Origin of the sequence: Burkholderia arboris (genome assembly GCF_902499125.1) — a bacterium.
Taxonomy (GTDB): domain Bacteria; phylum Pseudomonadota; class Gammaproteobacteria; order Burkholderiales; family Burkholderiaceae; genus Burkholderia; species Burkholderia arboris.
Genome location: NZ_CABVPX010000018.1, coordinates 112,341 through 167,409, shown reverse-complemented (window position 1 = coordinate 167,409; position 55,069 = coordinate 112,341). Strand labels below are relative to the sequence as shown.

58 protein-coding genes (1 of these 58 running past the window's edge) are annotated in these 55,069 nt (G+C 65.3%); 21 read left to right on the top strand and 37 right to left on the bottom strand.

What is annotated here, in order from left to right; translation table 11 throughout:
* Positions 1-304 precede the first annotated feature (304 nt).
* The 8 genes from BLA15945_RS22250 to BLA15945_RS22215 form a co-directional block, all read right to left on the bottom strand.
* A complete protein-coding gene (locus tag BLA15945_RS22250; RefSeq protein ID WP_174993394.1) occupies positions 305-1,705 on the bottom strand; it encodes an amidase family protein in 1,401 nt (466 codons plus the stop codon).
* A gap of 76 nt (positions 1,706-1,781) precedes the next feature.
* Positions 1,782-2,573 carry an alpha/beta fold hydrolase gene (locus BLA15945_RS22245; RefSeq protein WP_174993393.1) on the bottom strand — a complete coding sequence of 264 codons (792 nt, stop codon included), beginning with the start codon at positions 2,571-2,573 and terminating at the stop codon, positions 1,782-1,784.
* 88 nt (positions 2,574-2,661) lie between these two features.
* Complete coding sequence (locus BLA15945_RS22240) at positions 2,662-2,988, bottom strand: DUF4148 domain-containing protein (RefSeq protein ID WP_059237667.1); 327 nt, start codon at positions 2,986-2,988, stop codon at positions 2,662-2,664.
* A gap of 279 nt (positions 2,989-3,267) precedes the next feature.
* On the bottom strand, positions 3,268-3,810 hold the full coding sequence (locus BLA15945_RS22235; protein ID WP_174993392.1) for a cytochrome P460 family protein: 543 nt from the start codon (positions 3,808-3,810) through the stop codon (positions 3,268-3,270).
* Positions 3,810-4,853: an alpha/beta fold hydrolase gene (locus tag BLA15945_RS22230; RefSeq protein WP_059237669.1), complete on the bottom strand. Its 1,044-nt coding sequence runs from the start codon at positions 4,851-4,853 to the stop codon at positions 3,810-3,812. The genes BLA15945_RS22235 and BLA15945_RS22230 overlap by 1 nt, the downstream gene beginning before the upstream one ends.
* A gap of 258 nt (positions 4,854-5,111) precedes the next feature.
* Entirely contained in the window at positions 5,112-6,491 is a 1,380-nt protein-coding gene (locus BLA15945_RS22225; protein ID WP_059237670.1) for a tripartite tricarboxylate transporter permease, read from the bottom strand.
* Positions 6,491-6,988 carry a hypothetical protein gene (locus tag BLA15945_RS22220; protein WP_059237671.1) on the bottom strand — a complete coding sequence of 166 codons (498 nt, stop codon included), beginning with the start codon at positions 6,986-6,988 and terminating at the stop codon, positions 6,491-6,493. Before BLA15945_RS22220 ends, BLA15945_RS22225 begins: the two co-directional genes overlap by 1 nt.
* 87 nt (positions 6,989-7,075) lie before the next feature.
* Complete coding sequence (locus tag BLA15945_RS22215) at positions 7,076-8,362, bottom strand: hydroxymethylglutaryl-CoA reductase, degradative (RefSeq protein ID WP_059237672.1); 1,287 nt, start codon at positions 8,360-8,362, stop codon at positions 7,076-7,078.
* Between the two features lie 163 nt (positions 8,363-8,525).
* On the opposite strand from BLA15945_RS22215, the gene BLA15945_RS22210 reads away from it, so the two are divergent.
* The 3 genes from BLA15945_RS22210 to BLA15945_RS22200 are packed head-to-tail and all read left to right on the top strand — an operon-like array spanning position 8,526 to position 11,588.
* Entirely contained in the window at positions 8,526-9,911 is a 1,386-nt protein-coding gene (locus tag BLA15945_RS22210) for an aminotransferase-like domain-containing protein (RefSeq protein ID WP_059237673.1), read from the top strand.
* Positions 9,845-11,200 (top strand): alpha/beta fold hydrolase, encoded by a 1,356-nt coding sequence (locus BLA15945_RS22205; RefSeq protein ID WP_174993391.1) that lies wholly within the window; start codon positions 9,845-9,847, stop codon positions 11,198-11,200. The genes BLA15945_RS22210 and BLA15945_RS22205 overlap by 67 nt, the downstream gene beginning before the upstream one ends.
* A 46-nt stretch (positions 11,201-11,246) precedes the next feature.
* The gene (locus BLA15945_RS22200) at positions 11,247-11,588 is read left to right on the top strand and encodes an NIPSNAP family protein (protein ID WP_059237675.1); all 342 of its coding nucleotides are present in this window, start codon (positions 11,247-11,249) and stop codon (positions 11,586-11,588) included.
* A gap of 75 nt (positions 11,589-11,663) precedes the next feature.
* Here BLA15945_RS22200 and BLA15945_RS22195 read toward each other — a convergent pair whose 3' ends face one another.
* Both BLA15945_RS22195 and BLA15945_RS22190 read right to left on the bottom strand, forming a co-directional pair.
* Positions 11,664-12,941: an epoxide hydrolase family protein gene (locus BLA15945_RS22195; protein WP_174993390.1), complete on the bottom strand. Its 1,278-nt coding sequence runs from the start codon at positions 12,939-12,941 to the stop codon at positions 11,664-11,666.
* Between the two features lie 202 nt (positions 12,942-13,143).
* Positions 13,144-13,848 (bottom strand): SDR family oxidoreductase, encoded by a 705-nt coding sequence (locus tag BLA15945_RS22190; protein WP_059240817.1) that lies wholly within the window; start codon positions 13,846-13,848, stop codon positions 13,144-13,146.
* Between the two features lie 134 nt (positions 13,849-13,982).
* Here BLA15945_RS22190 and gcvA point away from each other — a divergent pair, with 134 nt between their 5' ends.
* On the top strand, positions 13,983-14,876 hold the full coding sequence (gene gcvA, locus BLA15945_RS22185) for a transcriptional regulator GcvA (protein ID WP_174993389.1): 894 nt from the start codon (positions 13,983-13,985) through the stop codon (positions 14,874-14,876).
* Positions 14,877-14,910: 34 nt separating this feature from the next.
* On the opposite strand, the gene BLA15945_RS22180 is transcribed toward gcvA, so the two are convergent.
* From BLA15945_RS22180 to BLA15945_RS37715, 9 genes are all read right to left on the bottom strand, one after another.
* On the bottom strand, positions 14,911-15,501 hold the full coding sequence (locus BLA15945_RS22180; RefSeq protein WP_174993388.1) for a pyridoxamine 5'-phosphate oxidase family protein: 591 nt from the start codon (positions 15,499-15,501) through the stop codon (positions 14,911-14,913).
* Positions 15,502-15,600: 99 nt separating this feature from the next.
* Positions 15,601-15,792 (bottom strand): hypothetical protein, encoded by a 192-nt coding sequence (locus BLA15945_RS22175; protein ID WP_174993387.1) that lies wholly within the window; start codon positions 15,790-15,792, stop codon positions 15,601-15,603.
* 12 nt (positions 15,793-15,804) lie between these two features.
* Complete coding sequence (locus BLA15945_RS22170) at positions 15,805-17,004, bottom strand: aminotransferase-like domain-containing protein (protein WP_174993386.1); 1,200 nt, start codon at positions 17,002-17,004, stop codon at positions 15,805-15,807.
* 228 nt (positions 17,005-17,232) lie between these two features.
* Positions 17,233-18,708, bottom strand: a complete 1,476-nt coding sequence (locus BLA15945_RS22165; protein WP_174993385.1) for a phytoene desaturase family protein — start codon at positions 18,706-18,708, stop codon at positions 17,233-17,235.
* Complete coding sequence (locus tag BLA15945_RS22160) at positions 18,695-19,252, bottom strand: pyridoxamine 5'-phosphate oxidase family protein (RefSeq protein ID WP_174993384.1); 558 nt, start codon at positions 19,250-19,252, stop codon at positions 18,695-18,697. Before BLA15945_RS22160 ends, BLA15945_RS22165 begins: the two co-directional genes overlap by 14 nt.
* A 47-nt stretch (positions 19,253-19,299) precedes the next feature.
* A complete protein-coding gene (locus BLA15945_RS22155) occupies positions 19,300-19,707 on the bottom strand; it encodes a hypothetical protein (RefSeq protein ID WP_174993383.1) in 408 nt (135 codons plus the stop codon).
* 822 nt (positions 19,708-20,529) lie between these two features.
* Positions 20,530-20,895 (bottom strand): hypothetical protein, encoded by a 366-nt coding sequence (locus BLA15945_RS37725; protein ID WP_233464274.1) that lies wholly within the window; start codon positions 20,893-20,895, stop codon positions 20,530-20,532.
* Positions 20,892-21,173 (bottom strand): hypothetical protein, encoded by a 282-nt coding sequence (locus BLA15945_RS37720; RefSeq protein ID WP_233464272.1) that lies wholly within the window; start codon positions 21,171-21,173, stop codon positions 20,892-20,894. Before BLA15945_RS37720 ends, BLA15945_RS37725 begins: the two co-directional genes overlap by 4 nt.
* A gap of 11 nt (positions 21,174-21,184) precedes the next feature.
* Positions 21,185-21,436 carry a DUF6402 family protein gene (locus BLA15945_RS37715; protein WP_233464276.1) on the bottom strand — a complete coding sequence of 84 codons (252 nt, stop codon included), beginning with the start codon at positions 21,434-21,436 and terminating at the stop codon, positions 21,185-21,187.
* A gap of 548 nt (positions 21,437-21,984) precedes the next feature.
* On the opposite strand from BLA15945_RS37715, the gene BLA15945_RS22145 reads away from it, so the two are divergent.
* Positions 21,985-22,395 carry a GNAT family N-acetyltransferase gene (locus BLA15945_RS22145; protein WP_174993382.1) on the top strand — a complete coding sequence of 137 codons (411 nt, stop codon included), beginning with the start codon at positions 21,985-21,987 and terminating at the stop codon, positions 22,393-22,395.
* Between the two features lie 12 nt (positions 22,396-22,407).
* Here the strand turns inward: BLA15945_RS22145 and BLA15945_RS22140 are convergent, their stop codons facing one another.
* Both BLA15945_RS22140 and BLA15945_RS22135 read right to left on the bottom strand, forming a co-directional pair.
* The gene (locus BLA15945_RS22140) at positions 22,408-22,791 is read right to left on the bottom strand and encodes a hypothetical protein (protein WP_059240818.1); all 384 of its coding nucleotides are present in this window, start codon (positions 22,789-22,791) and stop codon (positions 22,408-22,410) included.
* Positions 22,792-22,883: 92 nt separating this feature from the next.
* Positions 22,884-25,184, bottom strand: coding sequence for an NADP-dependent malic enzyme (locus tag BLA15945_RS22135; RefSeq protein WP_023475384.1), 2,301 nt, complete (start codon positions 25,182-25,184; stop codon positions 22,884-22,886).
* A gap of 135 nt (positions 25,185-25,319) precedes the next feature.
* On the opposite strand from BLA15945_RS22135, the gene BLA15945_RS22130 reads away from it, so the two are divergent.
* Entirely contained in the window at positions 25,320-26,291 is a 972-nt protein-coding gene (locus tag BLA15945_RS22130) for a LysR substrate-binding domain-containing protein (protein ID WP_174993381.1), read from the top strand.
* Positions 26,292-26,403: 112 nt separating this feature from the next.
* On the opposite strand, the gene BLA15945_RS22125 is transcribed toward BLA15945_RS22130, so the two are convergent.
* A complete protein-coding gene (locus BLA15945_RS22125; protein WP_174993380.1) occupies positions 26,404-27,321 on the bottom strand; it encodes a helix-turn-helix domain-containing protein in 918 nt (305 codons plus the stop codon).
* A gap of 252 nt (positions 27,322-27,573) precedes the next feature.
* Between BLA15945_RS22125 and BLA15945_RS22120 the strand changes: the two genes are divergently transcribed.
* The gene (locus tag BLA15945_RS22120) at positions 27,574-28,269 is read left to right on the top strand and encodes an alpha/beta hydrolase (RefSeq protein ID WP_059237688.1); all 696 of its coding nucleotides are present in this window, start codon (positions 27,574-27,576) and stop codon (positions 28,267-28,269) included.
* 59 nt (positions 28,270-28,328) lie between these two features.
* Here the strand turns inward: BLA15945_RS22120 and BLA15945_RS22115 are convergent, their stop codons facing one another.
* Positions 28,329-29,006, bottom strand: coding sequence for a hypothetical protein (locus tag BLA15945_RS22115; protein WP_059237689.1), 678 nt, complete (start codon positions 29,004-29,006; stop codon positions 28,329-28,331).
* A gap of 247 nt (positions 29,007-29,253) precedes the next feature.
* Here BLA15945_RS22115 and BLA15945_RS22110 point away from each other — a divergent pair, with 247 nt between their 5' ends.
* Positions 29,254-29,823, top strand: coding sequence for a YdeI/OmpD-associated family protein (locus BLA15945_RS22110; protein ID WP_174993379.1), 570 nt, complete (start codon positions 29,254-29,256; stop codon positions 29,821-29,823).
* Positions 29,824-29,984: 161 nt separating this feature from the next.
* Here the strand turns inward: BLA15945_RS22110 and BLA15945_RS22105 are convergent, their stop codons facing one another.
* Positions 29,985-30,359: a VOC family protein gene (locus BLA15945_RS22105; RefSeq protein ID WP_059237690.1), complete on the bottom strand. Its 375-nt coding sequence runs from the start codon at positions 30,357-30,359 to the stop codon at positions 29,985-29,987.
* Between the two features lie 197 nt (positions 30,360-30,556).
* Between BLA15945_RS22105 and BLA15945_RS22100 the strand changes: the two genes are divergently transcribed.
* On the top strand, positions 30,557-31,246 hold the full coding sequence (locus BLA15945_RS22100) for a hypothetical protein (protein WP_174993378.1): 690 nt from the start codon (positions 30,557-30,559) through the stop codon (positions 31,244-31,246).
* Between the two features lie 30 nt (positions 31,247-31,276).
* On the opposite strand, the gene BLA15945_RS22095 is transcribed toward BLA15945_RS22100, so the two are convergent.
* Together BLA15945_RS22095 and BLA15945_RS22090 are read right to left on the bottom strand one after the other, a co-directional pair.
* A complete protein-coding gene (locus tag BLA15945_RS22095) occupies positions 31,277-32,191 on the bottom strand; it encodes an alpha/beta hydrolase (RefSeq protein ID WP_174993377.1) in 915 nt (304 codons plus the stop codon).
* 87 nt (positions 32,192-32,278) lie between these two features.
* Positions 32,279-33,145 (bottom strand): AraC family transcriptional regulator, encoded by an 867-nt coding sequence (locus BLA15945_RS22090; RefSeq protein WP_174993376.1) that lies wholly within the window; start codon positions 33,143-33,145, stop codon positions 32,279-32,281.
* Between the two features lie 257 nt (positions 33,146-33,402).
* Between BLA15945_RS22090 and BLA15945_RS22085 the strand changes: the two genes are divergently transcribed.
* Complete coding sequence (locus tag BLA15945_RS22085) at positions 33,403-33,861, top strand: GNAT family N-acetyltransferase (protein WP_174993375.1); 459 nt, start codon at positions 33,403-33,405, stop codon at positions 33,859-33,861.
* Between the two features lie 309 nt (positions 33,862-34,170).
* On the opposite strand, the gene BLA15945_RS22080 is transcribed toward BLA15945_RS22085, so the two are convergent.
* Positions 34,171-35,298 (bottom strand): aminotransferase class V-fold PLP-dependent enzyme, encoded by a 1,128-nt coding sequence (locus tag BLA15945_RS22080; RefSeq protein ID WP_059237694.1) that lies wholly within the window; start codon positions 35,296-35,298, stop codon positions 34,171-34,173.
* Between the two features lie 277 nt (positions 35,299-35,575).
* Here BLA15945_RS22080 and BLA15945_RS22075 point away from each other — a divergent pair, with 277 nt between their 5' ends.
* On the top strand, positions 35,576-36,757 hold the full coding sequence (locus BLA15945_RS22075) for a serine hydrolase domain-containing protein (RefSeq protein WP_059240821.1): 1,182 nt from the start codon (positions 35,576-35,578) through the stop codon (positions 36,755-36,757).
* A gap of 97 nt (positions 36,758-36,854) precedes the next feature.
* Here BLA15945_RS22075 and BLA15945_RS22070 read toward each other — a convergent pair whose 3' ends face one another.
* The 4 genes from BLA15945_RS22070 to BLA15945_RS22055 all read right to left on the bottom strand — a co-directional run bounded on the left by BLA15945_RS22070 (position 36,855) and on the right by BLA15945_RS22055 (position 41,641).
* Positions 36,855-38,027 (bottom strand): NAD(P)/FAD-dependent oxidoreductase, encoded by a 1,173-nt coding sequence (locus BLA15945_RS22070; RefSeq protein WP_059237695.1) that lies wholly within the window; start codon positions 38,025-38,027, stop codon positions 36,855-36,857.
* Between the two features lie 165 nt (positions 38,028-38,192).
* Positions 38,193-39,344 (bottom strand): branched-chain amino acid ABC transporter substrate-binding protein, encoded by a 1,152-nt coding sequence (locus BLA15945_RS22065; protein ID WP_059237696.1) that lies wholly within the window; start codon positions 39,342-39,344, stop codon positions 38,193-38,195.
* Positions 39,345-39,763: 419 nt separating this feature from the next.
* On the bottom strand, positions 39,764-39,955 hold the full coding sequence (locus BLA15945_RS22060; RefSeq protein ID WP_059237697.1) for a CsbD family protein: 192 nt from the start codon (positions 39,953-39,955) through the stop codon (positions 39,764-39,766).
* Between the two features lie 153 nt (positions 39,956-40,108).
* Positions 40,109-41,641, bottom strand: a complete 1,533-nt coding sequence (locus BLA15945_RS22055; protein WP_174993374.1) for a helix-turn-helix transcriptional regulator — start codon at positions 41,639-41,641, stop codon at positions 40,109-40,111.
* A 361-nt stretch (positions 41,642-42,002) separates the two neighbouring features.
* Here BLA15945_RS22055 and BLA15945_RS22050 point away from each other — a divergent pair, with 361 nt between their 5' ends.
* From BLA15945_RS22050 to BLA15945_RS22040, 3 genes are all read left to right on the top strand, one after another.
* On the top strand, positions 42,003-42,167 hold the full coding sequence (locus BLA15945_RS22050) for a hypothetical protein (RefSeq protein ID WP_174993373.1): 165 nt from the start codon (positions 42,003-42,005) through the stop codon (positions 42,165-42,167).
* 57 nt (positions 42,168-42,224) lie between these two features.
* Positions 42,225-42,575 carry a BON domain-containing protein gene (locus BLA15945_RS22045; protein ID WP_059237699.1) on the top strand — a complete coding sequence of 117 codons (351 nt, stop codon included), beginning with the start codon at positions 42,225-42,227 and terminating at the stop codon, positions 42,573-42,575.
* A gap of 66 nt (positions 42,576-42,641) precedes the next feature.
* Positions 42,642-42,839 (top strand): CsbD family protein, encoded by a 198-nt coding sequence (locus tag BLA15945_RS22040; RefSeq protein WP_048251752.1) that lies wholly within the window; start codon positions 42,642-42,644, stop codon positions 42,837-42,839.
* Between the two features lie 343 nt (positions 42,840-43,182).
* On the opposite strand, the gene BLA15945_RS22035 is transcribed toward BLA15945_RS22040, so the two are convergent.
* The gene (locus BLA15945_RS22035; protein WP_059237700.1) at positions 43,183-44,211 is read right to left on the bottom strand and encodes a DUF1338 domain-containing protein; all 1,029 of its coding nucleotides are present in this window, start codon (positions 44,209-44,211) and stop codon (positions 43,183-43,185) included.
* 225 nt (positions 44,212-44,436) lie between these two features.
* On the opposite strand from BLA15945_RS22035, the gene BLA15945_RS22030 reads away from it, so the two are divergent.
* A complete protein-coding gene (locus BLA15945_RS22030) occupies positions 44,437-45,384 on the top strand; it encodes a LysR family transcriptional regulator (protein ID WP_174993372.1) in 948 nt (315 codons plus the stop codon).
* A 19-nt stretch (positions 45,385-45,403) separates the two neighbouring features.
* On the opposite strand, the gene BLA15945_RS22025 is transcribed toward BLA15945_RS22030, so the two are convergent.
* Positions 45,404-45,886: a hypothetical protein gene (locus BLA15945_RS22025; protein ID WP_233464270.1), complete on the bottom strand. Its 483-nt coding sequence runs from the start codon at positions 45,884-45,886 to the stop codon at positions 45,404-45,406.
* Positions 45,887-45,975: 89 nt separating this feature from the next.
* A complete protein-coding gene (locus BLA15945_RS22020) occupies positions 45,976-48,105 on the bottom strand; it encodes a TonB-dependent receptor (RefSeq protein WP_174993371.1) in 2,130 nt (709 codons plus the stop codon).
* Between BLA15945_RS22020 and BLA15945_RS22015 the strand changes: the two genes are divergently transcribed.
* A complete protein-coding gene (locus BLA15945_RS22015) occupies positions 47,987-48,256 on the top strand; it encodes a hypothetical protein (protein ID WP_174993305.1) in 270 nt (89 codons plus the stop codon). The genes BLA15945_RS22020 and BLA15945_RS22015 overlap by 119 nt on opposite strands.
* A gap of 781 nt (positions 48,257-49,037) precedes the next feature.
* Positions 49,038-50,666 (top strand): NADP-dependent glyceraldehyde-3-phosphate dehydrogenase, encoded by a 1,629-nt coding sequence (locus BLA15945_RS22010; RefSeq protein ID WP_059237703.1) that lies wholly within the window; start codon positions 49,038-49,040, stop codon positions 50,664-50,666.
* A 69-nt stretch (positions 50,667-50,735) separates the two neighbouring features.
* Here the strand turns inward: BLA15945_RS22010 and BLA15945_RS22005 are convergent, their stop codons facing one another.
* From BLA15945_RS22005 to BLA15945_RS21995, 3 genes are read right to left on the bottom strand one after another with little or no spacing between them, the layout of a single operon-like run.
* On the bottom strand, positions 50,736-51,314 hold the full coding sequence (locus BLA15945_RS22005) for a hypothetical protein (RefSeq protein ID WP_174993370.1): 579 nt from the start codon (positions 51,312-51,314) through the stop codon (positions 50,736-50,738).
* On the bottom strand, positions 51,311-51,790 hold the full coding sequence (locus BLA15945_RS22000) for a hypothetical protein (RefSeq protein ID WP_174993369.1): 480 nt from the start codon (positions 51,788-51,790) through the stop codon (positions 51,311-51,313). Before BLA15945_RS22000 ends, BLA15945_RS22005 begins: the two co-directional genes overlap by 4 nt.
* 33 nt (positions 51,791-51,823) lie before the next feature.
* Positions 51,824-52,468, bottom strand: a complete 645-nt coding sequence (locus BLA15945_RS21995) for a LysE family translocator (RefSeq protein WP_174993368.1) — start codon at positions 52,466-52,468, stop codon at positions 51,824-51,826.
* A gap of 593 nt (positions 52,469-53,061) precedes the next feature.
* Between BLA15945_RS21995 and BLA15945_RS21990 the strand changes: the two genes are divergently transcribed.
* The 4 genes from BLA15945_RS21990 to BLA15945_RS21975 form a co-directional block, all read left to right on the top strand.
* Positions 53,062-53,385 carry a hypothetical protein gene (locus BLA15945_RS21990; RefSeq protein WP_059237706.1) on the top strand — a complete coding sequence of 108 codons (324 nt, stop codon included), beginning with the start codon at positions 53,062-53,064 and terminating at the stop codon, positions 53,383-53,385.
* 88 nt (positions 53,386-53,473) lie between these two features.
* Positions 53,474-53,710, top strand: a complete 237-nt coding sequence (locus BLA15945_RS21985) for a hypothetical protein (protein WP_174993367.1) — start codon at positions 53,474-53,476, stop codon at positions 53,708-53,710.
* An 84-nt stretch (positions 53,711-53,794) separates the two neighbouring features.
* A complete protein-coding gene (locus BLA15945_RS21980; RefSeq protein WP_174993366.1) occupies positions 53,795-54,280 on the top strand; it encodes a hypothetical protein in 486 nt (161 codons plus the stop codon).
* Positions 54,281-54,522: 242 nt separating this feature from the next.
* Positions 54,523-55,069: the 5' portion of a PepSY-associated TM helix domain-containing protein gene (locus tag BLA15945_RS21975; RefSeq protein ID WP_174993365.1), read on the top strand. It continues 923 nt past the right edge of the window; 547 of the gene's 1,470 nt are visible here — the first part of the coding sequence; its start codon is at positions 54,523-54,525; the stop codon falls past the right edge of the window.

The window sequence follows — 55,069 nt, the reverse complement described above, 5'->3', positions numbered from 1 at the left end:
GCCGTCGCAGCTTGCGTGCTGTCTATAGCCGTCAGCGCCACTATGCGAGGGCGGTCGGGGAAGCAGAACCAATAAAATTTCATTTCCTAATCAGCGCCGCGGGGAATGCAATAGCAGACGCGCGCTATCGGCGCGCGGTCGCTGGCGGGCTGGAAATGCGGGACGGTGACCGTTCGATGTCTTGCATCGAAGGAGTTTGAAAGGATGGGAGGGAACGGATCAACGCGGCGCGGGCCGCGTTGCCATGGAATCCGAAATGAACCGGATGGCGCGCGCATCGCCGATGCACGCCCCCGTCAAATCATCAAGACTGCGGATCGACCGGCGCAATCGGCACGCCACGCGCTTCGATATCTCGCCCCGCGAGCAGACACAGATCCTCGCGATGATGCGTAGCCACTACCTGCACGCCCACTGGCACGCCGTTCACGAGTGACGTCGTGACGGCCAGCCCCGGCAGCCCCATCGCGGGTAGCGCACGCAACGTGAGTTGCGCTTCCCACACGCGCGCGAAGCCGTCCGGCCCCTGGCGGTCGAGATCGTCCGGGAACGGCAGTTCCGACGAAACAGGCAACAGCAACACCGGATACTCGTCGAGAAACAGCCGCCATTGCCGCGTCAACGTCGTACGCCGGACCAGCGCACGGCTGATCACGTCGGCCGGCAGGTCGCGCACCTTGCCGCGCACGGCCGCAATCACCGCCGCCGCGCCCGGATCGCCGTCCTGCTCGACCGAATTCGCCAACGCATCGAACCCGTCTCCGAGCCAAAGCTGTTCCTGCAACAACGCCGCCTCTCGCATCGGCGGCGTATCGTCGATCTCGTCGACGATCCAGCCCGCATCGACCAACCGGCGCGCGGCATCGCGCAACGCAGCCTCCACTTCAGGCACGACTTGCAAGCCCCCCGGACGCACACACAGCGCAGCACGCTTCGGCTCCTCGCGCCCGTCGAACGGCACGGCCACGTTCCACGGGTCACGCGTATCCGGCGCGGCGAACGCACGCAGCGCGAGCGAGAGGTCGTCGATCGTGCGCGCGATCGGCCCAGCGGTCGACATCAGTTGCGCACCGATCGCACGCTCGGGCGACGATGCATTGAACGCCGGTACGCGGCCGAGCGACGGCCGGATCCCGTGCACGCCGCACGCATAAGCCGGGTAACGCACCGAGCCGCCGATATCGGTGCCGACCGCAAGCGGGCCGATCCCGGCCGCCACGGCGGCCGCCGCGCCGCCGCTCGATCCGCCCGGCGTCAGCGACGCATTGCGCGGATTGCGCGTGTGGCCGTGCACGAGATTCGACGTGAACCAGCGAAGCGCGAACGTCGGCGAATTGGTGCGGCCCAGCAGAATCCCGCCGGCCTTCCGGATGTTGGCGACCACCGGGCTGTCGGCGTGCGCGATCAGGTTTTCCTGCAAGCGCGTACCGTTGGTCGTCGCAAAATCCGCCTGATCGATGTTGATCTTCACGGTCACGGGCACGCCCGCGAGCGGGCCCGGATCGTCGCCGCGCGCGATCGCGCGGTCGACTTCGTCGGCCTGCCGCCGCACGTCGTCGGGGCGGTGTTCGACCACCGCGTTGATCGCCGGATTCACGGCATCGAGACGATCGAGCACAGCGTCCGCCACGTCGCGCGCGGACACTTCACGATGCCGCACACGTTTCGCCAGTTCGGCGGCCGACAGTTGCCAGAGTTCGGTCATGACTTCTCCTGGTGGAAAGACATCACAATCCCACACGGCGCCGCGCTTCTTCACGAAGACGCGGCGCCCCGTTCACTCACTGCGTATCCTGCTTCGCGCGCTCGGCCGCAGCGATGATCGCGTCGGCCACGGCCTTCGGCTGGCTCAGCATCGCGACATGGCTGCCGTTCACGCGTGCGACCGTCGCACCGATCCGTTTCGCCATCGTTTCCTGCAGCGTCGGATCGATCATCCTGTCCTGCGTCGCGACGACGAACGTCGACGGCTTCGCATGCCATGCGGCCTGCGCGACCTTCTCCGAGATGCAACCGCTATACCACGGCCCCTGGGTCGCCGCAACGATGCGCTGCTGCGCAGGCGGCAGGTCCGGCGCGAAGTCCTGCGCGATCGCCTTGTCCGACAACCGCGCGAAACCGCCCGCGTCCTTGCGCAGCTCACCGGCCCACGACGGCGCCGGCAGCCCCTGCGTGACGTCGGCGATCGACTGGCCGCTATCGGGCGCGAACGCGGCGACGTACACGAGCGATTTCACCTTGTCGTCGTTGCCCGCATCGCTGATCACGACGCCGGCCCACGAATGGCCGACCAGCACGACCGGCCCCTTCTGCGCGTCGATCGTGCGCCTGGTCGCGGCCGCGTCGTCGGCGAGCGAGCTCAGCGGATTCTGCACCGACACCACGTGCAGCCCGCGCGCCTCGAGCAGCGGAATCACGCGGTTCCAGCTCGAACCGTCGGCGAATGCGCCGTGCACGAGCACGACGTTCGTGCCCTTCAGGTCTTCCTTCGGCGCGGCCTGCGCCGCGACCGCACCGAACAGTCCGCCGATCACCGCGGCGGATACCAGAACGCGTTTCATCAAACCGGCCATCGTCATGCTCCTTTCTCTGTCGTGTCTGTTGTTCAAATGAAGTGCTGCAGTGGCGGCCGCGTCTGCCTGCAGCAGGCGCGGCACCGGATTACGAATGCGCGTACAGGTCGTCGGCGGCATTCCGTGCAGCGCGCGATTGCGCCGCGTCGCGATGGCCGGCAGGCGTCGGCGCATCGGCCACGGTGTCGCCTTGCGACTTCGACGGGCCGTTCTGATCGGAACGCGCCACCTGCAACGCGTGAGCGATGTCTTCCGGGTAGTGCGGTTCGCTACGCGCCGGGTTGTAGCCGGCCTGCTCGAGGCGGACGAGTTCGGCGCGCACGTCGGCACGCGTGAGGCTGTGGCCGGTATCGGCGAACGACAAGGCGGGAGCGACGGCGAGGACGGCAACGGCGAGGATTCGAGCGGCTTTCATCAGAGTTCTCCTGGAACGAAGTTGGGGTATCGATCACTTGGCATCCGGTGCGGACGTCTGGCACCGAACGTTTGCTGCATGTCGACAGTAGAACCCGCTCACGTATCCGGCATGTTTCCGAAACCGGTGCTTTCTGCATGCCAGTATTTCAGGAGCGGCCGCAGATACAGTGCGATACAAACCTGCTTGCCGATCCGTTTCGCCCCGCCGCGCGCACCATGAAAAAAGGCGTGCCTCGCAGGGCACGCCTCTCCATCCGCTTCGCACGGCCATGTCACGTCACGGCGCAAGCCGCGTGAACACGTAGTCGTGGTTCTTCACCCGCGCCTGGTGACACGCAAAGCACGTCTGATGCTGGCCGATATCGGCCGGCACGCCGTTGATGAAGCGCCCGAAGCCCCAGCCGCCCGTCGATGCATAGCGACGCGAGTCCTTCACCATCACCTGCACGGTCGTCGCCTGGCCGGGCACCGTCGCCGGTGCGAACTCGTCGGACTGCTTGCGCTTGTACGCGAGCTTCACGAGGATCGTGCCGTCAGGAAACGGCAGCGTTGCCTGTTCAAGCGCGCGGATCGCAACGGGGTTGCCGAGCACCACGCGCAGCTCGTCGAGCGGTGCGGCCTCTTCGGCCGGCGCAACCATTTCCCACTTCCGGTAGCCGGGCGGGATCGTCACGCCGTAGATCGGCGATGCGGCCGCAGCCGGCTTCGGCTGCTCCGCGAATGCGGCCGGACCGCTCGCCGACAGCGCGCCGCCCAGCAGCACGCCCGCGACGAGCGCACGGCGCGCGCCGCGACGCCAGACACCCATGCCAGCCCGCATCACAGATGCTCCACTTGCAGGATCGCATCGGCAAACGCCTGCGGCGCTTCCTGCGGCAGGTTGTGGCCGATGCCGCCGGTGATCGTGCGGTGCTGGTACTTGCCCGTGAACCGCTTCGCATACGCGGCCGGCTCCGGATGCGGCGCGCCGTTCGCATCGCCTTCCATCGTGATCGTCGGCACCGTGATCGCGGGCCCGGCCGCCAGACGCCGCTCGATGTCGTCGTACTGCGCCTCGCCCTTCGCGAGCCCGAGGCGCCAGCGGTAGTTGTGGATCACGACGGCCACGTGGTCGGGATTCTGGAACGACGCGGCCGAGCGTGCATAGGTTTCGTCGGAGAACTGCCACTTCGGCGACGCGAGTTGCCAGATCAGCTTGTTGAACGCGTCGCGGTTCGCCGCGTAGCCGAGTTCGCCGCGCTCGGTCGTGAAATAGAACTGATACCACCACTGGAATTCGGCCTGCGGCGGCAGCGGCTTGCGGTTCGCCTCCTGGCTGCCGATCAGGTAGCCGCTCACCGACACCAGCGCCTTCACGCGCTGCGGCCACAGCGCCGCGATGATGTCGGCCGTGCGCGCGCCCCAGTCGTAGCCGCCGAACACCGCGCGGTCGATCTTCAGCGCATCCATCAGCGCGACGATGTCGACGGCCGTCACGGCCTGCTGGCCGTTGCGCACCGTGTCGGCCGAGCGGAACGTCGTCGAGCCGTAACCGCGCAGGTACGGCACGATCACGCGATAGCCGGCCTTGACGAGCAGCGGCGCGACGTCCGCGTAGCTGTAGATGTCGTACGGCCAGCCGTGCAGCAGGAACACGACGGGGCCTTGCTTCGGCCCGAGGTCCGCATACCCGACGTTGAGCACGCCCGCGTCGATCTGGTGGATCGTGCCCAGCGACGCGACGCCGGCCGGGCGCTTCCCGGCCGGTGCATCGGGCGCCGACTGCGCGTGCGCGAGCGCGCTGAAGCCGAGGTCGGCAAGGCTCAGGCTCGCCAGCGTCGAGCCCAGGATCAGGCGGCGGCGGGTGTTCACGGTATCAGGCATGACTCGTTCTCCAATGTCGATCGCTAAGGAAGGCGCCCGCGGCACGTGCGGGCATTCAGGTGTCGCCGTTCGCAGCGGCGGCGCAGGGCTCCGCGCCGCCGTGTGAATCGCTTCACCGGCTTTATATCCGAACCATCCGGAGGTTTTGTATCCCAACGTATCTGTGTGCGAACACGACACACAGCGATTCAAAAATCGCATGAAAAGCCCCGTTTCCGGGCAGCCGCGCGGCACACGCGGCTGCCGGATGCGGGTTCTTCAGAACAGCTTGGCGATCGCGGGTACGCTGAGCACCGCGACGTAGTAGCCCATGAACTGCACGCCCGTGTTGAACGCGAACAGGCGCGACAGCATTCCGCCGAACAGGCCGATCGTCACGATCACGGCGAGCCCCAGCAGTTGCCCCTCCCACACGCCGATCACGACGATCAGCCCCGCGAAGGTCGCGATGATCGCTTCGTGGCTCAGCTTGCGTGCGACGAACGACGCCGCGCGGTGCGCGTGGTGCATCGCGAGCGGATACGCGATCAGCGCGGCCAGCAGGATCGACAGCAGCCCGTAGCCGAGGAACTCGGGCCAGCTCATCAGCGTATGCAGGTTGTGGATCTGCCCGCTCGCCGCGTCGACCGTGAAGCGCGGCGGCGCATTGAACAGCGGTGCGGCCGGGCCGGCCGCCACCGGGCTCAGCGGCAGCCCGAACGCGATCAGCGGAATCAGCGCCTCGGCGATGTAGGTCGCCTCCGTCACGCCGTTACGCGCGGCGATCACCGTCGTCAGGCGCTGGTACGCATGGCGCACGCGCGCGCCGACGATCTCGCCCATCAGCACCGTCATCGCGACCGGGCTGAACACGAACGTCGCGCTCGACACGGCGGCCGTGCCGACCGTCCACGCGACCTGCTCGCGGTCGAGCACCTTCAGCGGATTCGGGAAATAGCCGCGCCAGCTTTTCACGTCGGGCGCGAGCACGAACGTCGACGGCCCGTCGCGGCGCATGCGCCGCCGCTCGGCCGGCGACAGTATCGAGAACAGGTCGGCCACCAGCGGCCCGATCGCGATCCCGAGGAAGTAGCTGACACTCAGCTTCACGCCGTAATGGCCCGTCAGCGCCTGCAGCCCGACCACCAGCATCACGAACGGCACGAGCAGCAGCACCGATGCCCAGCGCCCCGCCGAGAAGTACGCGATGCCGATGGCCGCCGCGAGGAACACCCACGGCGCGGCCTTCGCGATCGCGGCGCCGAACGGCGCGAGCAGCGACGCGAACAGCACCGCGAGCGGCAGCGCGACGAACGCGGCGACGATCGCACCGGAGATCATCTTGCGCAGCGCGATGTGCGGCACGCCGAGCGCGCGCAGCAGCGTCGCCTGCTGCAGCAGCGGCGCGGCCATCGTGTCGCCGGGAATGCCGAGCAGCGCAGTCGGGATCGAATGCGTGATGTGCTTGGCCACCGCGCCCGCGAGGAAAAACGTGAAGACGCCGGCCGGCGGCACGCCGAGCAGTGCGACGAGCAAGGTGAGCGGCGCGATCGTCGTCGTTTCGTCGGTGCCGGAGATCAGCCCGATGCCGGAGAACACGATCGCGCCAAGCAGCCCCATCGCGAACGCGGCCGGCAACGCATGCAGCAGCGCGTCCATCAGCGGCCTCCCGCGCGTGCGCGCTCGGACGATGCGTCGTACGACGCAAAGAGATCGAGCAGCCCGAGTTCCTCCATCTCGGCGCGCGCGCTGGCCGACAAGTCGCTCGTCGAGCCGAGCCCGCCCGATGCTTCGGCGAGCTGCCGCAGTGCCGCGTCACGCTCGGCGCCGCCCGCCGCGTGTTCGATCACCGTGCGTTTCGGCTTGAACAGCACCGCGCAGATCGTACCGGCCAGCAGGCAGCCGGCAAGGCCGATCAGCATCGCGTATGCGCGCGCGATCGCCACGTCGTGGACGAACGATGCGAGCACCACGCGGCCGATCTCGAACGCGCCAAGGCTGATCGCAATGCCCAGCAACACCGACCACGCGAGATGTTTCGTCGCCACGGTATCGCCCCACACCTCGACGAGCGTCGTGGCCGCCGCATCGGCGCCGGCCAACGACCGGGCGCGATGCGGCGCGGTTGCGACCGCGCTTGAACCGGTCTGTTCCATGTGTCTCCTCCTGGATTGATAGGTCGCCGGTCTGGCCGGCGTGGCGCGCTGCACGCCGCGTGGATTGCGCGGCGTGCAGTCTACGCGTCAGCCGCCGCTGCGGCCCGCGAGCAACTCGACCGCGAAGTCGGTGCGCACGTCGTTCGCCGCGACCATCTGCTGCGCGATCCGGTCGATGTCGGCACCGGTCGCACCCGCTGCGACGGCGATGTTGCGCGCATGCAGCGCCATGTGGCCGCGCTGGATGCCTTCGGTCGCGAGCGCGCGCAGCGCACCGAGATTCTGCGCAAGCCCGACCGCCACGGCAATTTCGCCGAGTTCCTGCGCGGACGTCACGTTCATGATCTTCAACGCGAGACGCGCGAGCGGATGCGTCTTCGTCGCGCCGCCGACGAGCCCGACCGGCATCGGCATTTCGATCGTGCCGACGAGGTCGCCGTTGGCGGCCTTCTCCCACGTCGTCAGCGACGTATAGCGGCCGCTGCGGCTCGCATACGCATGCGCGCCGGCTTCGACCGCGCGCCAGTCGTTGCCGGTCGCGACCACGACCGGATCGATGCCGTTCATGATGCCCTTGTTGTGTGTCGCGGCGCGGTACGGGTCGGTTGCCGCGAACACGTACGCGTCGATCACGCGGTCGATCACGTCTTCGCCGGAATAGGCATCGGTCGCGAGCGTGGCGGCCGAATACCGTACCTCTGCCCGGGCCAGCCGGAGATCCGCGAGGTTGGACAGTATCCGCAACCGTACCTGGCCCCCCGTAATGGCTTCGATGCGCGTCGCAACCGTTTCGGCCATCGTGTTGACCGTGTTCGCGCCCATCGCGTCGCGCACGTCGACGATCAGGTGCGCGACGACCATCGCGCCGCGCGGCGTGTCGGGGAATACATGGACCTCGATGTCGCGGCAGCCGCCACCGAGGCCGACGAGCACCTTGTCGCGGCTGTTCGCGAGGGCGATCAGTTCGGCCGCGTGCCGCAGGATCGCGAGCCGCGCGCCGTACGGATCGTCGACGCCGATCACCTGCACCTGCGCACGCATCAGCGGGCCGCTGCTCGACGTGCGGAAGCCGCCGGCCGCACGGGACAGCTTCGCCATATACGATGCGGCCGCAACGATCGACGGCTCTTCGACGGCCATCGGCACGATCACGTCACGGTCGTTGATCCGGAAGTAGCCGGCCACGGCCATCGGCAGTTCGAACGTGCCGATCACGTTCTCGATCATCCCGTTCGCGGTGTCGAGCGGCAGCGCGCCCGGTTTCGCGAGCAGCGCATGCTCGGCATCGTCGAGCCCGACGGCGCGGGACAGGTGGGACAGGCGTTGCTCGGGCGTGAGCGAGCGGAAGTTGGGCAAGGCGGAATCGATGGACATGATGGGTCTGCTGTTTCGGGGTGGCGGTGTGGCCCGTCGGCGCTTGCGGCGGGCAGCGGATAGCCGAATAATAGTCACGCTGTACCCATTGAAAAGGTACAGAAGGCGCAGACAGTCACCCAACCGTACCCATTACAGCGGGCCGGCCCGACGGAGCATTCCGATGAAACAGCGTGCAAGAGCCAGCCTGTCTGGCGCGATGGCGGACAATCTCGCCAGACAGATCGAGGAAGGTGTGTTGCCGGCCGGCGCGAAGCTGCCTTCGATCAGGGAATACGCTGAGGCGTCCGGCTGCTCGAAGAACACCGTGATCAGCGCGTTCGAGATGCTCGCGGCCGACGGCCTGATCGAGCCGCGCCGCGGCTCGGGCTTCTTCGTCACGCGGCGTGCGGCAGCCGCGCCCGAGATCGACGAGCCAAGCTCGCTCAACCGCGCGATGGACATCGTGTGGCTGATGCGCGAGCAGCTGCACGTGAAGCCCGACGTGCTCAATCTCGGCGAAGGCTTCCCGCCGATCGAGTGGCTCGAGGAAACGCGGCTGAACCAGTACCAGCAACGCATCATGCGCACGAGCGCGGCGTCGCTGTTCCGCTACGGCAGCCGCTTCGGCTACCTGCCGCTGCGCCAGTCGCTGCAGCAGAAGCTCGCCGGCTACGAGATCGAAGCGCCGCCCGCGCAGATCGTGCTCACGCACGGCGCAAACCAGGCGATGGACCTCGTGCTGCGCTACTTCGTGCGCCCCGGCGACACCGTGCTCGTCGACGATCCCGGCTACTACCCGCTGTTCGGCAAGCTGAAGCTGAGCGGCGCGAACATCGTCGGCGTGCCGCGCGAGATCGACGGCCCCGACGTCGCGAAGCTGGCCGAGCTTGTCGCCGCGTACCGGCCGAAGCTGTTCTTCACGCAATCGGTCGGGCACAACCCGACCGCGACCGATACGAGCGCGGCCAAGGCGCACCGTATCCTGCAGCTCGCCGATGCGCACGACCTGATCATCGTCGAGGACGATGCGCTCGCCGACCTGCGGCCGCGTTCGCTCACACGCATCGCGACGCTCGACCAGCTGCGCCGGACCATCTATATCGGCAGTTTCTCGAAATCGGTGTCGGCGGCGTTGCGTGTCGGGTTCCTTGCTTGCAATGCCGCGCTTGCCAGCGATCTCGCCGACGTGAAGATGCTGACGCACGTCAGCAGCTCGGAATACTGCGAGCGCACGCTCGATGCAATCGTCAGCGATGGCCACTTTCTCAGGCATACGAATCATCTTCAGGAGAAGCTGCGGCGTGCCACGGGCACTGCGCTCGATGCGCTCGGCCGTCTCGGCGCGGAGGTCTATCGGCCCTGTGACCAGAACCTGTATCTGTGGGCCGCGCTACCCGGCTGGCCCGATTCGATGCAGCTCGCGCAGGCGATGCTGGAGCGCGGGGTGATTCTCGCGCCGGGCGCGGTGTTTTCGCCGCAGGCCGAGCGGCCATCGAGGTTTTGCCGGTTCAACGTTGCGTATCTCGCGGACAAGCGGTTCGCGCAGGCGTTGCAAGCGATTGCGTAGCGCCGCGATGCACGGCCCGCCCATGCCGCGCGTGGACAGACGCGAATCACCAGACGCATCGGGGGGTCTTCTCCGACAGGAAATTCAACGACTCACGACGTAAAACACCCGCATCCAACGCCAATTACCCACCAACGCTCATCAATCGACTGCTTCGTTATTTTTCGGCCGATGTTCCTGATATGCTCGCCCGGGACGAACCGTCCTGCTCGTTTTCGCGCGAGCGGGACCGTCATTTCACGATCATCGTGAAAACGCGCGACACGCATACGCTCGATCGCCTCTCCCCCGAAAACGTCAAACGGAGCCCCGACATGAGCCCATCGATAGATTGCCGGTACGAAGAATCGTCATTCACGTCGGACGTGGACGGCACCAGGATCTTTCTGCGGAAATGGATGCCGGTGGCCAGCGACGGACCGCGAGCGGCGGTGCAGATCACGCACGGAATCTGCGAACATGGCGGCCGCTACGACGGGCTCGCCCGCCATCTGGCCGCGCGCAACTGCGTCGTGTTCGCGCTCGATCTGCGCGGGCACGGTCACACCGCCGGGGTCGCGGCGCTCGGGCAGGCCGGGCTCACCGCCTGGTCCGACATGACGACCGACATTGCTCAGTTGTCCCGCTTGATCGGCACGCAGTATCCCGGCCTGCCGTTGATCGCGTTCGGCCACAGCATGGGCTCCGCACTCACGCAATCGCACATCCAGAACCACGGCAACCTGCTTGCGGGCGCGGTGCTGTGCGGCACGATGGGCGCATTGCCCGGCGTCGACGGCGACACGCTGGACCAGCTCAAGGCCGTGGCCCATTCCGCCGAAGGCAACCATCCCGCGATGCTGTTCGGCTCGGTGCTGCAGGCATTCAACGCCCCGTTCGTCGCTCACGGGCAACCGTCGACGGGCTGCGAATGGATGACGGCGGACCCGGCAGAGATACAACGCTTTCTCGACGACGAACTCTGCGGCAAACCGTTTTCCAACAGCATGTTGTACTCGGTGCTCGAAGGCTTCCACAGCCTGTGGATCCCCGAACATGAATCGCGGATTCCGGTGGACCTGCCGATCCTGGTGATCGCCGGAACCCGCGACCCGGTCGGCGAAAACACGCTGTCGATCCAGTCGCTGATTACCCGATACATGCGCCACGGGCACCTGGCGCTGGCCTACCGGTTCTATCCGGGCGACCGGCACGAGATATTGAACGATCACGACCGGGACCTCGTTCACCAGGATATCGATGCGTGGCTCGACGGCGTGCTGCGCCGGCATCGGCACGAATCGGCGTGATCCGGATCGGCGCGGCCGATCATGAGGAACGCGAAGGAGAGGAAACATGAACCGGTTGCTGGAAATTCGCACCTACCGCCTGAAGCCGGGAACCTTGCACGCATTTCATCAGGCCATGCACCAGCTCGCCGCTCCCATGATCCGTGCGCACGGAATGGACGTCGTGTATTACGGCCGTTCCGATCACGAAGAAGAGAGCTACTGTCTGGTGCGTGCCTATGCCGATCGCCAGTCGCTGGAGACGGAACAGGCAGCGTTCTACAACTCGACGGAATGGCGTGAAGGCCCACGCCAGGCGCTCGTCGTGCACATCGAGACGTACCTCAACACGTTGCTGTGGATGGGTGACGACGCCGTCGAAAGCCTGCGCATGCTCAATCCGTCGTGACGGTCGGCCGCGCGTGAGCGCATAACGGCGAACACGGCCCGCACAACCACCGGCCCGCGTTCGCCATTCCCCCGCTTACCCGCGCCGCAGCGGCCGGAACCCGGCACGCACTTCACGCGCAAACAGCTCCGGCTCTTCCCACGCCGCGAAGTGCCCGCCCTTGTCGACTTCGTTGAAGTAGATCAGGTTGTGATAACTGCGCTCGGCCCAGCTACGCGGCGCTTGATAGATCTCCCCCGGGAACACCGTAATCGCCGCCGGCAGCGAGATGTCCACCGCGTTGAAGTTGTTCGAGTGATCCTCCCAGTAGATCTGCGCGGCCGACGTCGCGGTGTTCGTCAGCCAGTACAGCGAGATGTCGTCGAGAATCTCGTCGCGCGGAATCGAGCGCTCCGGCACGCCACCGCTGTACGTCCACTGCGAGATCTTGTCGTACATCCACGCCGCCTGCCCTGACGGCGAATCCGCCAGCGCGTAACCGACCGTCTGCGGCCGCGTGACCATCATCGCCGAGTAGCCGCAGTTGTCGCGATAGAACGTCGCGAGCTTCTCGTACGCGGCCTTCTCGTTCGGCGACAGCGAAGCCGGCGCGGGCGAATCGGTCGCGAGCAGCGTCGCGATATCCGGCGGCACCGTCGCCGGCATGTTCACGTGAATCCCGGCCAGGCCCTGTACGCGCTGCATCGCCATCCGGTGCGAGATCACCGAGCCGCAGTCGCCGCCCTGCGACACGAAGCGCGCATAGCCGAGCCGCGCCATCAGCTCGCCCCATGCACGCGCGATGTGATCGGAGCCCCAGCCCGTCCTGGTCGGCCGGCCCGAGAAACCGAAGCCCGGCAGCGACGGCACGACAACATGGAACGCATCGTCCGCGCTCGCGCCGTGCGCGGTCGGGTCGGTCAACGGGCCGATCGCCTTCAGCAGCTCGAAGATCGAACCGGGCCAGCCGTGCGTCATGATCATCGGCATCGCGTTCTCGTGCCGCGAGCGCACGTGGATGAAATGAATGTCGAGCCCGTCGATCTCGGTGACGAACATCGGGAACCCGTTCAGGCGCGCCTCGCCCTTGCGCCAGTCGTAGTCGGTGCCCCAGTAGCGCAGCAACGCCTGCATGCGCGCGAGCCGCACGCCCTGCGATTCGTCGGCGACGGTCTCGCGGCCCGGCCAGCGCGTCGCCGCAATGCGGCGGCGCAGGTCGGCCACGGCTTCATCGGGAATGTGCGCGGTGAACGGGCGTATGCCGCTCGCGCCGGTCGCGGCATGCAGCGCGGTAGGCAGCATCGCCGAGACCCCGGCGGCCACGGAAGTGGCCAGCAGGTGGCGACGCATCGGGGAAAACGGTGTGGAAGACATCGTTCGGCATCTCCTTTCGTGAAGTGGAAAGTGAACATGCCGCGCGCGGGATCGCGCCCAGGCTTTCAGTCCGGCGCGCCCTCGTCACGCGGCGTCGCCCATTTGAAAGGTCTGATGTATCCCGGATTTGTCTGATTTGTACGCGTTTGTAGCCTTGCACCGCGAGCGGCCCGCGCCGCCGCTCGCTCGTCGATTGCGACGCTCAGAGCGCCTTGACGATCGCGCCGTCGACGCGAATGTTCTGCCCGGTGATGTAGCCCGCGCCGTCCGACAGCAGGAACGCGACCGTCTTCGCGATCTCGCCCGTCTTGCCGAAACGGCCGGCCGGAATGCGCGCGACGATCTCCGGCGTTTCCGGCCAGCTGTCGATGAAGCCCGGCAGCACCGCGTTCATCCGGATGTTCTCGGCCGCATAGCGTTCCGCGTACAGGCGCGTCCACGCGCTCAGCGCCGCACGCAGCGCCGACGACACCGGCATCGGCTGCTCGGGCGCGTCCGCCGCGAAGCTCGAGATGTTGACCACCGCGCCGCCGCCCTGCTTCTGGAAAACCGGCGTCACGCGGCGCATCACGCGCACCACGTTCAGCAGGATCAGGTCGAGCCCCGCGTGCCAGTTGTCGTCGGTGATCGCCAGCAGGTCGCCCTTCGGCGGATGGCCGGTGTTGTTCACGACGGCGTCGATCCGGCCGTAGCGCGCGACCGTTTCCTGCACGAGCTTGTCGATATCGGCTTCTTCCGTCACCGAGCCCTGGATGCCGAAGCCGCCCAGCTCCTCGCCGAGCGCCACCGCGCTGCCCGACGGCGACATCAGCGCGACGCGATAGCCCGTCGCCGCCAGTTCGCGCGCGATCGCCGCGCCCATGCCCTTGCCTGCCGCCGTGATCAACGCCACTTTTTCTACAGTCACGATTTGCTCCTCGTTCCGATTCTGCCGCCGCGCAGCCGCCATTCGGCGCGCCATGGTGGTAATGTAGGCGCATCAATTCCAGCTGTCGAACCAGTATTTCTGCCGCCAGCCGATAGTTTTTCTACAGCCTGACGATGCCGCCACGCCCTTCCCGCCTGCCGCCGCTGAATGCGCTTCGTGCGTTTGAAGTCTCCGCACGGCACCTCAATTTCCGCGCCGCCGCCGACGAGATCGGCGTCACGCAGGGCGCCGTCGCGCAGCAGGTGCGCCACCTCGAGGACGTGCTCGGCCTGAAGCTGTTCGAGCGACTGCCGCGCGGCCTGGCGCTCACGCACGACGGCGCCGCGTATTTCTCCGACGTGCAGCGCGCGCTGCACGCGATCGCCGACGCGACCGACAAGCTCGTGAAGCGGCGCGCGGCGCTGACGATCAGCACGACGCCGTCGTTCGCGTCGAAGTGGCTGATCCCGCGGCTCGCGCACTTCACCGACGCTCATCCCGACTACGACGTGCGCGTGATCGCCGATCCGCAGATCGCGACGTTCCGCCACGACGGCGTCGATCTCGCGATCCGCTACGGCAAGCCGCCGTTCGGCAAGCATCTCGTCACGCATGCGCTGTTCCCGCTCGATGTGTGTGCGGTGTGCAGCCCTGCCGTGCTGGCCGCCCCGGCTTCACCGCGTGCGCTCGCCGGTCAGGTGCTGCTGCACGATGCGCACGACCTGTGGCCCGAGTTCCTGGAAGCGATGCCCGACCCCGTCGACATCGATCCGCACAAGGGGCTGCGCTTCAACCAGACGTCGCTCGCGATCGATGCGGCCGTCGCCGGCCAGGGCATCGCGCTTGCGACCGATCCGCTCGTCGAGCGCGACCTCGCCGCCGGGCGGCTGTGCAAGCCGTTCGATTTCGCGTTTCCGCTGTCGATGGGGTTCTATCTCGTGTATCCGGCCGAGCGCCGTGACGACGATGCGATTGTGGTGATGCGCGAGTGGATGACCGGGCAGGCGGCGTCGGACGGGCGGCCTTGAGCGGCTTGAGCGCCTCGAACGTGCTGCGTCAGCGTCAGGGGGCGATCCAGCGCGCTGCGTAGCCGCTTTTGCCGTACAGATCGAACACCGCCCGACGATGCTCTGCTCGCGCAAGTTCGAGCCAGTCGATGCGCGTGACCGTCATGCGGATCAGGCAGAAATTTTCGTAGCCGTCGCCGGTTGGCGCGGTGCCGTCGATTTGCGCTTCTTCCGGTGAGTCGATCACCGTGCCGGGCGGCAACGGCGCGCGATACAGCAGCAGCGTATGCGGACGGCTCGATTCCCAGATCGCACGCCGTTGCGCTTCGTCTTCGCAGATCGACGCAACGCCTTCCGCGCGAATCTGCACGAGCGCGTCCAGATCGTTCGCGACGATCGAGATGCGCGGATCGCGGCGTAACTCGGCGACTTTCTCCGAACGCGCATCGGTATGAAACGACAGCACGCGATCGGCACGGCTCACCTGACGCAATACGATCGTCCGCACCTTCGGCGCGCCATCGAGGCCGAGCGTGGCCGCCTGCAGCATCGTGAACGGCGAGCGGTTCATGCTCACGCCGGATTCGAGGCAGGACCAGACGCGGTCATACGCTTGCGCGAGCGATTCGGAAGTCGGGTCGGACATGAGGAGGCGGCGGCGATCGTCGGTGTTTCGATCGCGGAAGCTTACCCGTTTGTTCGAGCGACGGCTCGCGTGCGACGCGAGCCGCCGTGCTTGTGCCGCTCAGTTATAGCCGAGCACGACCGGCGCGGCGTCGCCGGCATCGGTCGCCGGCTCCGCGCCGAAGCGGCCGAGCACGTCGGCTACATACTGCGGCCCGGCGCTGATCTGCGACGAGCGATGCTTGGCCGGCCGCTTGTCGCCCGCGCCTGACGCTGCGCCGATCGATGCCGTTTCGTTGACGGTGATATTCACGTTGATGTCTCCTCACGCGGCCAGCGCCGCACCATACGCGCGCACGAGGCGCGCGACGCCTTCCCGGATCGCATCGACGTCCGGCGCGGCGAACGACAGGCGCAGCGACGCTGCGTCGACGTTGTCCGCGAAGAACGCCTTGCCGGGCACGAACACGATCTTGTTGGCGATCGCCTGTTGCAGCAGCACGTCCGACGACACCGCGCCGATCCGCGCCCACACGAACATCCCGCCTTCGGGACGATGGAATTCGATCGCATCGCCGAACCCGTCGCGCAGCGCGTCGCACATCGCGTCGCATTTGCGCTGGTACGCGGCCGTGATGCGCGGCAGATGGCGTTCGAGCGCGCCGTCGGCCAGGTATTCGGCGGCGGTGGCCTGCGTCCACGGTGTGCTGCACAGATCGACCGTCTGCTTCGCGATCACGCAGCGCCGCGTGATCTCGGCCGGCGCGATCGTCCAGCCCACGCGCAGCCCCGGTGCGACGATCTTCGACAGGCTCGCGAAATGCACGATCCAGTCGCGCGCGCCGTCCACTTCCCCGGCCAGCGCGAGCATCGACGGCACGGCTTCGCCTGCGAAACGCAGGTCGCCGTACGGATCGTCCTCGATGATCAGGAAACGGTATTGCACCGCGAGACGCAGCAGCTTCAGCCGGCGCTCGCGCGTGAGCGTCGCGCCGGTCGGGTTCGCGAAGGTCGGGACGGTGTAGAGCAGCTTCGGCTGCGCGATCGCGCCGGACGCGAGCCGGGCCGCGAGGCGATCGACGTCGAGGCCTTCGCCGTCGACGGGAATCGTCACGATGCGCGCCTGTTGCAGACGCATCGCCTGCAGCGTGGCCGGATAAGCCGGCTGTTCGGTCAGCACGACGTCGCCGGGCGACACCATCACGCGCAGCAGCAGGTCGAGGCCTTGCTGCGAGCCGGTCGTGACGAGCAGTTCGGCCGGTGTGCACGCGACGCCGCGACGCGCCATCAGCCCGATCAGTTGCTGCTTCAGTTCGGCGAGGCCGTCGGTCGGGCCGTATTGCAGGCAGCGCACGGGCTGCGCGTACGCACGTTCGGCCGCCGCGTTCAGGCCGTCGACGTCGAACAGGTCGCTGGCCGGATAGCCGCCCGCGAAGGAAATCATGCCCGGTTCGGACAGGTACTTGAACAACTCGCGGATCGGCGAGCCGGCGGGGTTTTGGAATGAGGGAGTGAACGCGTACATGTCGTCGTGAGCTGGAGGGCGCGGACGGCCGGGATAGCCGTCAAGTGCCGGCCACCGCGGCGCTTCTGGCGCCACGGCGGTGAATTCGAGCCACGATTGTCGATAGTCATTAAGGGCTCGGCAAACGATATCTATGCACTAGGTCTTGCGGTTTGGTCATTAAATGGAGGGCTGCGGGCGGCACGGAATGCGGATTTGATGCATGTTTCGGGCATGCGCTTCCCAGGCTCACGCATTCCCGCGCATGTCCTGCACGGCCGCTTCCGCCGCCTGGATCCCGGAGAGCATGGCCGTGGGTACGCCATACCCCGGGAATGTCGTTTGTCCGCCCAGATAGAGGCCCCGCAGCCCTGTCCGATGCGGAAAGAACTTGTCAGGCGTCGTGCCCGGCGCAATCCCGTAGAGCGCCCCTTCGTACAAATGCCGTCCGCTCGCGAAATCCTGCGGATCCGCGACGCGGACACGTTCGATGCAGAGGCCGGGAAGATGCGCCCGTAGCGCATTGAGATAGTCGCCGACCGCAGCCTCTGTCATCGCGCTTGTCCATTCCGATGCGGCGTGGATGCCCGTCGCCGGCGCATACAACTCCAGCACGGTCTTGCCGTTCGGCGCCAGCTCCGGCAACACCAGCGACGGACAGGTATAGGCAAGCCAGTGAGGCACGCCAGGCGTCGATGCGTGCAAGGCCCCCTGCTGCCGCATCGCTGGAACGCGATTGGTGATGAAGGCGCGCGGCGGCACCGCGCCCGAGCCGCCCACCTGAATCGAGATCGCACGATGCGACAGCGGTGCCGCGCGAGCCTTGTGCGCCAGCCCCCGCGGCACCGCATGGTTGGGCAACAGGTGGCGCACCACGTCGAAACCCGAACACGTCGCGACGACGCAATCTGTCGAGATGCGCTCACCGTCGGCAAGCACGATGCCCCGGGCGGCTCCGTTCTCCACGATGATTTCGCGGACATGGGCACCGAACCGGATCGGCACCGACCGTCTGGACAGTTCGCGCGTCATGGCGGAACTGATCGCGCCCATGCCTGCACGGGGTAGATGGAACCCCTCTTCCAGCATCGCAATCAAGCCAATGATCTGCGTGGCCGGAAGACGATCGGGGGCTTGCCCGGTATAGAGCAGCGTCGAGGCAACAGCCGCCTGCAGGTCTGCATCGGCAAAGTGCGCTTCGATCAGGCGACTGGCGTGCCCGCTCATGCGCGGCAGGTAGCGCCACAGTTTGCTCAACGTCCGCAGGAGCGAAGGCTCCTGCGGCAGCACTTCATCAACCAGCGTACGGTAGACGGGCCCCCATTGCCGCTGGAGCCTGCCAAGGCCGTCACGCAGTTGCCGTGTCCGCGAATCCGCCCGATCGCCTTCCACATAGGACGCATCGGCGCTGGACAGATGAACGGCCGTTTCATTCTCCAGATGCGTGACGTGAGGTCGCTCGATGGCCACCATCGGAACGTCGCGATCGAAGTCGAGACCGAGGCGCTGGAAAGACGCGCGAATCAGCGACGGCACCGCGACATACATCGCGCCGTTGTTGAACGTGAAGCCGTCGCTCGTCGCGGTGGAGCAGCAACCACCTGCTTCGTCCGATGCTTCCACGACGACGACCGATCTGTCGTTGCGTGCCAGCAGCAGTGCAGCGGACAGGCCGGCGAGGCCTGCACCGATCACGACGGCGGGCTGTTTGTCATTGCGCGTCATGCGATCCCTCACGCCATGATTCGCGTGTGTCGGGAAACGTGTGACGGGCATGCCAATTGCCATCCATTCGAATCAGCCGGACCGAGTTGAGGCCGAGTGGATCGGGCGCAATCCCCCGCATGCGCGACCACAGTTCAACCCAGACGGGCGCGCAGGTGACGGCGATCACGTAAGGATCATCCGGCCCGTTCGGAAACCAGGTGAACAGCGACTCCTTCCAGATGCGTTGCTTCAACGCGGTATCTGCGGAGACGACCGGAACGGTTCCGATCGTCACGTATCCCCGGTCGGCCATACTGAGAAAGGACAGGCTGATCGCACTCCCCCGGCAAATCTCCAACGCTTTACGCGTTCTCGAGTCGGTCATGAATCGAATCGTGAGGTCGTTCCCGATTTCCAGGATTTCGACGACCCTGGAGTTGATCTGACCGGACGCGTCGTTCGAAGACACAAAACAGAGCGTGCAGTTGCTGACGATTTCACGTGCTTGTTGAAAGAGCTGGTCGGCATTCATGGCGATGTTGGACAGCGTTTCGGAAGACACTCTAGAACCGGGAAGATCCGGCAAACGAAAGTACGCTGACGCCGCTTTCACGAAAGCGGTTTGGCGGACGACAACGCGTCGGCGCCCACCTTCGCGGAATCAACGTACGAGATGGCATGCAGGCCCGCGCCAAGCGCGAACACTGCCGCGAGGATCCAGCTCAGGCGCGTTCTGGCAAACAGCACGGGTTGTGCAATCGCTCTCAGCAACCAGAATCCGCTGCCTGCCAGCGCGAGCGGCCCCTGGCTTGGCGTGGCAGCCAGGACAAGCGATGCCGCGTAGACAACGAACACGTAACTCAGCATCACGTTAAGTGTCTGGGTAATGCCCTGATTGAGTCGCCCGCTTTTCTCCAGAGACCGCGGCCACTTGAACCAGCGCCAGAAGGTCAAATGGAACAACGCGAAGCCGAGGTCGTACAGCGCGCTGAGTGAGGTCGATAGCGTTTGATGCACTGACGTCGCTCCAATGGCGGGTGTTGAACATCGAGGGTTTCGCGTGGCGTCGGCCTGGCACGGTATCGGTCGGCTCTGCAGGAAACGTCATTTTATGCACTTTGTGCAACTGTATACGTCGTGCATTATTTTGGCAACATGCGTCGACGATGTTCTCTGGCATTTCCATGCACGCCGTTTCGCCGGACACAACGCGGCCTCATGGGCCTTGAGGTCGTGACAGTTGTTGGAGGTGGCAGTGCGTGTGAGTCGCGGCGTTCGCAGCGATGGCCAGGGTGGTATCGTCCCGGCGGTCAGTCGCGTTTGGGAAACGACTGCGTCGCAGTCGCTAGAGCCGCATCAGGCAGCTCTTGAAAGGGGTATAGCGGCGACGGTCCCGGTCAGGATCGGGGTCCGGCCACTCTCGCAGCGCCAACGGCTGCAGTTCGGCGTGATCGTTCGGGTAACGTCGTTGACGTGAAGGTACCAGATGGCGCTCGAGTACGGCCTCGATCGCATCACCTTCTATGACAACACTGGGGAGGGCAAGATGTCCGTCCCTTCCGCGACTGTTGATTGGATGCGGGCACGCATGCCGTTCCTCAACTAAATCGCTAGTGCAAGTCGTCGACGATGCGCGGACAGATAACGGCGGCAGCCAAGGAACGCCGCGCAGCGCACGTTCGGCCGCGTGTCGCCCGGTACGACGTCGATCTACGTGTTGCCGCAAGAGGCTCTGATGCGCCGCAACGCGGCGAAGTATCACTCGAGGCCCACGCGCGAATCCAGAATCGTGGGCCGCATCGCATCAACGCGACGAGCACCCGTGCAGCAGGACCATTCTCAGCGAAGCCATATTGGAATTCTCGCCGCGACCCAATCGAGCGTGGTGGGCGGCATCGAGATCGACCTTTCACTGTCGTATTCATCCGATGCGTCGAAGTAGATCAACTTTTCCTTACGGATGGTGAGCGATTCCTCACCTGACCGACCATCCCAAAAAACTGAAAACAGTCGGATGGCAAGCGTCGATCCATGCGCATCGGTGACGACGAGCTTGACCTGCTCATTCTGATCTGCAAAAAAGCCATTGCCGCGGGCACCACTTCCGCAAACGTTGATGATGTATGTTGTTCCGTCAATCTGTTTGATACCGCCATTCATCTTGACGTTGTAGTTGAAGCGCTGGCAATCGGTATCGTCAGTCATGATCCCGCGAAAGCCGACCAGGTAGATGAACGCAAAAAAACGAGCGTGACGATCGCCAGACCGACACGCTTCGATCGGCTGAACCGGTTGAAATTTCTGACAAGCCTGTACAGGTAGAACCCGAAGAGGATCGACGTGATGGCGAAGATCGCGTGCTTCGTATTCATGGCCGCGACAAGTATGATCCCGTTCCTCACGTTGAGCGGCAAGAACAGCCACCCGATATCGACAACCAGGTATATGGCGATCACAGACAAGGCCACTTTGACGATGGTCATGGTCGCTTTCATTACTCGGCCGGAATGGTCCTGTATACGGTGTCAATTTTCAGAATGATCGGCTTGTCCAGCTTGATGAGTTTGGGCTTACTGTAGACCATGAAGTCACCGCCACGATTACGCACCGACCTCCAGTGCCGGTATGTCTTGTTATGCACTGGCCAGTAGACATCCTTCGCCCGAAATTTCCGAAAGCGAACACACCCGACAACGCCCGAGTAACATCTCCAATGCTTTCCGGAATATAAAAGTCGCGGCTCCATCTGGTAATACGCGACTTTTTTGACAACTGGCATGGATGGATAGCACCTCTGAATGAACCGGCGCCAAAACAATCGATGCTCAAGTACGTCCGCAATAGTAATTAAAACAACTGTTAAAACAGTCCGATTAGACGAAAGTCGTGAAGATTGGGACAACAAATAAGGGGCGATTGATATGGGTGGCCTTGTCTCTGGCCGCTCCAACTTCGCGTTCTCGATCTCGATCTCGATTGTCGTCTTGTCGAGCCATTGAGGCGACCGTCACTGTTTCCAGGCGTATCGGGCAGGCGCAGAGAGCACTTCCTCGCCTGCGGTTCAGCCGGAACCTTGACTGCCATTCCGCCGCAACAGAATCCGCGCGTTCACGCCAGCGTCGTCAAGGATGGAACCTGCAGCGAATTCGCCAGAACTTGATAAAGTGACCTGAGCGGCCCGCATGATCCAGTCCGCTTTTCTTCGTCGGCGCGCGTACGCATCCAGACACGGCGGAAACATCGCGCACAAGCCGAACTCAACGATCGACGACACGACCAACCTGGAGAGGTCACATGGGGTACGTCATACATCAAGAAGTCCCGTCAGTATCCACGTACATCGAGACTCGCCTTGCTGCAGGATTGAGCCGAAAATCCGGGCAGGCCGCAACGCTCGGTTTGAAGAATGGCCTCTTCAGCGTCGTGGCGTACTGGGGGAGCGCTCCGGTCGGAATCGGCAGGGTGATCGGCGACGGCGGCTGTTTCTTCGAGATCGTGGATATCGCAGTATTGCCGGCTCACCAGAAAAAAGGCGTGGGCGATCTGATCATGCGAGCGCTCATGCGCTACATCCACGAGAATGCGCCGCCGACCGCCTATGTCAGTCTGATGGCGGATCACGGGACGCCGAAGTTCTACGAGCGCTACGGCTTCCAGCCGTCGGTGCTTCCCGAGAAAGCGGGCATGTTTCTGCGCATTGAATGACACCGGCAATGCTCAGAGATCTCCGCGCACCTCACCGGTTCCCAGCGCGCTCCGCTGCCGGTTGACTTCCGCCCAAAGCGCATCGCTGTCGTCAGCGCGCAGCAGGACCATGCAGTCCAGCTGATTGTCGGTCACGCCGAAGTATTCCAGGATTTCCCGGCGAACCGCATCGACGAACTGCGCGTATTCCGGGCTTGCCTGTGCCTGCGCGTGCAAGGCGTCGTACGCTGCATCGTCCGCGTCGCTGTCATGCTCGTCGATGTAGCGCGAGATCCACTGGTCCAGTTCGCGGTCGTAATCGGCCTCGGCGCGCATCGCCTGTACAGCCGTGTAGAGATCCAATTGGGCAAACGCGGCGATCGCCGCCGTTGTCGCCTCGTCGAAGGTCGTCGTCATTCCATCTCTCATCTTGGTCATGGCACATCGTCGCACACGCCGAATGCCGACAAACGCGGGGCGGCCGTTGCCGCCCCGCTCCCGCCAATCGATCAGCCCGCCACACCCCGATTAGCCTCGATCACCGTCAGCGCGGCCATATTCACAATCCGCCGCACGGTCGCGCTGGAAGTCAGGATGTTCACAGGCGCATTGACGCCCAGCAGGAACGGCCCCACCGCCACATTGCTCCCCGCCTCGGTCTTCAGCAGGTTGTACGCGATATTCCCCGCATCCACATTCGGACAAACCAGCAAATTCGCCGCCCCCTTCAACGGCGACATCGGCAGCAGCTTCGCACGCAGCCCTTCATCCAGCGCACAGTCGCCATGCATTTCGCCATCGGCCTCGATATCCGGCGCCTGCTCCCGCACGATCTCCAGCGCCCGGCGCATCTTCACGCCCGAAGCCGCGCTCCCTGACCCGAAATTCGACCGCGACAGCAGCGCAACCTTCGGCGTCAGGTTCAGCCATTCCATCTGCCGCGCCGCCGCGATCGTGAACTCCGCGATCTGCTCCGCATCGGGGTTGTCGTTGACGTGCGTATCCACCAGCGCGACCGTGCGCTGATCGAGCAGCAGGATGTTCATCGCCGCGTAGGTCGACGCGCCGGGCTTCTTGCCGATCACTTCGTCCACGAACCGCAGGTGATTGTGATACTCGCCCACCGTTCCGCAAATCATCCCGTCCGCATCGCCGAGCTGCACCATCATCGCGCCGATCAGCGTCAGGCGGCGGCGCATTTCCACCCGCGCCATTTCCTTCGAAATGCCGTCGCGGCACCGCAGTTCCCAATACTTCGTCCAGTACTGCGGGAAGCGCTCGTCATATTCCGGATTGGTCACTTCGACGTCCTGACCGAGTCGCAGACGCAGGCCGAATCGCTCGATGCGCGCCAGCAGCACCTCCGGACGCCCGACCAGAATCGGACGCGCGAGCTTCTCGTCGACGATCACCTGCACCGCACGCAACACGCGCTCGTCCTCACCTTCGGTGAACACGATCCGCGCCTTGCCGCCGTCACGCACCAGCTGACGCGCGGTCGCGAACAGCGGCTTCATGAACGCGCCCGAGTGGTAAACGAACTGCTGCAGCTGCTCGACATACGCGTCGAGATTCGCGAGCGGACGCGTCGCCACGCCGCCTTCCATCGCCGCCTTGGCCACGGCCGGCGCGATCCGCACGATCAGGCGCGGGTCGAACGGCTTCGGAATCAGGTATTGCGCGCCAAACGACACGTCGTACGCGCCATAGGCCGCCGCGACGACTTCGTTCTGCTCTTCCTCGGCCAGCCCCGCGATCGCGTGAACCGCGGCGATTTCCATTTCGCGCGTGATCGTCGTCGCCCCCACATCCAGCGCGCCCCGGAAAATGTACGGGAAGCACAGCACGTTGTTGACCTGGTTCGGGTAGTCCGAGCGGCCCGTCGCGATGACGACATCGTCGCGCGTCTCGTGCGCCAGTTCCGGGAAGATTTCCGGCGTCGGGTTGGCCAGCGCGAGAATCAGCGGACGCGCCGCCATCGCCTTCAGCATCTCCGCCGTGAGGATGCCGCCGACCGACAGCCCCAGGAACACATCCGCGCCGCCGATCACCTCGGCAAGCTTGCGCGCATCGGTTTCCTGCGCGAAGCGCGACTTGGCCGGGTCCATCAGCGTGGTGCGGCCGCGATAGACGACGCCTTCGATGTCGGTCACCCAGACGTTTTCCACCGGCAACCCGAGGTCGACCAGCAGGTCCAGGCACGCCAGCGCGGCTGCGCCGGCGCCCGACGTCACGACCTTCACTTCCTTGATGGACTTCCCGACGACCTTCAGCCCGTTGATGAACGCGGCGGAAACGGTGATGGCCGTGCCGTGCTGATCGTCGTGGAAGACGGGAATCTTCATGCGTTCGCGCAGCTTCTGTTCGACCGTGAAGCATTCCGGCGCCTTGATGTCCTCGAGGTTGATGCCGCCGAACGTGGGTTCGAGGCCCGCGATGATGTCGACCAGCTTGTCCGGATCGGTCTCGTTGATCTCGATGTCGAACACGTCGATCCCGGCGAACTTCTTGAACAGGACAGCCTTGCCTTCCATGACCGGCTTCGATGCGAGCGGGCCGATGTTGCCCAGGCCGAGCACCGCCGTGCCGTTCGTGATCACGCCCACCAGGTTGCCGCGGCTCGTGAAACGGTGCGCCTGCAGCGGATCGGCGGCGATCGACTCGCACACGCTCGCCACGCCGGGCGTATAGGCCAGCGCCAGATCGCGCTGAGTCACCAGCGGCTTGCTCGCCACGACCGAGATTTTCCCGGGGGTCGGAAACTCGTGATAGTCGAACGCGGCCTGCTGCTGTGTCTCTGTCTGTTTCATGTTTTGGGTCCCGGCGTGGGCGCCAGGCCAGTCCCGGCGCGATCCATGAAGGTGATTCTAGGGATCCGCCATAACGTGATGATTCTGTTTTAATATCGGTCCATCACTTTTTCATGATGAATACATGACCAGTCAATGACTTTTGACGCAAACGACGTGGTCAGGCGGCTGGGCGCTCGTCTGAAGATTCGGCATCTGGTGCTGTTGCTGCAGATCCAGCAGCACGGGTCGCTGACGCGCGTCGCCGAGCACATGGCCAGCAGCCAGCCAGCCGTGACGAACGCGCTGTCCGAGCTGGAGAGCATGTTCGGCACGCCGCTGTTCGAGCGCTCGTCGCGCGGCATGCGGCCCACCGCGCTCGGCGCGGTCGTGCTCGAGCGGGCGAAGGCGATGATCAAGGATCTCGATCACCTCGCCCGCGAGATGGAGGCCGTCGCCGCCGGGCATGCGGCCCATCTGCACATCGGCGTGATTCCGTTCATCTCCGGGCACATGCTGTCGGCCGCGCTGAAGCGGTTGCAGGCACGGATGGAGCGACGGCTGACCGCGACGATTCACGAAGGCACCAGCGATCAGCTGCTGCTGCAGCTCAGGGATCACAGCGTCGATATCGTGATCGGGCGCGCGTCGTCGGCGATCGATCTGGGGCCGGTTTCATTCGAAGTGCTGTACCAGCAGCAACCGCGCATGATCGCGAGCCGGCGTCTTGCGGCCAAGCTCGCGCGCACGCCGCTGGACTGGCACAAGCTGCACGCGCTCGACTGGATTCTCGGCGCGCCGCATACGCCGATGCGGGAACAGGTGGCCGACCTGTTCCTGTCGGCCGGCATCGCGCCGCCCGTGCCGATCGTCGAAAGCTACTCGTCGAAGCTGATCGGCGAAATGATCGCGTCGAGTGATGAGGCCGTGTCGATCGTGCCGGCCGATATCGCGGAAGAACTGGTGCGGATTGCGGGCGTGGCGATCGTGCCTTACTCGCTCGTGTGGACGCTTCCGCCGATTGCGCTGTTCACCCGCTCCGCCGATTCGCATTCACCCGCGCGGGATCTGCTCGTCGATGCGCTGCGCGGGGTGTGCAAGGAGACGTACGGGGAAGCGCAGCGATAAAGGCATCTTGCGCTGAAGGCCAATCAACGCGATCGACCGGAACAGCACGTTGTCATCCGCGAAACCGGCATTGGCCTGAACCATCGATTCCGGCTGAATAGCCGGACCGCGTTCACGGCCCGGCATGGCCGGACTCCGTCGCGTACGTGTCACGATAGTCCGACGGCGACATGCCGTAACGCCGCCGAAACACGCGCCCGAACGCAGCCTGCGACGCGTATCCCGCTTGCTCGGCGATCTTCGAAATGCGCAGCGTCGACGAGGCAAGCAGGTGCGCGGCAAGGTCCATGCGCCAATTCACGAGATAGCGCATGGGTGTCTCGCCCATGACATCGACGAACTTCTGGGAAAACGCGGAACGCGACTGCCCCACCCGCCTGGCCAGCTCCGGAACACTCCATTCGTAGCCGGGATCGGCATGCAACAGCGACAGCGCCCGATTCACCGCGGGGTCGCCCAGCGCAGCGGCCCAGCCGCGCCTGGCCGGATCGCCGCTTGCCATGTGACGCCGGATCAGCCAGATGAACATCAGCTCCGCCGTCTTCGACAGCATGACTTCGCTGCCCACCGACGGCGCCTGAAGTTCGAGATCGATCGCGCCGATCGTCGTCGGGATCCATTGGGTTGACGGTCCGGAACCGGCTTCGGCTTGCTCGCATCCCCGCACGGCCATCACGTCCGGCAAACCACGGGCGAGAATATCGCCGCCGACGCCGTCGAACGTGAACGCGATGGTCACGATCCGCACGCCGGCCGGGCGCGGATCTCCAGGTGCCGCCGCGTGTGGCCGCGCGTCGATACGATGCGGCTGCCCTTTCATCAGCGCGACCACATCGCCGGACGCCAGTACGACGACCTCCCCGCTTCCGTTCACCACCAGCCTGCATGTGCCCTGCTGGACAGCATGGATGAACACGTCACTGCCTTCGAACACACTCGGCGCCGCGACGCCCGGACACGTCAATACGCTCACTCGACCGCGCACGCGCGCACGGGCATAAATCTCCGAGAACACATCTGGCGAATGCATCGAACGTCCTTGCGGTATGGGATGAGACTTCTCGCGCTTCGTGGCGTCTCGGCATAATCTTCGGCGTTTTGGCCGTAGATCCGACGGATACGCCATTCGATAATTTCAGCCGGCGTCGCCCGTCGCCCGATTCATCGAACGATCGGTCCGGCTGATGGGCGCTTGCCGATTATCAGCAGTCCGAACGCACAGCATGTCACGAATCGTCGCAAGACATTCGAACATTCGATCTCTACACTGAGGAGCATCTCGATGAACACCACGCCGACAATCTTGCTCGTCCATGGCTTCTGGGGCGGTGCCGCGCATTGGGCCAGGGTCATTGTCGAACTGAGCCGAAAAGGTCATCGGTCGATTCGCGCAGTCGAACTTCCGTTGACGTCGCTGGCCGATGACGTCGATCGTACCCGGAAAATGATCGCGCAGATTCAAGGCCCCGTTCTGCTCGTCGGACATTCGTACGGCGGGGCCGTCATTACCGAGGCCGGCAACGCGGACAATGTCGCGGGGCTTGTCTACATCGCCGCCTTCGCACCGGACGCCGGCGAAAGCCCCGGCGCAATCACGCAGCAGCATCTGCCGGCCGCGGCAGCCAACCTCGCGCCGGACAGCGATGGCTATCTGTGGGTCAAGGCGGACACGTTCCACGAGAGCTTTTGCCAGGACCTCGGCGACGACGACGGGCTCGTCATGGCCGTCACGCAAAAGGCCCCGCTGGCGAGCACCTTCGGCGACGCGATCACGTCGCCGGCGTGGAAGGTCAAGCCGTCGTGGTATCAGGTCTCCAGCGACGACCGGATGATCGCGCCGGAGAATCAACGGCGCATGTCCGCGAGAATGAATCCACGCAAGGTGATTACACTGCCGGCCAGTCACGCGTCGCTCGCGTCGCATCCTGTGGAAGTGGCCGCGCTGATCGACGAAGCGGCGGCCAGCGCTACCCGCTGACATGCTGCATTGACCGTCGTGCGATGCCCCCGGGCGGATGGGCTTCGGGGGCACGCAAGCTACTTGCTGGCCGCGAGGCGGCGCAGGATTTCCGCACGCTCGGCGGCGAGCACGCGATCCGAGCCGTCGCCCCGGCTGTAACGCTTGGTCGTGCGGTAGGAGAAGCGCTTCTTGTACTGACTGGTCGCGGGATCGAACGCCCACGCGTCAACGTCGAAGAAGTGCTTGCCGAAATGATCCTCGTCGTCGCCCCAGACAAAGTCCGCGCGGACAAACAGCGGATACGGCGAAACATCCGGCAGCTTCCACATCGCGCGATCGGCGGACTCCGTTTGAGTGACTTGCGGCATCAGGTTCTCGATCTTGCCGTTCGCGCCGATACGCAGGATCGCCACGCGCTCCAGCATTCCGCTGCCGCCACCCGAGAACATCCCCGAGAAGAACACCCACGAGCCACCCGATGCGATCGGCAGCCGTTCGGACCGTGGATCCAGACCGAACTGGTACAGCTCCTTCGAAGAATGGGGAAGCGGCACCGGCGGCATCTCGAAGCACGGCGCATGGTCGGGGAGCACGCAAAGCTTCACGCCGGACAGCGGGAGGCCATCGCTATCGACCTTGCCTTCCGCCTGCGTGAAGCGCGGGAACGCGGATTCGGCGGATGCCGCCCGAACGGAGGCGATACCGACGACAGCCATGCCCAAGCTCACCGCGAGCGTTTTACCGATCCAGCGCATACACCACCCTCTCTCATTTTTTGAATGACGGAGATTGTCGATGATTCGATCATTCCTGTCGAACAGGCAGTGGCGGCGGACAACGCTACCCACCCGACTGGCTGATGCGGAACCCGACCCAGCCGACGGGCCAGTGACGATCGAGCGTCCGGTCCTGGATCGCGCCACGGACGTCGATGCCCGCATAAACGCTGTTAGACTGCGGACGCCCTCCCCGCACATGTACGCCACCATTCAGGACAGTGACATGACCGAATGCGTTCTAACATTGACCGGTCAGACCGAATGGGAAAGCTGGTTAGAGAAACACGGCAGCACGTCGACCGGTGCGTGGCTGCGTCTGGCCAAAAAAGGCGCCGGGCAGCAAACCGTCACCTACCAACAGGCGTTGGAATGCGCCCTCTGCCACGGCTGGATCGATGGTCGGAAGAAGGCCGAGAGCGAGCAATACTGGTTGCAACGCTTCACCCCACGCACCGCAAAGAGCATCTGGTCCAAACTCAACAAGGAGAGGGCTGAAGCGCTGATCGCCACGGGCAGAATGCGCCCGCCCGGCATGACCGAAATCGAGAAGGCCAGGAAGGACGGGCGCTGGCAGGCGGCGTATACGTCGGCCGGCAACTCGATAGTGCCGGACGACCTGCAAGCAGCCTTGGACGCGAATCCGGGAGCCAGGAAGTTCTTCGCAACACTAAACAGCCGTAACCGCTATGCCATTCTGTTTCGGATACAGAATGCCAAGAAGCCGGAAACAAGGGCGCGCAAGATCCGCGAATTCATCGACATGCTGAATCGAGGCGAAACCGTCCATCCATAGACAGGAAGCGCTCGACAGCGCTGGCGCACCTATTCCCGGCATCGACAGGTCCGCTCCGGTCGATCGCGGCGCCCCCCCCCGTTCTGCATCGCCCACTGCGTGGCCCAACGCCTGCCGAAGCTCACGCCGACATTCGTCTACTGGTGCCGCGCATCGAAGGGTCACCCCTCCGCCTGATGACACACGACCTCGATATTGTGTCCATCCGGACCGATGACGAACGCCGCGTAGTAGTTCGCGTGATAATGCGGCCGCAGCCCGGGCGCGCCGTTGTCCTTCCCGCCGGCCTCCAGCGCCGCGCGATAGAACGCATCGACTTGCCGCCGATTGTCCGCTACGAACGCGATGTGGAGATGCGCCGGTTTCTCGGCCGTCTGGAACAGACACAACGAAGACTTGGCGGGCGTACTGATCTCGATCCCGTAAGACGGCTCGCCCTCGTCCACCGTCACGGCACCAATCGGTTCGAGCGCCTTGAGGAAAAACGCCTTGCTGGCGGCAAAGTCGCTGACTCCGAATTTGACGTGGTCAAACATGAGATCCCCTCGGATAGATGGGCTGGCCTGCACCCGGGTGTGATGTCGAGACCAACGCGATGTTGCCACACACAGCCGGCGACAGTACACCTCTCGGCTCACCAACAAAAAAAGCCCGACAGAGTCGGGCCAACGAGCGAGACACAAGGAGAATCCCGCTCACCCCTCACCGGGCGGTCACGCCGCACGACACGGCGTTGTCAAGATTCGGAGGAGGCCCGACGAACGCGCGCGGGACCGAGCGCCATCAATCGTCAGCTACTGCGTCCGTCTGGAAAAGTTCGAAGAAGCAGGCCTATTGCGAAACAGACGCATTCGATGCTTCAGCCGTCGGCATTTGCGGCAACGGCATCGCCGCCGTGTTGTTGCTCGCTCCGCCGCCCGACGCACCCGCTGCATTCGTGCTGCCGGCTTGTCCGCGACGGCCCCGGTGCGCGCCATGCGCGACCGCGGGTTCGCTCGCCGCGACCGGCCGTATCGGCGGATGCGAGATGTACCGGAAATTGTCGTCGATCGCGCTGTTGCCGGTGTCGTACGGCTGGTGTACGAAAACACTGCTGGTAACGGCCGCGCTGGCTTGCGCGAACGCAGCCGGCACGACGGACATCGCGGCTGTTGCCGCCGCGGCGCCGAATGCGACGAAGCGCACGAGCGAACCGGTATTTCGGGTGATCGGATGGGCTGTCACGCTACGTTTCCTCCAATGCGGATCGGGCCGGCAATCGCTCGACCGCCGGCGACACCCGCCCGAAAAAATTGGCCCACGCCGAAAAGCGCGGGCCGAGCGGAGGTCACACAACACCTTGGGGGGGACAAGGCGAAACCAGTCTAGCCCGAGTCACTGGAAAGAAGATTTCATGCCGTATTACAGCTATTACTTCATATGACGAAGCATCGGCTGGCGCCGTTGGCTCCGGTCAACGCGGGCCGCACAGATGCTGCGTGAACCACTCCGCCGCCGCCTGGCTGGTTGCGTCGAAGTGCTCGAGATACGGCGTGAAATGCCCGCCCTTGACCTGAAGCAAGCGCTTCGGCTCCAGCGCGTTTTCCCACGCCTTGAGGCAAAGGTCGGTGGGCGTCAGCACGTCCTGGTCGGCGACGATCATCAGGAGCGGTGTCGGCGAGATACGGTCGACGTACTGGCCCGGCTCGTTCTCGCGGGACATCTCGGCACTGCGCAACGTCACCTCATTTCGCCAGTTCGGCGCAAACTGCGCGGCGGACTCGGTGAAGAACCGGTACGCATCCGAGCCGGCCATCGCACAGGCGGCCAAGGGATCGACGCTGACGGCCGGCAGCATGGCCGGCGAACCGCCCGCGAATCGCTGCCGGCGGTCCTCATCGAAGCGAGCCAGCATCGCCGGCACCCGATCGGAACGCGTGCGGCGCAAGCCCGCTTGATACCCGCTGATCGTCGGCACCTGCGACACGACGCATTTGACGCGCCGGTCGATGGCGGCGACTTCGAGCACGTGGCCGCCGCTGTAGCTGGTGCCCCAGATGCCGATGCGTTCGGCGTCGACATCGGCACGCGTCAGCAGATAGCTGATCGCATCGCGATAGCCGCGCTTCTGTTGCACGGGGTCGATTTCCTGACGGGGCAGCCCGTCGCTTGCGCCGAAGTTCTTGTGATCGTAGAGCAGCACGGCAAAGCCACACGCGGCGAACGCCTCCGCATAGCGGTCCAGGTACTGTTCCTTCACGGCCGAGAAGCCGTGCGCCATCACGATGGCGGGATACGTGTTGCTATCGGCGGTGCGCTGCGCCGGCGCGTAGAACCAGCCTCGCAGCGTCGTGGATTCGGACGGAAATTCGATGTCGGATCGCGTCATGTCGGCTTGCCTCGTTCGGTCGGTGGTAGCGATGACCGACACGATAAGCCTGCACGCCGCGTCCCGCGTGTTGCGGAGAGACGTTTGCTACGCGGAATCGGACAATTTCGCGTAAGCGCTCGGCGTCATGCCGGTGAACCGGCGAAACACGGTCGAGAATGCACTCGTGGTTTCGTAGCCCAGTCCGGCCGCGACAGCGATCACGGAGCACCCTGATGCCAGCAACGGACGCGCAGCCGAGATTCGGGCCTGCTGCCGCCACTGGCTGAACGACAAGCCGGTTTCGGCGGTGAACAGCCGCGCCAAGGTCCGGCTCGACGCACCGACTTCATCGGCCCATTCCGTCAGCGTTCGTTGATCGGCCGGATTCGACAGGATTGCATCGCATATCCGGGCAAGGCGCCGGTCCCGACCGGACGGAAGCCGCAGCGGCTGCTCGGGGGACCACTCGATTTCAGCCAGCATGAGCTGGATGACGAGATCGTCGCGTCCGGCCGGATGAGCGTCGATCGGGAGCGACGACGCCCGCACGATCAACTCGCGCAGCAGCGGCGAAACCTCGACCAGCCGCGGTTGATTCGGGTAGGCCGACGGGTACGCGCGCGGGTCGACGTAGGCGGTTCGCATTTCGAGGAGGCCGTGTGCGCGCATCGCATGCGGAAGGTCCGGCGGAATCCACAGTGCGCGATGCGGCGGGATCATCCACATCGACTGGCACGCGAAGACTTCGGCAATACCCGTCATCGTGTAGACGAGTTGCGCGCGCGGGTGTCGATGTTCGGCGACGACGAAACCGTCGGGAAACGCTTTCGGCATGACTGCCGCGATACCCGGCGCGTTCTGGTAGTCGCGCGGGTCGGTGCTCTTCGGGGCATGCGAGATGTCGGCACGCTTGGGGTTGGCTGTCGCGTTGGGCGTGATCGCTTTACCGTGGCCGTTCCCTTCGCCCTTCATCGCTCGTCCTTTCGTTTGTGCGGGACGGTCAGGTCATGCGGTCCCGGCGAACCGGACAGATGATACGGGAATGCCGGGGTCCAGGAACCTCGGACCGAGGCAGCAAATCGACAACGAACGCGCATCGCCAATTCTCCGTACCGCGAACCCGATACGTTGCACGCAGCGCCCGGTCTCGCGAGTTTCAGCGATCTTGGAAGTTCGATTCCGTGCTGCTATCGTGGTGCCTCTTTCGATGATCTCGGAGTGGCGGATACATGCCGTTGATCTTGCGTCGAGCAACGACAGCCGATGCCGTAGAGGTGGCCGAAGTCTTTCTACGGTCGCGCACTGCGCTGGCGTCCTATGCGCCGCTCGCGCACGCCGAAGCGGCGGTCCGGGACTGGATTGCCAACATGCTGATCCCGTCGGGAAACGTCACCGTTGCAGTGAACGATGACCGCATCGTCGGCATGGCCGCACACACCGTCACCGACGGCGTGGCATGGCTCGATCAGTTGTACGTGTGCCCCGAATTCAAACGGCAAGGGATTGGCACATCCCTCCTGGAAGCCGTGAAAGCGCAGACGGACGGCAAGCTCCAGCTCTATACGTTCCAGATGAACCGCGATGCTGCTGCGTTTTACGAGCAGCACGGGTTCGTTGCCATTGCATACAGCGACGGAAGCAGAAACGAGGAAGGCTGCCCGGATGTCTTGTATTGCCTGATGCGGTAGTGCGTCCATCCGTTGGCTCGCATTACCCGTCTGCCCGGAAGAAATGCGGATGGCTTGATCGCCGATCTCGTTCGACGGTCTGAGCTTCTGCTTGCATGCGGGAACTGCGGACGAACAATCCTGGTGAAGGAAACCAAAGACGCGTTCGGGATACGGTTCTTCAAGCCAGAACCGGACGCGCAACGAGCGGTTCGACACCGCTCGTTGAGTTGCTCAAGGGTGACGGAACGAAAGTGGTTGCAAAGACAACACATTACGCGCGCACCGTCCCGCCAGCGATCCGGTGCGCACCTACTCCGCAACCACGCCTTAAAGAATCCGGTTCAACGCATCCGAGAACCGCTTGACCGCGCCATCGACATCATGCAGCTTGTCGAGACCGAACAGCCCGAGCCGGAAAGTCTTGAAATCCTCCGGCTCGTCGCATTGCAGCGGCACGCCGGCCGCAATCTGCAACCCGACATCCGCAAACTTCTTCCCGGTTCGAATACCGTCATCGTCCGTATAGCTGACCACTACCCCCGGCGCCTCGAACCCCGCCGCCGCCACGCTCCGGAACCCCTTCTCCGCCAGCAGCGCCCGAATGCGTTCGCCAAGTTCGAGCTGCTCGGCCTTCACCTTGTCGAAGCCGTACGCCTCGGTTTCCTTCATCACGTCGCGCAGCGTCGTGAGGCTGTCGGTCGGCATCGTCGCGTGATACGCGAACCCGCCGCCCTCGTACGCTTCCATGATCTGCAGCCACTTGCGCAGATCGCACGCGAAGCTGGTGCTGGTTGTCGCATCGATACGCTCGCGCGCGAGCGGGCTCAGCATGACCATCGCACAGCACGGCGACGCGCTCCACCCCTTCTGCGGCGCGCTGATCAGAATATCGACGCCGCTAGCCTGCATGTCGACCCAAACCGTCCCCGACGCGATGCAATCCAGCACGAACATCCCGCCGACCGCGTGCACGGCATCGGCCACCGCGCGCAGATACCCATCGGGCAGCATCATCCCGGACGCCGTCTCGACATGCGGCGCAAACACCAGATCGGGCTTGTTCTCCTTGATCGCGGCGACCACTGCGTCGATCGGCGCCGGCGCAAAGGCAGCCTGCCGGCCTGCTTCGACCGGGCGCGCCTTCAGCACCGTCGTTTCGGACGGAATGCTGCCCATGTCGAAAATCTGCGACCAGCGGAAGCTGAACCAGCCGTTGCGGATGACGAGACACTTCTTGTTCGTCGCGAACTGCCGCGCCACGGCTTCCATGCCGAACGTCCCGCTGCCCGGAACGATCACGACCGATTTCGCGTTGTAGACTTTCTTCAGCGTGGCGGAGATGTCGCGCATGACGCCCTGAAAGCGCTGCGACATGTGGTTGACCGAGCGATCGGTGTATACCACCGAATATTCGAGGAGTCCCTCGCGGTCAACATCGGGAAGTAAACCTGGCATGCTCGCCTCCGGTGAAAGATGAACGATGGAATCAGGGCGCGCAGCGCCTGCGACTCGATACTGCTCTGCACCCGTGCAAATGCGTCATTTCCTCGACGAAAGCAGATTCTAACGAACGCGGCAGGCCGATTGGGGCATATTTTGTCCGCAATCCGGTTCGATGCGCGTCAGTACCGGCCCGCGACGCGCACGTAGCCCTGTTTCGTGTAAGGGTTAACGACGCATGCGGCAGGCAGCCCATAACATGTCGATCAGACTCTTCACGACGGAATCTTCGATGACCGCCTCTTCAGCTTCGTCCCTGCAGTCGCCCGCCGATCCTGCGCTCGCCGAGCGCATCGATGCGGTCCTGTCCCGCCAGCTCGACACGCAGCGCCTCGTCGGCGCCGTGGTGCTGGTCGCACGCGACGGCGAACTCGTCTACCGCCGCGCGGCCGGGTTCGCGGACCGCGAATCGCGCACGCCGATGCGCGAGGACACGCTGTTCCGGCTTGCGTCGGTCACGAAGCCGATCGTCTCGGCGGCCGCGATGGCGCTCGTCGCGCAACACAAGCTGTCGCTCGACGACGACATCACGCGCTGGCTGCCCGAGTTCCGTCCGGCGCTGCCCGACGGCCGCGTGCCGGTGATCACGGTGCGTCAGCTGCTCGTGCATACCGCCGGCCTCGACTATCGCTTCAACGAAACCGACGCGAACGGCCCCTATGCGCGCGCAGGCGTGTCGGACGGGCTGGACGGCGCGGCGATCACGCTCGCTGAAAACCTGCGCCGGATCGCCAGCGTCCCGCTGCAGTTCGCGCCCGGCACCGGCTGGAACTACTCGCTGTCGATCGACGTCATCGGCGCGCTGATCGAGGCCGTCTGCGGCACGCCGCTCGCCGACGCGATCGACGCGCTCGTATTGCGTCCACTCGGTGCGCGCGACACGGCCTTCGTCGCACGCGATCCCGCGCGGCTGGCCACGCCGTACGTCAACGACACGCCGCAGCCGCACCGCCTCGCCGAGAACGAGACGGTGCCCATCGACGAAGGGTTCGTCGGCGTCACGTACTCGCCGTCGCGCGCGCTCAATGCGCACGCGTTCGCATCGGGCGGTGCGGGGATGGTGGGTACCGCCGGCGACGTGCTGACGGTGCTGGATACGCTGCGCGCGGGCGGTGGCGCGATCCTGCCGGCCGACCTGGTCGCCGAGATGGGCCGCGTACAGACCGGCGACTTCGAATTGCCGGACCTGCCGGGTGCGGGCTTCGGGATCGGGTTTTCGGTATTGCACGACCCGCAGGCGGCCGCGTCGCCGGAGTCCGTCGGCACATGGCGCTGGGGCGGGGTCTACGGTCATTCGTGGTTCGTCGATCGCGCCCGCGGGCTGACCGTCGTGTCGCTGTCGAATACGCTCTACGAAGGGATGAACGGCCAGTACACGCTCGATCTGCGCGACGCCGTCTACGGCGCCGGCTGATCCGCGCAAACAAAAAAAGGCCCGACAAGCGTCGGGCCAATGGGTTTGAGACACAAGGAGAATCCCGCCCACCCCGCTACCGGGCGGTTACGTCGCGCTACACGACGTTCTTTTCGACGATCGGCCGGTTTTCCAGCACTCGCGCCCAGCCGAGCGACGACAGGTCGAGCGTGTCATAACGCCCGCCCAGAATGAGTTCACTGACGCCACGCCCCGTCGCCGGCCCCTGCTGCAGCCCGTGGCCGCTGTAGCCGTTCGCGAACACGACGTTGTCGAGGTCAGGGTGGTAGCCGATGATCGCGTTGTGGTCGAACACGTTGTACTCGTAGTACCCGGACCAGCAATTCTCGACACGCAGCGCCTCGAATTCCGGCACGCGGTTCGCTAGCGTCGGCCAGATCACCTCGTCGAACAGGTCATGATCGACTTCATCGAGCGGCAGATCGTCCGGATCGCGATCCGGGCTCGGCGACGTACCGCAAATATACGTGCGCCCCTCCGGCCGGAAGTACACGCCGGTCGGGTCGATCAGCAGCGGACAATCGGCGAGCTTCGCCGGCGACGATACGTTGAAGATGCTGCGGCGCCGTGCAAACACGGGGATGTCGATGCCCATCATCGCCGACAGCGTGCGCGTCCATGCACCCGCTGCGTTGACGAGCGTGTCGCACGCGTAACGCTCGCCGTCGCCCGTCACGACATGCGTGATCTTGCGGCCGTCGCGCACCACGTCCTTCACGTCGGCCGGCACATATCGCGCGCCAAGCGCCTGCGCCTTCTTGCGCAGTGCCTGCACGAGCCCATAGCCGTCGAACCAGCCTTCGCCGCTCACGCCGTACGCGCCCGACACGAGATCGTCGACGTTCAGCCACGGAAACTTCGCACGCAGCGCATCGCCATCCATCAGCCGGATGTCGGCGCCGAGGCTCGTCTGCAGCGCATGATTCTCGCGCAGCGTCGCATCGCCGGCCGGCGTGGCGAGGAACAGGTAACCGCCTTCGTGCAGATCGATCGACGGCCGGTTGCCGTCCACTTCGAGCCGCTCGCCGATCGAGCGCAGGAAGTCGATGCCGAACAGCGACATCTCGATCGACAGCGGTGTCGAGAACTGCTGGCGAATCGATGCGGCCGACAGCGCCGACGACGATCGCGCATAGGTGGGGTCGCGTTCGATGACGGTCACGGCGACCGTGGGATCGGTGGCGCGCAGGAAATAAGCGATCGAGCTGCCGATCACACCACCGCCGACGATGACGACTTGAGAACTCACGACTGACTCCAGTTGCACGTAAAAGGGCGCAGCCAGCCGGCCGCGCCTGCAGGTTGTTCGTGCCGCGTCGCGCGCGGCGTCGCGCGGGCAGACTTCCCCGGCGATCGCTTCGGCTATTTCAGCACGTCCGGCATCGCCGCGAAAGTCCGCTCGCGCGGGTTGCGTTCAGTCCGCCGATTTCGTCGTGACGGGCTGCCACGCGGCGTTCTTCACTTCATACAGCGTCGAGCTCGGGTTCTTCAGGTCGCCCGTGTTCGTGAACGCGATCGTGCCCGTGATGCCGTCGTAGCGCGTGCCCTTCAGCGCGCCGTTGAAATCGGCCGGCTTCGTCGAGTTCGCCTTCTGCATCGCGTTGATCGCGATCCACGTCGCGTCGTACGCGAACGGCGCATACGCGAGCATGTCGATGCCGTACTTCTGCTTGAATTTCGTTTCGAACTGCTTGCCCTTCGCGAGGCGCGACAGCGGCTGCCCGTATTCCCACACGGAAGCGCCTTCCGCCGCATTGCCGGCCAGCTTGATGAAGTTCGCGTTCATCACGCCGCCGCCTGCGAGGAACTGCGCGCGGATGCCGAGCTGGCGCATGCGCTTCACGAGCATCGCCGCCTGCGCGTCGAGGCCGCCGAAGAACACGAGATCGGCGTTGGTGCTCTTGATCTTCGTGAGCTGCGCGCTGAAATCGACGGCCTTGTCGTTCGTGAATTCGCGCGCGACGATCGTGCCGCCGTTCGCCTTCACGGCCTTCTCGAATTCGTCGGCTTCGCCCTGGCCGAACGCGGTGCGGTCGTCGATGATCGCGATGCGCTTCGCCTTCGTCACGCTCGCGGCGTACGCACCGGCGTTGCCCGCGTTCTGCGTGTCGGTGGCGATCACGCGGTACACGGTGCCGAGCCCGGCGCGCGTGATGTCGGGATTGGTCGCCGACGGCGTGATCATCGGAATCCCGGCCTTCGCGTAGATCTTCGACGCGGGCAGCGTCGTGCCGGAATTGAAGTGGCCGATCACGACGGCCACCTGCGCGTCGGCAAGCTGCTGCGCGGCCTGCACGCCGGTGCGCGGATCGCTCTGGTCGTCCTGCGACGCAACGACGAATTTCACCGGCTTGCCGCCGACCGTCGTGTGCGCGGCATTCGCCTCGTCGACCGCCATGCGCACGCCGTTCTCGATGTCCTTGCCGTACGCGGCGCCGCCGCCCGTCAGCGGGCCGGCCACGCCGACCTTCACAACCGTTTCCTGCGCGTGGGCCGCGCCCGTCTGGAACGCGAGGAGCGCGGCGGTCAATGCGGCGCCGGAAAGCGAACGAATGCGGAACGTCATGGCAATCCTTCTTCTGTGGGTCGGGGTGCAACGCGCGCTTGCCGCGCGTCGGCGACCTCTGGCGCGCCGGTGATGTCGTTGCCTGCCGGGGCGCCGTTCAATGCGCCCAACCGGCCGGCCGATCACCGCGGTTCCGTCTCCGAAGAACCTTTCGTCGCGAAAGAGGTGAATGGATTGTGGGTAGCCAATACCGGTGCAGCAAACGAAATATCGGAACTATGTTGTGAGGATTTATCATCAAGTTCCGCGTTCGCGGCCGACCCGCGGCCCGTGCAACGGTGGCCGCGGGTGGAATCGTTCAGTGGGAAACGGCGGCGGCACGCTTGGGTAAAGGCCGGCCGTGGTCATGCCGATGGCGCATCATCGTTGCGACGATGGCCCGGCCGGCCTGCGCGGCGCCCGCAACGCCGCATCATCGGTCAGTGCCGATCGGCGCCGGTATGCTTGCGCACCGCATCGGCCGCCTCGCCGGCCTTCTCCTGGAGCTTGCCGGCCTGCTGTTCGGCCAGGCCTTCCGCTTCCGTCTTGCGGTCGCCCGTCACCTTGCCGAGCGCTTCCTTGACCGAACCCTTGACCTGCTTGAGCTTGCCTTCGATGCGATTCCTGTCCATGGTCGTCTCCTGCGATGGTTGGAGAGAGCCGGCGATGTGACGGCCTGCGCCGCACCGCCGAGTGGACAGGATCGCAAGCGAGCACCGCGGGCGGCAGATGCGGATGCACCAACGGGCATGGTGCATTCGTACCGACGGCCGCGGCCTCCGGTATCAGTCCTTGCCCTTCGTGCCGCCCTTCGTGCCGCGCGCGCCGCCCGCTTCGGCCGCACCGACGATTCCGCGCTCGCGCGCCCAGACGATCGCCTCGCCGCGGCTGTGCACGTCGAGCTTCGCGTAGATCGTCGCGACGTGATTGCGCACGGTGTTCGGCGCGAGCCCGAGGCGGCCGGCAATCTCCTTGTCGGCCAGACCGTGGCACAGCAGGTCGAACACGTCGCGCTCGCGCGCGGTCAGGTCCGACAGCTGCGCGCCCGCGTCCGGCGCATTCGCGCGCCGCACGTTCGCGAGCTTCTCGATCAGCGTGCGGCTGAACCACGATGCATCCTGCATCGCGGTCTCGATCGCATAGACGAGCTCCATCTCGGTACGCTTGCGGTCGCTGATGTCGAGCAGCGCGACCAGCAGGCAGTCGCGCCCGTGAATCGCAACCGGGTCGGCCGACACGACGCAATCGCGCACATCGCCGTCGCGCGTGCGGATCTGCACGTCCGCGTTGCGCACGCTGCCGTCGCGCACAAGCCGGCCTTCGATGCGCAGCCACGCGCCACGCTCGGCCCACAGCCCGATCTCGTCCGCCGACTTGCCGAGCAGGTCGTCCTGCGCGTGCCCCGTCATCGCCGCGAATGCGCCATTCACGTCGAGCAGCTCGAAGCGGTCGGCCGTGACGATCGCGGTCGCGACCGGCGCCATCCGGAATGCGGTCGCGAAGCGTTCCTCGCTCTGCTTCAGCGCGCGCTCGGCCTGCTTGCGCGGCTCGAGATCCATGAACGTGAACAGCATGCACGCCTCGTCGTTCATGTCGATCGGCTGCCCGGCAACGACCACCGCCTTCGTGCTGCCGTCCGCGAGTTTCAGCACGGCTTCCATCTGCGGGATCGTCGCGCCTTCGCCAAGCCGCTCGATCGCGAGTTCGCGGCGCTCGGCCTGTTCGAGCACGTCGACTTCGTACACCGAGCGGCCGAGCACGTCGTCGCGCGCGTGGCCCGTCATGTCGAGAAAGCCCTGGTTGACCTTCACGTAGCGCAAATCGTCGAGCCGGCAGATCACGGCCGGCGCCGGGTTCGCGTTGAAGGTGCGCTCGAAGCGCTCCTCGGCGCTCGCCCATTCGGTCGCGTCGTGCAGCACGAGCGCGAGGCAATCGGGTTCGCCGGCCGCGTTCGTCAGCACGAGGCTGCGGATGCGGTGCACCCAGCTCAACGTCTCGTCGGCGGCCGATTCGACTTCGACCGTCACGTCGCTGAATTCCTCGCCGGCGATCACGCGATCCATCGGATAGTGGCCGTCGCGCACCGGATGGTTGTTCCGGTAGCGCAGCCGGAAGCGCTCGCGGTATGCGGTGACGTCCGCGCCGAGCGCCTTCAGTTCGGTCACGCCATGCATCGCGAGCGCGGCCTCGTTCGCCCAGACGATCCGCTGGTCGGGCTCGACCAGGATCACGCCCTCGGTGAGCCCCGCGATGATCTGGTGCAGCTGGCGCCGGTCGGTATGCGACTTGAGCACCTGTTCGTTTACCTGTTCGTTCATCGAATGGTTTTCCGCGTGGTCAACTTGGCCGCCGGCCCGGTCGTATCGTCGTCGACACGCGCCGGCCGGCGCGTGTGGCGATGATCGCTTGCCGCCCGGGCGCATGACAGGCGCGAATGCACTATCCGCCATAGTACATTCGCACGCCGCACGCCATCGTGCGGCATCCCGCCGATCCCGGACGCATCCGCCTGGCCCGCTTTCCACTTGCGCCACTCGACTGACGCATCCCCCCGCCCCCCGTGCAAACGCACTAGCCGATCAGGTGAATTTGCGCGATGTCCGCTCGCGTTCGCATCGGTACGCTGGTACTGCATCGGCGCTCATGCGCTGCCTTCCCAACCGCAGAGGAGAAGCCCGAATGAAGCTGCACCAGACACCCGATCCGACGCGGCCCGAACCGCATCCGGACAGTCCGCCCGAACCGCCGCCCGGCACCGATCCGCCGGTGCCGCTGCCGCCCGACATGCCGCGCCCGGATATCCCGCCGCGCGAGCCCGGCTACGACACGCCGATCGTCCGGTGACGGCTGACGCCGTTCGCCTTTACCCATTCGACTCGCCAACCGACGGAGAACCCATCCATGAAGAAGACCCCGCATCTTTCGACGCTGCTCGCCGTCAGCGCGGCGTTCCTGCTCGGCGCCGCACCGCTCACGAACGCGGTTGCGCAGGACGCCTCGGCCGACAACGGCACGCAGGTCCATTCGAACCAGCCCGTCACCGACACGTGGATCACGACCAAGGTGAAGGGTGAGCTTGCGACCACCGAAGGCGTGAAGAGCACCGACGTCAGCGTGAAGACGGTCGACGGCGTGGTCACGCTCACGGGCGTGCTGCCGTCCAAGATCGCCGTGAAGAAGGCGATCGCCGTGTCGCGCGCCGTGAAGGGCGTGAAGCACGTCGACGCATCCGGCCTGAAGGCGAAGGCCTGACTTACCGCGCGGCGGTTGCCGCGCGCCTACTCCCGCAGTTTTCCCGTTACGACACAGGAGCACACGATGAACGAGGACAAGATCAAGGGCCAGTGGAAGCAGCTCACCGGCAAGCTGAAGGCCAAGTGGGGCAAGCTGACCGACGACGATCTCGCGGTCGCGGAAGGCAATCGCGACTATCTGGCCGGGAAGATCCAGGAACGTTACGGGATCGCCCGCGACGCGGCCGAGAAGCAGTTGAAGGAATTCGATCGCGAACTGTAACGCCTCCGGCTACTTCACCCGCCGCGGCGCCGATGGCGTCGCGGCCATCAGGACGACGACATGGGCAAATACCTGATCGCCTGGCTGCTCGGCGTGCCGTTCGGGCTGCTGGTGCTGTTCTATCTGATCACGCACGTCTTCTGACGGCGCGGCGCCCGGCACGCGCCCGCCGCCTTCGCGGCACCCTCATCCTCCCGGCGACGCAATCGACCGCGGCACGGCGCTCCGCCGCTGCCGCTCGAACGCACGCGCGCTCCGCGGCATCGCGGCCGTCAAACGCAAATCGGGCAGGACGCCTGCACGTCCTGCCCGACCGGTTCGTCACGGCTATGGCGGTGCTTCGTTACTTCGCCGCGTTCGCCGTCATCTTGAAGATGCCCTGCGCGTTGCCTGCGTCGAAGCGCAGGTCGGTCACCCAGCGGCGCGCACCCTGGTCGAACGTGCGCTTGCGCGTGATGAACTCGTAGAACGAACCCGGCACGTTGCGCTTCACCGTGCCGCCGTCGCGCGTGCGGAACTCGCGCTCGACGGTATCCGCGCGATACGCGGTCTGGAACACGCGGCCCGAACGCGAACGCTCGACTTCCGGCTTCATCGGCCGCCCCTTTGCCTTCTCGTCGTCCGACAGCTTGAACACGTCGGCGACGCGGTCGGTCGCGTGGTTGAACGCGTTGCCTTCGGTCGAGATCCACGCCATTTCCGCAGATTCCATCAGCAGCGTTTCGTAGTCGAGCTCGTTCGGCAGGTCGTGCTGGCGCGCGAACGCACCGACGATCTCGGGCAGCAGCGCGTGCGCGGCTTCCAGCGACAGCCAGCCCTCACGCTCGACTTCCCACAGCAGCGCGACGGCCGCCGGCGACAGCGGATCGCGCGACGAACTGACGACGTTCGTCACGGCCTGCTGGAATTCCTTCGAGAAACGTTCCGGATGCAGTTCGCTGACGAAGAACTGCGCGATTTCGTCCGGTGCATCTTCATGCGCATACGCACGGCCCGTCATGCCGAGCTTGTCGAGCGGGTAACGGCCGTTCAGGCGGAAGCCGAGCGGACGCAGGATGCGCGTGAACGCGGCTTCGCCCGGCGGCAGCGCGCCCGTGTTCGGCCAGCGCACCGTGCGCAGCGCGCCGTGGTCGAAATAGACCGAGCCGCCGCTTTCGATCGCTTCGGCCGTGTACACGCGGCCGTTCGCCGAACGCTCGAGCAGCCCTTCGAACAGCGCCATGTTCATCGCCTGCGCGATTTCCGCGCGCGTCACGACGCCGTCTTCCCATTCTTCGAGGATGGCCGGCATGTTCAGGGTCGAGAACAGGGCGTCGGTCTTCGCCTGTCCCAGCAGCTTCGTCAGCAAGCTCTCGATATTCGGATTGCGCATCAGGATTCTCGTCTCGGGGGACCGCCGGCAAACGTGCCGGCAACTCGTTGGCCGGCCGCCCCACGGGCGCCTGACCTTGCGTGGGGAGCATTATTCAAAGGGTTGCAGTGGGGCGTAAAGCGAGATTAAATTGACACGTGATGAGTTTTTGGAATTATTAGCCGTTCCTCGCCTGCCTTCCGCCCCCACTCGGCGCGGGCCCGTTCGTCAGACAAATCGAGCATCATGCGTAAATTCAAGATTCCCAACATGGGCGCGCTCGTGGCTTTCGAAGCCGCCGCGCGCCACGAAAGCTTCACGCACGCGGCCAAGGAGCTGTTCCTGACCGAAAGCGCGGTATCGCGCCAGATCGCGACGCTCGAGGCGAGCCTCGGCGTACGGCTGTTCGCCCGCGTGAAGCAGCGCGTCGTGCTGACGCGCGCCGGCAAGCTGTACGGCACGCAGGTGCGGCGCGCGCTGGAAACGCTCGACCGCGACACGCTGTCGATCATCGCGCACGGCAGCGGCGGCGGCTACCTGGAACTCGCGGTGTTGCCGACCTTCGCGTCGCACTGGCTGATCCCGCGCATCAAGAGCTTCTACGACCGCACGCCCGACGTGCGCGTGAACATGGGCAGCCGCACCGACCTGTTTTCGTTCGAGGACACCCACTTCGAAGCCGCGATCCACTACGGCAAGCCGACCTGGCCCGGCACGTCGTCCGACTACCTGTTCGGCGAGGAAGTCGTGCCGATCTGCTCGCCCGCGCTGCTCGACGGGCCCGTCGAGCGCGTCGAGGATCTGCTCGCGTATCCGCTGCTGCACTCGACGACGCGTCCCGGCGCGTGGGCGCAATGGTTCGAGGCGCATGGCATCGAGGACATCCGCACGATGCAGGGCGTGCGCTACGAGCTGCACACGATGCTGATCAGCGCGGCCGCGGCCGGGCTCGGCGTCGCGCTCGTGCCGAAGTTCTTCGTCGAGGAACAGTTGCAGCAGCTCGGCCTCGTCGTGCCGTGCGATGCGGCCACCGTCGGCGATTCGGCGTACTACCTCGTGTATCCGACGGAATTCAGCCACAGCAAGCCGCTGGAATCGTTTCGCGGCTGGCTGCTCGAGCAGGCGAGCGCGTATGCGGCGCCGGAGGGCGCGGCGGAGGATGACGGCCTGGAGGATGACGAGGACGTCGAGTAACGGCGCTGTCGCGCCAACGTCATGGCGCGGTGGCGTTGCATGCCTGCCGCGCCGGCGGGCCAGCCGTGACGACCTTCACCAGCCGCGCACTATCGGGCGTTTCCAGCCCCGGGCACGCCGTATCCAGATCGCGGATCACGAGCGTCGCGCGCCCGTCGAGCCGGCACACGCCGCGCGGCTGCGCGGCGGGCAGCCGCAGTCCGCGTCGCGCATCCTCCTGGTTCGTGAAAACGATCACGCCCGCGCGTTGCGAGCGGTCGGGCAAGCGCTTCGCCGACGCAGCGTCTTCTTCGAACCACACGTCCGGCCCGATCGTATCGTCGTCGTAATCGACCGCGAAGCGGCCCGACAGCGTGATCGCCCGGTCGACATGCACCGCATGGCATTCCGGCTCGGCATCCGCCGGGATCGGCTGCTCGCCGGCCACGACCGAGCCGCACGCCAGCAACAATACGATACCCGGCACGCGGGCGCGGCCGGTCATGCTCAACGCATCAATCATTTGGCGGATCATGGGCAACACGGTGCGGGTCATCGTGACGACGACCCGCATTGTCGCGCACGGCGCGTGCGTGACGGGCGTGACGGGCGTTACATATGCCACTTCACCGTGGCAGTCAGCGTACGCGGATCGCCGGGCATGTTGTACAGGTCCGCATTGCCGTGCGCGGCGATGAAGTAGCGGCGATCGAACAGGTTGTCGAGCGTGAGCGTCACGTCGACCTTCTTGCTGCGATAGCCGGCCCCCAGGTTGAACACGGTGAACGACGGCAGCGTGACGAGATCGCTCGCCGACGTATAGCGCGCCGACTGGAACTGCATGCCGGCCGCAGCATAAAAACCGTACGGCAGCTCGCGCTTGAGCCACAGGTTCGCGCTGTGGCGCGGCATCAGCCCCGGCGTGTTGCTCGACACCGCGAGGCCAGCCGCCGTCGATTGCGCGGAACCGTCAACCGTGCCGTTCATATACGCGTAACCCGCATACACCGACCACCTGGGCGCGATCTCGCCGGTGAAGCCGAGCTCCATCCCGCGCACGTGCTGCGTGCCGATCGGCAGCGCATAGCCGGGATTCGCCGGATCGCCGATCTGCTGGTTGGTCTGGCGCATGTCGAACAGCGCAACGCTGGCCGTCGCCTTGCCGCCGAGGTCGAAGCGCGAGCCGACTTCATACGCGGTGGTTTTCTGCGGCGCGAGCGCGGCGCCGTTCGAGAACGCGCCGGAACTGATCAGCGTGTCGGCGAGCGGCGAGAACGACTGGCTGAACGAACCGTACAGCGTCAGCCAGTCGAGCGGTTCGTAGATCAGGCCGACGCGCGGGCTCCACGCATGATCGGTGCGGTCGAGGTTGACGTTCGACGACGTGTAGTCGTGGCGGATCTGGTTCAGGTAGTCGAAGCGCAAACCGGCGAGCACCTTCCAGTGTTCGGTCAGCGAAATCAGGTCCTGTGCGTAGACGCCTGCGAGCCCGACCACCGTCGATGCGTTCGTCTTCGCCCGCGCGCCGGTCGGCACGCCGGGCAGGATCACCGGCTGCGGATTGAAGAGATCGTAGGTCGCGACCTTCGTCACGCTGTAGATCGTGTCGAACTTCTGCTGCTGCGACAGTTCGAGCCCGTACAGCAGCTCGTGGCGCATGCCGAACAACGACGTCTTCTGCGTCAGTTCGAACAGGCCGTCGATGCCGTGATCGGTGCGCTGGCGCGTCGACTGGTCGAGCGTGACCACCGGGTGCGCGGCGGTCTTGATCGGCTCGTACGTCACGTAGTTCTTGCGCTCGAGCGAGAAGTCGTACGCGCGGATCGCGCCGTGGAACGACAGCGAATCGTTGAAGCGGTGATCGAGCGACACCGTCGCGCTCTTCGCGGAAATGTCGTTGTACGAGCTGTTCGCCGCATCGGCCGAGCCGTAATACGTGTTGATCGGCACGTCGACCGGCCGGCCGAGATACGCGGGCAGGCCCTGGTCGGACGTGCGGCGGTCGTGCAGGTAGTCGAATTCGACGTTCAGCACCGTGTCGCTGTCGAGCTTGAACTGCGCGGACGGCGCGATCGCCTGGCGGTTGAGCTGGAACTGGTCGCGGAAGCTGTTCGAGTTCTCGGCCGCGCCGGTGACGCGAAAACGCGCCGCATCGTTCGCGTTCCAGCCGAGGTCGAATTCGCCGCGCCGCTCGCCGCGCGTGCCGAGCGTCACGCCCACGTCGTTCACCGGGGTCGCCAGCGGCCGCTTCAGCACGCGGTTCACGATGCCGCCCGCCGAACCGCGCCCGTACAGCACGGCCGCCGGCCCCTTCAGCACCTCGACACGATCGACGTTCGACAGGTCGCGGTAGTACAGCGCATCGTCGCGAATGCCGTCGACGTACTGGTCCGTGATGCTGTTGAAACCGCGGATCGTGATCTGGTCGCGCTGGCCGTCGCCGACCGAGAAGCCGACGCCCGGCACGTTGCGCAGCGCGTCCTGCATCGACGTCGCGTTCTGGTCCTCGATCACCGCGTGCGGGACGACGTTCACCGTCTGCGGCACGTCCATCAGCGACATGTCGGTCTTGGTCGCTGCACGCGAGTGTCCGCCGTCGTACGACGCATGCTCGGCGGCCGCGTTGACGGAAATCGCGGGCAAGGTCGCGGCGGCTTCGCTCGCCTGTGCAAACGAAGTGCGTGCGCCAGCCAGCGACGTGGCGATCAGAAGCGCATGGCAGGCGCTCTTGTTGAGTTTCATCGTGAACGTAGAGGTGGTGAAGAAATGCGGCGAACGAAAGCACACCCGGCCAATGCGCGAATCACGCGACGAACCGGCGGGTGAAGCCCTTTCCGTGAAGGAGATGACGCGCGCGGAGGATCGCCCGTTGCGCATGCCGGCCGGCGAATGACCGGCACGGATGGATGCCGGCCGGCACGACCGGCGTGAACCAGCCGTGACATCCCGTCATGGTTCGTAATCGGGCGAAATAATAAACGAGAATGATTCGTATTTTTAGTTAATTTTTAACGTGTCGCCTGTCCGCAACGTGCGCGCACATGGCGATCTGCATTCCTGACGAATGCCTTTCTGTTCGACGGAATGAATGCGCCCGAAACGTAATGAAAATGAAAGAACAGGGTCGACCGGATCGCGTAGCGGCGATCACATCGAATACGGGAGCCGGGAAACGGAAGGGACGAGATTGGAGAGGATCACGAAGGATCGGGGCGTGCAGGTGGAACGGATTCAAAGGTCCGGTGCGCGCCGGACCGGGCAACCCCGACCCGGCGCTCCGGGCAGCCGACCTCGCATCGGCAACGCGGCGGACCTACTTCTATTCTTCACTACGTCTGCTCTCAGGCTCACTTCATTTTTTTCTTCGCCGCGCTGCGCCATTATCCGCCCAATCCGGCCAAAGTGAAACGTTTGCGGTTGCACCAGGCACGTTATACCGGCCATTCGTCAACAGTCTTTCCAAATACTTACGGTTCGTGCGATGCCATTCGGCCATCCTTGCATTCGAGACGGCGTTCCTTTTTAATGGAACTGGTTCCATTCGTTGAATCGGCCAGGATCCCGCGTGACGCGCAGTCGCGTGCGCGTCATGATGCCGATTCAGGATCGAGGATCATTCAGCTCAGGATTCGCATCGCCCGTCCCTCCCGGACACCCCGTCAAACGAGACCGTCATGCCCGATTCCGCCTCCTTGCAGCAGCTGTTTCCCGCCTATCAGGACATCCCCGCCGAATTCCGGCTCACCGCCCCGATCCACCAGCGCGTGTCGCTCGTCGACGGCGCGTTGCGACCGTGGGACGGCGCGACCAAGACCGTCCTGTCGCCCGTGTGCGTGCGACAGGCGGACGGCAGCGTCGAGCAGGTCGAGATCGGCAGCTACCCGGTGATGGGCGAAACGGAAAGCGACGCGGCGCTCGACGCCGCGGTGCGCGCATACGATGCCGGCCGTGGCGAGTGGCCGACGATGAAGGTCGAGCAACGCATCGCGTGCATGCAGGACTTCATCAAGCGGATGGTCGCGCAACGCGAACTCGTCGTGAACCTGATCATGTGGGAAATCGGCAAGAGCCTCGCCGATTCGCAGAAGGAATTCGATCGCACCGTCACGTACATGACGCAGACGATCGACGCGCTGAAGGAACTGGACAACGCGAACTCGCGCTTCGTGATCGCCGAAGGCACGATCGGCCAGATCCGCCGCACGCCGCTCGGCGTCGTGCTGTGCATGGGCCCGTACAACTATCCGCTGAACGAGACGTTCGCAACGCTGATCCCCGCGCTGCTGATGGGCAACACCGTGGTGTTCAAGCCGCCCCAGTACGGCACGCTGCTGTTCGAGCCGCTGCTCGAAGCGTTCCGCGACGCGTTCCCGAAGGGCGTGATCAACACGATCTACGCGCCGGGCGCGGTGGTCGTGCCGCACATGCTCGCGTCGGGCAAGATCAACGTGCTCGCGTTGATCGGGTCGAGCAAGGTGGCCGATCACCTGAAGAAGCAGCACCCGAAGTCGCACCGGCTGCGCGCGATCCTCGGCCTCGACGCGAAGAACGCGGCGATCGTGCTGCCCGACGCCGATCTCGACCTGACCGTGAAGGAGTGCCTGCTCGGCGCGCTGTCGTTCAACGGCCAGCGCTGCACCGCGCTGAAGATGCTGCTCGTGCATCGCTCGATCGTCGACGAATTCCTGAAGCGCTTTACCGCTGCGCTCGAACAGCTGAAGATCGGCATGCCGTGGGAGAAAGGCGTCAGCATCACGCCGCTTCCGGGCATGCATCGCACGGCGTACATGACGGACGCGATCGACGATGCAAAGGCCAAGGGCGCGCAGGTCGTCAATCACTCGGGCGGCGAGTTCAGCAAGACGCTGTTCTACCCGGCCGTCGTGTATCCGGTATCCGAAGGGATGAAGCTGTACCGCGAGGAACAATTCGGGCCGATCATTCCGGTCGCGCCGTTCGATGACGTCGAGACCGCGCTCGACTACGTGACGACGTCGGATCACGGCCAGCAGGTCAGCATCTTCGGTTCCGATCCGGCGCAGATCGGCGCGCTCGTCGATCCGCTCGTGAACCAGGTGTGCCGCGTGAACCTCAACTGCCAGTGCCAGCGCGGGCCCGACGTGTTCCCGTTCGCGGGGCGCAAGGATTCGGCCGAAGGCACACTGTCGGTGAGCGACGCGCTGCGCGCGTTCTCGATCCGCTCGATGGTCGCCGCGAAGCAGACCGACGGCAGCAAGCAGCTGCTCGATTCGATCGTGTCGGATCACCACTCGAAGTTCATCAACACGGGCTTCATTTTCTGACGCACGCGGCGGGTGTCGCAGCGCCCGCCCGATCGCCAGGCCCTCGGCGAAGCCGCGGCGGTTGCCCGCCTACCGTGCGAGCGCCGCCAGCACATTCCGGCGGTAGCTCGGGTCCTTTTCAAGAATCTCGAGCACGCCGCGCGTTGCGTCGACGTTCGTGTACAGCTCGGCGTTGCTCGATTCGGCGCCATTCGCGAAGAGAAACACCTTCGCCTGCACCGGCGACGTACGAACGCGACGAAGATCCCCGCTCAGCACGATCATGTCGCCGGACACGCGCGCCGCAAAATGCGGCGACGACAGTGGCTGTCCGTAGCGTGTTGCCATCGCGTCCAGCAACGCGTCACTCTCGCCGCCGATCGACTGGTAGGCAATTCCCCGGCCGGTGCCGGCACGCACGCCGAACACGACCTTGAGACCGACCGTCCGGCCCTGGTAGACGCCTCGCGCCACGACCGAACATTGATTCAGGTCGTCGCAGTCGATCGATTCGACCGCGAGGCGAATGTCGGCGAGATCCCGCAGCACGGGGGCCTGCGCGGTGGATATGTCAGGCAACGCCGGCTCGCGAGCGGCACAGCCGAACGCCAGACAAACAGACAGCCCCGCGCCCAGCAGGCCCGGCACGATGGCGCGAAATCGACTCACGTCATGTTCCCGTGTTCAATTGCGCCGAGCGGCTCGGCCACGCGATTGACGCGCTCGAACACGTCAACGACGTCGTCGCCGTCGAATGAAAACACGGCAAACTCGTATGCCAGAAATCGCGCCCGAACGGCTTCCGGCAGTTCGTCGTATCGCATCCCTGCCACGACTTCGCCGTCGATCGGGTCGCACGAGCCTGATAGCGGCAACTTGCCATCTCCGAATTGCCAGATCGTCCTGAGACGCCGCATCCCGTCAACCACCCCGAAACGCGCAAACCCGTCGTCTCCCGATGTGCGCATCCACACTTGCGTGTCGACCCACCGGTCGCGGAGGATCGCATCGATATATTCCTGCTGCTGTTCCAGCGTCCAGTTGGCATTCCGCGACCGATCGCCTGGAAACGCATGGATTCGACTACGCAGGCTCGTCGGCGCCAGCACCATGGCGATACGCCAGATTTCGAGGTTGCGGCCCATCTTCCCCCCATCGGAAATCGCTTGTGAATCGACCTATCGTACGCCCTGGACGTTGGTCACCAGCAGCCTGATCCCCGCCACGCCGAACACGACGGCCAGACACGCCTCCATCGCGCGGCGGCCGCGCACGTACAACCGGCGCGCACCGTCCATCGAGAACACGAGCGCATAGCCGCCGAACACCACGCAGCCGATCGCGAGGCAGCCCGGCACGACGGCGCCGTGCGACGCGCCCGCACCGTTCGACGACAGCGCGACGATCGACACCCATACGAGGATCGCCTTCGGATTGGTCAAATGCAGCATCGCGCCGCGCACGTAGAAGCGCGACAGCCGCAGCTCGCTCGCCGCGTTCGCCGATGCCGCCGCCGGCCCCGACAGCGCCGTGCGCCCCGACTTGAACGCGAGCCACAACAGGTACAGCCCGCCGAAGACCTTGATCGCGACCAGCAGCTTCGACCACGCGAGCAGCGCGGCCGACACGCCAAGCGCGGCCACCGTCGCCCAGAACATCGACCCGGAGATCACACCGAGCGCGAACGCGAGCGCCGCTTTGCGGCCCTGGTTCGCGGCGACCGACATGATTGCCAGATTGCTCGGCCCCGGGCTGGCCGTGCCGATGAAATACGCCGTGTACGCCAGCAGCAGGTTGGCCGAGAAGAAGGTGGGGACGCTCATGTCGAACCTCGCAGGGATGATCCGGAGATTGTTGGCAAACGCACGCCGTCTGCCCATGAACAGTTGGCCAGCAATTCGCTGGGCCAGTTCAGCGGCCGTGCAACCAGGTCGCCCCGCGCAAGCGTGTCTCTGTTTTGAAACAACCGGCGCATTCGCCGCCGGTTCCCGCGATGCAACGGCAGTCGTCCCGTGCCGCCGCCTTCCGCCGCCGAACGTACGGCAGACGTGGCCAGACCGCGCTGCACGCGTCGTTCCGGCCGTTCGTCGGCAGAAACGCACGACGCGTCCGATGCCGGCGTTACGTTACATCCGTGAAGCATTTCGCCTCGTCGGGCCGCGTCGGGCACCCGACGCCCCGGCCCTCCCGTCCGTAGACACCTTTCTCGACCGACTGCGCAATCCAGTCCCGGCGGGACTCGCCGACCCGCGCCGTATCACTGCTCAACATTACTCAACAATCGTCTGACGACGCTGGTACGGAATCTGCATTCCATTCGGGTAAAAGCCGCGCCGGTCATCGCGCGGACAGGAATCCCCCCTCGGGCGCGTCCAAGAACCCGCCCGAACGATCCGCACATGCAACGAGGCCCTTCATGAATGCGCTGCCCAACTCGTCCGATCCGTCGTTCCAGCTCTTTCTCGCGAAGGTGCTCGAACAGCCGCTGCCCGACTGGACCGAAAAACAGCAGATGGAACTCGAGATGGCCCGCACGCTGTCGACGCAAATGGTCAATCTCGCCGAAGACATGCGCGGCCACACGCCCGATCTCGCACGCTGCCTCGTGCTGCTCCGCTACGCGAAGGTGCTCGACTTCATGCTGACGTCGCTCGCCGCGCACCGCGACATTCATCCGCAGACGCTGCGCACGCTGTTCCGGCTCGCGAACCTGAAGGTCGACGATGCGTATCCGGTCTGAGCCGGCACGACGCATCGTCTGCGGCGAGCGGCACGTGCGGCAAACCCGCTCATTCCCGATGTGCGCGGATGCCCGGTAATCTCGCCGCATGAGCATCGCGAACCGGACATCGCGACTGGCCGGCGAACTCTGCGTCTTCGCGAAGCGGTACGGGCGCAAGGCACAGAAACATCTCGACCCGAACGATCGCCGCTACGATCACGACGTCGAACGCACGATGCGGCGACTGTCGCCGGCCGATCTCTCCGGTCTGCTGGCCGGCGACGAAGCCGAAGGCGAACACGACATCGCGCCCGGTTCCGCCGATACGCCCCGCCGGCCCTGAACGTGGCCGGCTTCGGCCGGGCCTGACCGCCCACCCGTGCTGCCCGACTGCCCCTCCCCGCAAACGGAGGTACAATCGCGCGCCATGAACGCACTTCGCCGCTTCCTGCTCCGGCCAGGCGTCGCGCGACAACTGCTGTGGGGATTCCTCCTCGTGACGCTGCTGTCCCGCGCGCTGATGTCGGGCGCCGTGATGCTCGATCCGGATGGTCCGGAGGCGGGCTCGGTGGTGCTGTGTTCGGGCCGCGGCCCGCTGATCGTCACCGGCGCCGCACTGGCCGCCCGCTTCGATGCGAGCGCGCCGATCACGCCGGCCAACGACGCGTTGGCGCTCGTCGATGCGCTCAAGCATGATGCGCACGCCGACAAGGCCGCATCCTCCGGAAACGGCGACAGCCTCTGCGCCTTCGGTGCAGCGCTATTCACCGCACTCGCGTCGTTCGTGCTGCTGGTGCTGCTGTTTCCCGCCGCGGCGCCGCGACGGTTCCGCATTCATTTCGACAGTATCCCTTTCGTGCGATCGATATTCGACGATCGCCCGCCCTCCCGCGCACCTCCTCTGTTCTGCTGAACGTTCCGCCTTGCGGCGCGTGCACGTCAATGTGCATGCGCCTTCACGCCGTTCGTTTCACACGACCTGATTCACGCGTTCATCCGCATGCCCGCATCGCGCGGGCGGCGCCGCGTTGCGCATCGCTTGCGCATGACGCCGCGCCGCCCGTTGCGCCCCTGCGCGCATGCGGGTGCGACGCACGTTGACGGCAGCGGGCCCGCGCCGGCCCCGCCGCTCGACGCTCACGAGGAGCTGACACCATGTCGACGACCGTCGATCGGGCAATCTCGCCCACCCGTTCCGCAAGCGCCGGTTACCGGACGCTCTGGCGCTGGCACTTCTATGCCGGCCTGTTCGTGATGCCGTTCCTCGTGATCCTCGCGATCACGGGCACGCTCTATTGCTTCCAGCCGCAGATCGAGCCGCTGCTCTATCCGCACCGGCTGATCGTCGAACCGCGCGCGACGCCGCGGCTCGACGCCGACACGCTGCTCGCACGCGCACGCACCGCGATGCCGGCCGGTGCAACGCCGGTGTCCGTGCAAGTGTCCACCGCGCCGGACCGCAGCGCCGAGTATGGTTTCCGGCTGCGCGACGGCAGCCGCGAGAGCGTGTACGTGAACCCGTACGACGGCGGCGTGCTCGGCACGCTGAGCGTCGACAACCGCTTCATGCAGGTCGACCGGATGCTGCATCGCAAGCTGCTGCTCGGCAAGACGGGCGAGCTGCTGATGGAGCTTGCCGCCTGCTGGACCTTCGTCATGATCGGCACCGGCATCGCGCTGTGGTGGCCGCGCGGCGCCGAGC

What these genes read in the sequence shown, in the direction of transcription:
- BLA15945_RS37715 (WP_233464276.1), bottom strand. Translation starts at nt 21,436, where the DNA reads ATGGAGCCGCGACTTTTATATTCCGGAAAGCATTGGAGATGTTACTCG.
- BLA15945_RS22060 (WP_059237697.1), bottom strand. Translation starts at nt 39,955, where the DNA reads ATGGACAGGAATCGCATCGAAGGCAAGCTCAAGCAGGTCAAGGGTTCG.
- BLA15945_RS22240 (WP_059237667.1), bottom strand. Translation starts at nt 2,988, where the DNA reads ATGAAAGCCGCTCGAATCCTCGCCGTTGCCGTCCTCGCCGTCGCTCCC.
- BLA15945_RS22230 (WP_059237669.1), bottom strand. Translation starts at nt 4,853, where the DNA reads ATGCCTGATACCGTGAACACCCGCCGCCGCCTGATCCTGGGCTCGACG.
- BLA15945_RS22090 (WP_174993376.1), bottom strand. Translation starts at nt 33,145, where the DNA reads ATGAAGGGCGAAGGGAACGGCCACGGTAAAGCGATCACGCCCAACGCG.
- BLA15945_RS22020 (WP_174993371.1), bottom strand. Translation starts at nt 48,105, where the DNA reads ATGAAACTCAACAAGAGCGCCTGCCATGCGCTTCTGATCGCCACGTCG.
- BLA15945_RS37725 (WP_233464274.1), bottom strand. Translation starts at nt 20,895, where the DNA reads ATGACTGACGATACCGATTGCCAGCGCTTCAACTACAACGTCAAGATG.
- BLA15945_RS22110 (WP_174993379.1), top strand. Translation starts at nt 29,254, where the DNA reads ATGACCGAATGCGTTCTAACATTGACCGGTCAGACCGAATGGGAAAGC.
- BLA15945_RS22115 (WP_059237689.1), bottom strand. Translation starts at nt 29,006, where the DNA reads ATGCGCTGGATCGGTAAAACGCTCGCGGTGAGCTTGGGCATGGCTGTC.
- BLA15945_RS22140 (WP_059240818.1), bottom strand. Translation starts at nt 22,791, where the DNA reads ATGACGACGACCTTCGACGAGGCGACAACGGCGGCGATCGCCGCGTTT.
- BLA15945_RS21995 (WP_174993368.1), bottom strand. Translation starts at nt 52,468, where the DNA reads ATGAGCGTCCCCACCTTCTTCTCGGCCAACCTGCTGCTGGCGTACACG.
- BLA15945_RS21990 (WP_059237706.1), top strand. Translation starts at nt 53,062, where the DNA reads ATGAATGCGCTGCCCAACTCGTCCGATCCGTCGTTCCAGCTCTTTCTC.
- BLA15945_RS22245 (WP_174993393.1), bottom strand. Translation starts at nt 2,573, where the DNA reads ATGGCCGGTTTGATGAAACGCGTTCTGGTATCCGCCGCGGTGATCGGC.
- BLA15945_RS22250 (WP_174993394.1), bottom strand. Translation starts at nt 1,705, where the DNA reads ATGACCGAACTCTGGCAACTGTCGGCCGCCGAACTGGCGAAACGTGTG.
- BLA15945_RS22200 (WP_059237675.1), top strand. Translation starts at nt 11,247, where the DNA reads ATGAACCGGTTGCTGGAAATTCGCACCTACCGCCTGAAGCCGGGAACC.
- BLA15945_RS22105 (WP_059237690.1), bottom strand. Translation starts at nt 30,359, where the DNA reads ATGTTTGACCACGTCAAATTCGGAGTCAGCGACTTTGCCGCCAGCAAG.
- BLA15945_RS22035 (WP_059237700.1), bottom strand. Translation starts at nt 44,211, where the DNA reads ATGCGCAATCCGAATATCGAGAGCTTGCTGACGAAGCTGCTGGGACAG.
- BLA15945_RS22080 (WP_059237694.1), bottom strand. Translation starts at nt 35,298, where the DNA reads ATGCCAGGTTTACTTCCCGATGTTGACCGCGAGGGACTCCTCGAATAT.
- BLA15945_RS22195 (WP_174993390.1), bottom strand. Translation starts at nt 12,941, where the DNA reads ATGTCTTCCACACCGTTTTCCCCGATGCGTCGCCACCTGCTGGCCACT.
- BLA15945_RS22135 (WP_023475384.1), bottom strand. Translation starts at nt 25,184, where the DNA reads ATGAAACAGACAGAGACACAGCAGCAGGCCGCGTTCGACTATCACGAG.
- BLA15945_RS22025 (WP_233464270.1), bottom strand. Translation starts at nt 45,886, where the DNA reads ATGATTGATGCGTTGAGCATGACCGGCCGCGCCCGCGTGCCGGGTATC.
- BLA15945_RS22165 (WP_174993385.1), bottom strand. Translation starts at nt 18,708, where the DNA reads ATGACGCGCAATGACAAACAGCCCGCCGTCGTGATCGGTGCAGGCCTC.
- BLA15945_RS21980 (WP_174993366.1), top strand. Translation starts at nt 53,795, where the DNA reads ATGAACGCACTTCGCCGCTTCCTGCTCCGGCCAGGCGTCGCGCGACAA.
- BLA15945_RS22220 (WP_059237671.1), bottom strand. Translation starts at nt 6,988, where the DNA reads ATGGAACAGACCGGTTCAAGCGCGGTCGCAACCGCGCCGCATCGCGCC.
- gcvA (WP_174993389.1), top strand. Translation starts at nt 13,983, where the DNA reads ATGCCGCCACGCCCTTCCCGCCTGCCGCCGCTGAATGCGCTTCGTGCG.
- BLA15945_RS22170 (WP_174993386.1), bottom strand. Translation starts at nt 17,004, where the DNA reads ATGTACGCGTTCACTCCCTCATTCCAAAACCCCGCCGGCTCGCCGATC.
- BLA15945_RS37720 (WP_233464272.1), bottom strand. Translation starts at nt 21,173, where the DNA reads ATGACCATCGTCAAAGTGGCCTTGTCTGTGATCGCCATATACCTGGTT.
- BLA15945_RS22215 (WP_059237672.1), bottom strand. Translation starts at nt 8,362, where the DNA reads ATGTCCATCGATTCCGCCTTGCCCAACTTCCGCTCGCTCACGCCCGAG.
- BLA15945_RS22120 (WP_059237688.1), top strand. Translation starts at nt 27,574, where the DNA reads ATGAACACCACGCCGACAATCTTGCTCGTCCATGGCTTCTGGGGCGGT.
- BLA15945_RS22085 (WP_174993375.1), top strand. Translation starts at nt 33,403, where the DNA reads ATGCCGTTGATCTTGCGTCGAGCAACGACAGCCGATGCCGTAGAGGTG.
- BLA15945_RS22000 (WP_174993369.1), bottom strand. Translation starts at nt 51,790, where the DNA reads ATGGGCCGCAACCTCGAAATCTGGCGTATCGCCATGGTGCTGGCGCCG.
- BLA15945_RS22210 (WP_059237673.1), top strand. Translation starts at nt 8,526, where the DNA reads ATGAAACAGCGTGCAAGAGCCAGCCTGTCTGGCGCGATGGCGGACAAT.
- BLA15945_RS22055 (WP_174993374.1), bottom strand. Translation starts at nt 41,641, where the DNA reads ATGAACGAACAGGTAAACGAACAGGTGCTCAAGTCGCATACCGACCGG.
- BLA15945_RS22180 (WP_174993388.1), bottom strand. Translation starts at nt 15,501, where the DNA reads ATGTCCGACCCGACTTCCGAATCGCTCGCGCAAGCGTATGACCGCGTC.
- BLA15945_RS22130 (WP_174993381.1), top strand. Translation starts at nt 25,320, where the DNA reads ATGACTTTTGACGCAAACGACGTGGTCAGGCGGCTGGGCGCTCGTCTG.
- BLA15945_RS22075 (WP_059240821.1), top strand. Translation starts at nt 35,576, where the DNA reads ATGACCGCCTCTTCAGCTTCGTCCCTGCAGTCGCCCGCCGATCCTGCG.
- BLA15945_RS22225 (WP_059237670.1), bottom strand. Translation starts at nt 6,491, where the DNA reads ATGGACGCGCTGCTGCATGCGTTGCCGGCCGCGTTCGCGATGGGGCTG.
- BLA15945_RS22065 (WP_059237696.1), bottom strand. Translation starts at nt 39,344, where the DNA reads ATGACGTTCCGCATTCGTTCGCTTTCCGGCGCCGCATTGACCGCCGCG.
- BLA15945_RS22095 (WP_174993377.1), bottom strand. Translation starts at nt 32,191, where the DNA reads ATGACGCGATCCGACATCGAATTTCCGTCCGAATCCACGACGCTGCGA.
- BLA15945_RS22125 (WP_174993380.1), bottom strand. Translation starts at nt 27,321, where the DNA reads ATGCATTCGCCAGATGTGTTCTCGGAGATTTATGCCCGTGCGCGCGTG.
- BLA15945_RS22050 (WP_174993373.1), top strand. Translation starts at nt 42,003, where the DNA reads ATGAAGCTGCACCAGACACCCGATCCGACGCGGCCCGAACCGCATCCG.
- BLA15945_RS22235 (WP_174993392.1), bottom strand. Translation starts at nt 3,810, where the DNA reads ATGCGGGCTGGCATGGGTGTCTGGCGTCGCGGCGCGCGCCGTGCGCTC.
- BLA15945_RS22030 (WP_174993372.1), top strand. Translation starts at nt 44,437, where the DNA reads ATGCGTAAATTCAAGATTCCCAACATGGGCGCGCTCGTGGCTTTCGAA.
- BLA15945_RS21985 (WP_174993367.1), top strand. Translation starts at nt 53,474, where the DNA reads ATGAGCATCGCGAACCGGACATCGCGACTGGCCGGCGAACTCTGCGTC.
- BLA15945_RS22145 (WP_174993382.1), top strand. Translation starts at nt 21,985, where the DNA reads ATGGGGTACGTCATACATCAAGAAGTCCCGTCAGTATCCACGTACATC.
- BLA15945_RS22010 (WP_059237703.1), top strand. Translation starts at nt 49,038, where the DNA reads ATGCCCGATTCCGCCTCCTTGCAGCAGCTGTTTCCCGCCTATCAGGAC.
- BLA15945_RS22045 (WP_059237699.1), top strand. Translation starts at nt 42,225, where the DNA reads ATGAAGAAGACCCCGCATCTTTCGACGCTGCTCGCCGTCAGCGCGGCG.
- BLA15945_RS22040 (WP_048251752.1), top strand. Translation starts at nt 42,642, where the DNA reads ATGAACGAGGACAAGATCAAGGGCCAGTGGAAGCAGCTCACCGGCAAG.